The 57,671-nt window shown below is 54.0% G+C and carries 51 protein-coding genes (2 of these 51 only partly in view); 23 read left to right on the forward strand and 28 right to left on the reverse strand.

Going from position 1 to position 57,671, the window contains the following annotated elements:
• The 4 genes from selA to aldB form a co-directional block, all read left to right on the forward strand.
• Window positions 1-537, forward strand: the final stretch of a protein-coding gene (selA, locus tag HV107_RS10890; protein WP_182063196.1) for an L-seryl-tRNA(Sec) selenium transferase. It extends 849 nt beyond the left edge of the window; 537 of the gene's 1,386 nt are visible here — the last part of the coding sequence; its start codon lies off the left edge, out of view; it ends in the stop codon at window positions 535-537.
• Entirely contained in the window at window positions 534-2,405 is a 1,872-nt protein-coding gene (selB, locus tag HV107_RS10895; RefSeq protein ID WP_182063197.1) for a selenocysteine-specific translation elongation factor, read from the forward strand. The genes selA and selB overlap by 4 nt, the downstream gene beginning before the upstream one ends.
• Before the next feature lie 150 nt (window positions 2,406-2,555).
• Window positions 2,556-3,707, forward strand: coding sequence for an L-threonine dehydrogenase (gene yiaY, locus HV107_RS10900; RefSeq protein ID WP_182063198.1), 1,152 nt, complete (start codon window positions 2,556-2,558; stop codon window positions 3,705-3,707).
• An 85-nt stretch (window positions 3,708-3,792) separates the two neighbouring features.
• Window positions 3,793-5,331, forward strand: coding sequence for an aldehyde dehydrogenase AldB (aldB, locus tag HV107_RS10905; protein WP_182063199.1), 1,539 nt, complete (start codon window positions 3,793-3,795; stop codon window positions 5,329-5,331).
• On the opposite strand, the gene HV107_RS10910 is transcribed toward aldB, so the two are convergent.
• Window positions 5,328-6,293 (reverse strand): LysR family transcriptional regulator, encoded by a 966-nt coding sequence (locus HV107_RS10910; RefSeq protein ID WP_182063200.1) that lies wholly within the window; start codon window positions 6,291-6,293, stop codon window positions 5,328-5,330. The genes aldB and HV107_RS10910 overlap by 4 nt on opposite strands.
• A 117-nt stretch (window positions 6,294-6,410) precedes the next feature.
• Between HV107_RS10910 and HV107_RS10915 the strand changes: the two genes are divergently transcribed.
• On the forward strand, window positions 6,411-7,151 hold the full coding sequence (locus tag HV107_RS10915; protein ID WP_182063201.1) for a MipA/OmpV family protein: 741 nt from the start codon (window positions 6,411-6,413) through the stop codon (window positions 7,149-7,151).
• Between the two features lie 134 nt (window positions 7,152-7,285).
• Here HV107_RS10915 and HV107_RS10920 read toward each other — a convergent pair whose 3' ends face one another.
• The gene (locus HV107_RS10920) at window positions 7,286-9,235 is read right to left on the reverse strand and encodes a glycoside hydrolase family 127 protein (RefSeq protein WP_182063202.1); all 1,950 of its coding nucleotides are present in this window, start codon (window positions 9,233-9,235) and stop codon (window positions 7,286-7,288) included.
• A 10-nt stretch (window positions 9,236-9,245) separates the two neighbouring features.
• Window positions 9,246-10,646 carry an MFS transporter gene (locus tag HV107_RS10925; protein ID WP_182063203.1) on the reverse strand — a complete coding sequence of 467 codons (1,401 nt, stop codon included), beginning with the start codon at window positions 10,644-10,646 and terminating at the stop codon, window positions 9,246-9,248.
• A 224-nt stretch (window positions 10,647-10,870) separates the two neighbouring features.
• Between HV107_RS10925 and HV107_RS10930 the strand changes: the two genes are divergently transcribed.
• The gene (locus HV107_RS10930) at window positions 10,871-11,695 is read left to right on the forward strand and encodes an AraC family transcriptional regulator (RefSeq protein WP_182063204.1); all 825 of its coding nucleotides are present in this window, start codon (window positions 10,871-10,873) and stop codon (window positions 11,693-11,695) included.
• On the opposite strand, the gene araD is transcribed toward HV107_RS10930, so the two are convergent.
• Genes araD through yiaK form a run of 8 tightly spaced genes read right to left on the reverse strand, consistent with a single transcriptional unit; the run spans window position 11,696 to window position 19,258 of the window.
• On the reverse strand, window positions 11,696-12,391 hold the full coding sequence (gene araD, locus HV107_RS10935; protein ID WP_182063205.1) for an L-ribulose-5-phosphate 4-epimerase: 696 nt from the start codon (window positions 12,389-12,391) through the stop codon (window positions 11,696-11,698).
• Window positions 12,385-13,245: an L-ribulose-5-phosphate 3-epimerase gene (locus tag HV107_RS10940; RefSeq protein WP_182063206.1), complete on the reverse strand. Its 861-nt coding sequence runs from the start codon at window positions 13,243-13,245 to the stop codon at window positions 12,385-12,387. Before HV107_RS10940 ends, araD begins: the two co-directional genes overlap by 7 nt.
• A 2-nt stretch (window positions 13,246-13,247) precedes the next feature.
• Window positions 13,248-13,901 carry a 3-keto-L-gulonate-6-phosphate decarboxylase UlaD gene (gene ulaD, locus HV107_RS10945; RefSeq protein ID WP_182063207.1) on the reverse strand — a complete coding sequence of 218 codons (654 nt, stop codon included), beginning with the start codon at window positions 13,899-13,901 and terminating at the stop codon, window positions 13,248-13,250.
• Window positions 13,898-15,403, reverse strand: a complete 1,506-nt coding sequence (locus tag HV107_RS10950; RefSeq protein ID WP_182063208.1) for an FGGY-family carbohydrate kinase — start codon at window positions 15,401-15,403, stop codon at window positions 13,898-13,900. The genes ulaD and HV107_RS10950 overlap by 4 nt, the downstream gene beginning before the upstream one ends.
• A gap of 55 nt (window positions 15,404-15,458) precedes the next feature.
• A complete protein-coding gene (locus HV107_RS10955) occupies window positions 15,459-16,778 on the reverse strand; it encodes an MFS transporter (RefSeq protein WP_182063209.1) in 1,320 nt (439 codons plus the stop codon).
• A gap of 49 nt (window positions 16,779-16,827) precedes the next feature.
• On the reverse strand, window positions 16,828-17,754 hold the full coding sequence (locus HV107_RS10960) for a DUF4862 family protein (RefSeq protein ID WP_182063210.1): 927 nt from the start codon (window positions 17,752-17,754) through the stop codon (window positions 16,828-16,830).
• 26 nt (window positions 17,755-17,780) lie between these two features.
• A complete protein-coding gene (locus HV107_RS10965; protein ID WP_182063503.1) occupies window positions 17,781-18,248 on the reverse strand; it encodes a YhcH/YjgK/YiaL family protein in 468 nt (155 codons plus the stop codon).
• A gap of 11 nt (window positions 18,249-18,259) precedes the next feature.
• The gene (gene yiaK, locus HV107_RS10970) at window positions 18,260-19,258 is read right to left on the reverse strand and encodes a 3-dehydro-L-gulonate 2-dehydrogenase (protein ID WP_182063211.1); all 999 of its coding nucleotides are present in this window, start codon (window positions 19,256-19,258) and stop codon (window positions 18,260-18,262) included.
• Between the two features lie 225 nt (window positions 19,259-19,483).
• Between yiaK and yiaJ the strand changes: the two genes are divergently transcribed.
• Both yiaJ and HV107_RS10980 read left to right on the forward strand, forming a co-directional pair.
• A complete protein-coding gene (yiaJ, locus tag HV107_RS10975) occupies window positions 19,484-20,299 on the forward strand; it encodes an IclR family transcriptional regulator YiaJ (protein WP_182063212.1) in 816 nt (271 codons plus the stop codon).
• Between the two features lie 128 nt (window positions 20,300-20,427).
• A complete protein-coding gene (locus tag HV107_RS10980) occupies window positions 20,428-20,898 on the forward strand; it encodes a 4Fe-4S binding protein (RefSeq protein WP_182063213.1) in 471 nt (156 codons plus the stop codon).
• 4 nt (window positions 20,899-20,902) lie between these two features.
• On the opposite strand, the gene avtA is transcribed toward HV107_RS10980, so the two are convergent.
• A complete protein-coding gene (gene avtA, locus HV107_RS10985) occupies window positions 20,903-22,159 on the reverse strand; it encodes a valine--pyruvate transaminase (protein WP_182063214.1) in 1,257 nt (418 codons plus the stop codon).
• A gap of 177 nt (window positions 22,160-22,336) precedes the next feature.
• Window positions 22,337-24,367 carry an alpha-amylase gene (locus tag HV107_RS10990; protein ID WP_182063215.1) on the reverse strand — a complete coding sequence of 677 codons (2,031 nt, stop codon included), beginning with the start codon at window positions 24,365-24,367 and terminating at the stop codon, window positions 22,337-22,339.
• A 314-nt stretch (window positions 24,368-24,681) separates the two neighbouring features.
• Here HV107_RS10990 and HV107_RS10995 point away from each other — a divergent pair, with 314 nt between their 5' ends.
• The gene (locus HV107_RS10995; RefSeq protein ID WP_182063216.1) at window positions 24,682-25,509 is read left to right on the forward strand and encodes a protein bax; all 828 of its coding nucleotides are present in this window, start codon (window positions 24,682-24,684) and stop codon (window positions 25,507-25,509) included.
• A gap of 51 nt (window positions 25,510-25,560) precedes the next feature.
• Here HV107_RS10995 and xylR read toward each other — a convergent pair whose 3' ends face one another.
• The 4 genes from xylR to xylF all read right to left on the reverse strand — a co-directional run bounded on the left by xylR (window position 25,561) and on the right by xylF (window position 30,538).
• On the reverse strand, window positions 25,561-26,739 hold the full coding sequence (gene xylR / locus HV107_RS11000; RefSeq protein WP_182063217.1) for a D-xylose utilization transcriptional activator XylR: 1,179 nt from the start codon (window positions 26,737-26,739) through the stop codon (window positions 25,561-25,563).
• A 33-nt stretch (window positions 26,740-26,772) separates the two neighbouring features.
• A complete protein-coding gene (gene xylH / locus HV107_RS11005; protein WP_182063218.1) occupies window positions 26,773-27,954 on the reverse strand; it encodes a xylose ABC transporter permease XylH in 1,182 nt (393 codons plus the stop codon).
• Window positions 27,932-29,473, reverse strand: coding sequence for a xylose ABC transporter ATP-binding protein (locus HV107_RS11010; RefSeq protein ID WP_182063219.1), 1,542 nt, complete (start codon window positions 29,471-29,473; stop codon window positions 27,932-27,934). Before HV107_RS11010 ends, xylH begins: the two co-directional genes overlap by 23 nt.
• Window positions 29,474-29,545: 72 nt before the next feature.
• On the reverse strand, window positions 29,546-30,538 hold the full coding sequence (gene xylF / locus HV107_RS11015) for a D-xylose ABC transporter substrate-binding protein (RefSeq protein WP_014068414.1): 993 nt from the start codon (window positions 30,536-30,538) through the stop codon (window positions 29,546-29,548).
• A gap of 372 nt (window positions 30,539-30,910) precedes the next feature.
• On the opposite strand from xylF, the gene xylA reads away from it, so the two are divergent.
• The 4 genes from xylA (at window position 30,911) to HV107_RS11035 (ending at window position 35,324) form a co-directional block, all read left to right on the forward strand.
• On the forward strand, window positions 30,911-32,233 hold the full coding sequence (gene xylA, locus HV107_RS11020; protein ID WP_182063504.1) for a xylose isomerase: 1,323 nt from the start codon (window positions 30,911-30,913) through the stop codon (window positions 32,231-32,233).
• Between the two features lie 73 nt (window positions 32,234-32,306).
• Window positions 32,307-33,761: a xylulokinase gene (xylB, locus tag HV107_RS11025; protein ID WP_182063505.1), complete on the forward strand. Its 1,455-nt coding sequence runs from the start codon at window positions 32,307-32,309 to the stop codon at window positions 33,759-33,761.
• Window positions 33,762-33,864: 103 nt separating this feature from the next.
• Window positions 33,865-34,404 (forward strand): isochorismatase family protein, encoded by a 540-nt coding sequence (locus HV107_RS11030; RefSeq protein ID WP_182063220.1) that lies wholly within the window; start codon window positions 33,865-33,867, stop codon window positions 34,402-34,404.
• Entirely contained in the window at window positions 34,404-35,324 is a 921-nt protein-coding gene (locus HV107_RS11035; RefSeq protein WP_182063221.1) for a GlxA family transcriptional regulator, read from the forward strand. Before HV107_RS11030 ends, HV107_RS11035 begins: the two co-directional genes overlap by 1 nt.
• Here HV107_RS11035 and HV107_RS11040 read toward each other — a convergent pair.
• On the reverse strand, window positions 35,317-36,312 hold the full coding sequence (locus HV107_RS11040) for an acyltransferase (protein ID WP_182063222.1): 996 nt from the start codon (window positions 36,310-36,312) through the stop codon (window positions 35,317-35,319). The genes HV107_RS11035 and HV107_RS11040 overlap by 8 nt on opposite strands.
• A gap of 184 nt (window positions 36,313-36,496) precedes the next feature.
• Here HV107_RS11040 and HV107_RS11045 point away from each other — a divergent pair, with 184 nt between their 5' ends.
• The 3 genes from HV107_RS11045 to glyS all read left to right on the forward strand — a co-directional run bounded on the left by HV107_RS11045 (window position 36,497) and on the right by glyS (window position 39,953).
• Window positions 36,497-36,802: a YsaB family lipoprotein gene (locus HV107_RS11045; protein WP_182063223.1), complete on the forward strand. Its 306-nt coding sequence runs from the start codon at window positions 36,497-36,499 to the stop codon at window positions 36,800-36,802.
• A gap of 160 nt (window positions 36,803-36,962) precedes the next feature.
• Window positions 36,963-37,874 carry a glycine--tRNA ligase subunit alpha gene (gene glyQ / locus HV107_RS11050; protein WP_003860141.1) on the forward strand — a complete coding sequence of 304 codons (912 nt, stop codon included), beginning with the start codon at window positions 36,963-36,965 and terminating at the stop codon, window positions 37,872-37,874.
• A 9-nt stretch (window positions 37,875-37,883) separates the two neighbouring features.
• On the forward strand, window positions 37,884-39,953 hold the full coding sequence (glyS, locus tag HV107_RS11055) for a glycine--tRNA ligase subunit beta (protein ID WP_182063224.1): 2,070 nt from the start codon (window positions 37,884-37,886) through the stop codon (window positions 39,951-39,953).
• Between the two features lie 77 nt (window positions 39,954-40,030).
• Here glyS and HV107_RS11060 read toward each other — a convergent pair whose 3' ends face one another.
• Window positions 40,031-40,468 (reverse strand): hypothetical protein, encoded by a 438-nt coding sequence (locus tag HV107_RS11060; RefSeq protein ID WP_182063225.1) that lies wholly within the window; start codon window positions 40,466-40,468, stop codon window positions 40,031-40,033.
• Window positions 40,469-41,278: 810 nt separating this feature from the next.
• Here HV107_RS11060 and HV107_RS11065 point away from each other — a divergent pair.
• Window positions 41,279-42,898: an ABC-F family ATP-binding cassette domain-containing protein gene (locus HV107_RS11065; RefSeq protein WP_182063226.1), complete on the forward strand. Its 1,620-nt coding sequence runs from the start codon at window positions 41,279-41,281 to the stop codon at window positions 42,896-42,898.
• 42 nt (window positions 42,899-42,940) lie between these two features.
• On the opposite strand, the gene HV107_RS11070 is transcribed toward HV107_RS11065, so the two are convergent.
• Window positions 42,941-43,228: an HTH-type transcriptional regulator gene (locus HV107_RS11070; RefSeq protein WP_182063227.1), complete on the reverse strand. Its 288-nt coding sequence runs from the start codon at window positions 43,226-43,228 to the stop codon at window positions 42,941-42,943.
• Between the two features lie 330 nt (window positions 43,229-43,558).
• Here HV107_RS11070 and HV107_RS11075 point away from each other — a divergent pair, with 330 nt between their 5' ends.
• Window positions 43,559-44,269 (forward strand): DUF3053 domain-containing protein, encoded by a 711-nt coding sequence (locus HV107_RS11075; RefSeq protein ID WP_182063228.1) that lies wholly within the window; start codon window positions 43,559-43,561, stop codon window positions 44,267-44,269.
• A gap of 246 nt (window positions 44,270-44,515) precedes the next feature.
• On the forward strand, window positions 44,516-44,728 hold the full coding sequence (gene cspA, locus HV107_RS11080; protein ID WP_003860775.1) for an RNA chaperone/antiterminator CspA: 213 nt from the start codon (window positions 44,516-44,518) through the stop codon (window positions 44,726-44,728).
• Between the two features lie 58 nt (window positions 44,729-44,786).
• On the opposite strand, the gene ghrB is transcribed toward cspA, so the two are convergent.
• The 6 genes from ghrB to HV107_RS11110 form a co-directional block, all read right to left on the reverse strand.
• The gene (ghrB, locus tag HV107_RS11085; RefSeq protein ID WP_182063229.1) at window positions 44,787-45,761 is read right to left on the reverse strand and encodes a glyoxylate/hydroxypyruvate reductase GhrB; all 975 of its coding nucleotides are present in this window, start codon (window positions 45,759-45,761) and stop codon (window positions 44,787-44,789) included.
• A gap of 26 nt (window positions 45,762-45,787) precedes the next feature.
• Entirely contained in the window at window positions 45,788-47,068 is a 1,281-nt protein-coding gene (locus tag HV107_RS11090) for an MFS transporter (RefSeq protein ID WP_182063230.1), read from the reverse strand.
• Window positions 47,069-47,173: 105 nt separating this feature from the next.
• Window positions 47,174-48,112 (reverse strand): sugar kinase, encoded by a 939-nt coding sequence (locus HV107_RS11095; RefSeq protein ID WP_182063231.1) that lies wholly within the window; start codon window positions 48,110-48,112, stop codon window positions 47,174-47,176.
• 3 nt (window positions 48,113-48,115) lie between these two features.
• Complete coding sequence (locus HV107_RS11100; protein WP_182063232.1) at window positions 48,116-48,865, reverse strand: sugar phosphate isomerase/epimerase; 750 nt, start codon at window positions 48,863-48,865, stop codon at window positions 48,116-48,118.
• A gap of 106 nt (window positions 48,866-48,971) precedes the next feature.
• Window positions 48,972-49,988, reverse strand: coding sequence for a LacI family DNA-binding transcriptional regulator (locus tag HV107_RS11105; protein ID WP_182063233.1), 1,017 nt, complete (start codon window positions 49,986-49,988; stop codon window positions 48,972-48,974).
• A gap of 141 nt (window positions 49,989-50,129) precedes the next feature.
• Complete coding sequence (locus tag HV107_RS11110) at window positions 50,130-50,792, reverse strand: OmpA family lipoprotein (protein WP_182063234.1); 663 nt, start codon at window positions 50,790-50,792, stop codon at window positions 50,130-50,132.
• Window positions 50,793-51,004: 212 nt separating this feature from the next.
• Here HV107_RS11110 and HV107_RS11115 point away from each other — a divergent pair, with 212 nt between their 5' ends.
• Window positions 51,005-53,284, forward strand: coding sequence for a molybdopterin guanine dinucleotide-containing S/N-oxide reductase (locus HV107_RS11115; RefSeq protein WP_259349704.1), 2,280 nt, complete (start codon window positions 51,005-51,007; stop codon window positions 53,282-53,284).
• On the opposite strand, the gene HV107_RS11120 is transcribed toward HV107_RS11115, so the two are convergent.
• Together HV107_RS11120 and tag are read right to left on the reverse strand one after the other, a co-directional pair.
• Window positions 53,247-53,693 (reverse strand): N-acetyltransferase, encoded by a 447-nt coding sequence (locus tag HV107_RS11120; RefSeq protein WP_182063236.1) that lies wholly within the window; start codon window positions 53,691-53,693, stop codon window positions 53,247-53,249. The genes HV107_RS11115 and HV107_RS11120 overlap by 38 nt on opposite strands.
• On the reverse strand, window positions 53,671-54,252 hold the full coding sequence (gene tag, locus HV107_RS11125; protein WP_182063237.1) for a DNA-3-methyladenine glycosylase I: 582 nt from the start codon (window positions 54,250-54,252) through the stop codon (window positions 53,671-53,673). The genes HV107_RS11120 and tag overlap by 23 nt, the downstream gene beginning before the upstream one ends.
• A 160-nt stretch (window positions 54,253-54,412) precedes the next feature.
• On the opposite strand from tag, the gene HV107_RS11130 reads away from it, so the two are divergent.
• The 3 genes from HV107_RS11130 to eptB all read left to right on the forward strand — a co-directional run.
• Window positions 54,413-55,117, forward strand: a complete 705-nt coding sequence (locus HV107_RS11130) for an autotransporter domain-containing protein (RefSeq protein WP_182063238.1) — start codon at window positions 54,413-54,415, stop codon at window positions 55,115-55,117.
• 238 nt (window positions 55,118-55,355) lie between these two features.
• Complete coding sequence (locus tag HV107_RS11135; RefSeq protein ID WP_182063239.1) at window positions 55,356-56,558, forward strand: MFS transporter; 1,203 nt, start codon at window positions 55,356-55,358, stop codon at window positions 56,556-56,558.
• A 261-nt stretch (window positions 56,559-56,819) separates the two neighbouring features.
• Window positions 56,820-57,671 carry the 5' portion of a kdo(2)-lipid A phosphoethanolamine 7''-transferase gene (gene eptB / locus HV107_RS11140; protein WP_182063240.1) on the forward strand. Its footprint extends 840 nt past the window's final position, so 852 of the gene's 1,692 nt are visible here — the first part of the coding sequence; it begins with the start codon at window positions 56,820-56,822; the stop codon falls past the right edge of the window.

Here is a 57,671-nt window from a genome sequence, read left to right on the forward strand (position 1 = left end):
GGCGTCAGCCTGGTGAGTTTTTCCGGCGACAAATTGCTGGGCGGGCCGCAGGCGGGGATTATTGTTGGTCAGCGCGAACTGATTGCCCTTTTACAGCAACATCCGCTGAAACGGGCGCTGCGTGCGGATAAAATGACGCTCTCGGCGCTGGAAGCAACGCTGCGGCTCTACCTCCACCCGGAGAAGCTGGCCGAACGCCTGCCGACCCTGCGGATGCTGACGCGAGATGCTGCTTCGATTCGTGCTCAGGGAGAGCTGCTGCTGGCACACGTTGCGCAGCATTACACCGATTTTGACGTGCGTGTAGAATCCTGTCAGTCCCAGATTGGCAGTGGTTCGCTACCGGTAGACAGGTTGCCCAGCGCAGCGCTCACGTTCACCCCACGCGACGGGAGAGGCAGCCAGCTTGAGGCGCTTTCTGCACGGTTACGCGCCTTACCTGTGCCGATAATTGGACGTATTTATGATGGCCGAATGTGGCTGGATCTACGCTGTCTTGAAGATGAAGAGCGGTTTCTGGAGATGATGTCGAAATGATTATTGCCACCGCCGGTCACGTTGACCACGGCAAAACCACCTTATTGCAGGCCATTACGGGCGTAAATGCCGATCGTCTGCCTGAAGAGAAAAAACGTGGGATGACCATCGATTTGGGTTATGCCTACTGGCCGCAGCCCGATGGCCGAGTGCTGGGCTTTATTGATGTGCCTGGCCATGAAAAGTTTCTTTCCAACATGCTGGCGGGCGTGGGTGGTATTGACCATGCGCTGCTGGTGGTGGCGTGCGATGACGGCGTGATGGCACAAACGCGCGAACACCTGGCGATCCTGCAATTGACCGGAAACCCGCAACTGACGGTTGCGCTGACGAAAGCCGACCGCGTTGATGATGCACGCGTCGATGCTGTGCGCGAAGAAGTGCAGGCCACCCTGCGTGAATACGGTTTTGCCGATGCCTCGCTATTTGTGACGATCGCCACCCAGGGGCGCGGGATTGATGCTCTGCGTGACCACCTGCAACACCTCGCATCCCGCGAGCAGGCCAGCCATCACCGTTTTCGTCTGGCGCTCGACCGCGCATTCACCGTGAAAGGTGCGGGTCTGGTGGTGACGGGGACTGCGCTGAGCGGTGAAGTCAGCGTGGGCGATACCTTATGGCTGACAGGCGTTAACAAGCCAATGCGTGTGCGTGCTCTTCACGCGCAAAATCAACCGGTTGAACATGCTCATGCCGGGCAACGCATCGCACTGAATATCGCGGGTGATGCCGAAAAAGAACAGCTGAAACGTGGTGACTGGCTGCTCTCTGATGCGCCGCCAGCACCGTCGGAACGTGTCATTGTCGCGCTTCAGACGCACTCACCGCTGACTCAGTGGCAACCGCTGCATATCCACCATGCGGCCAGCCACGTGACCGGGCGCGTATCACTACTGGAAAACGACCTGGCTGAACTGGTGTTTGATACTCCGTTGTGGCTGGCGGATAACGACAGACTGGTGCTGCGGGACATTTCTGCTAAAACCACGCTTGCCGGGGCGCGCGTGGTAACACTGAATCCGCCACGCCGTGGGAAACGTAAGCCAGAATATCTGCAATGGATTGCGACACTGGCGCAAGCAAAAGGGGATGCTGACGCGCTGGCCGTGCATCTTGACCGTGGCGCCGTAAATCTGGCAGATTTTGCCTGGGCTCGCCAGCTTAGCGGCGAGGGGCTGCGTCAGCTGACGCAAGAGCCGGGCTTTATTCAGGCCGGAAACAGCTTGTTAAATGCGCCGATTGCGGCGCGCTGGCAACGTAAGGTGCTGAGCACGCTCGCCACGTATCATGAACAGCATCAGGACGAACCCGGCCCGGGCCGCGAGCGTTTACGGCGCATGGCGTTGCCAATGGAAGACGACGCGCTGGTGCTGTTACTGATTGAAAAAATGCGTGAAAGCGGAGTGATCAACAGTCATCACGGCTGGCTGCATCTGCCGGATCATAAAGCGGGCTTTACGGCCGAACAGCAGGCGGCGTGGCAGAAAGTTGCCCCACTGTTTGCAGATGAACCCTGGTGGGTGCGCGATTTAGCCCATCACACTAATACCGATGAAACACTGATGCGCCAGGTATTGCGCCATGCGGCTCAGCAGGGGCTGATTGTGGCGATCGTGAAAGATCGTTATTACCGTAACGATCGCATTGTGGCGTTCGCGAATCTGATCCGCGAACTGGATCAGGAGCGAGGTTCAACCTGTGCGGCTGATTTCCGCGATCGGCTGAACGTGGGGCGCAAGCTGGCCATTCAGATCCTGGAATATTTCAACCGCATTGGTTTTACCCGTCGTCGTGGTAACGATCATTTATTACGTGATTCATTATTATTTCCTGAAACAAAACCAGGAATTAATACAGAAATAGAATAGATCGAAATAGATATATATATTAATTAACGCATTCGCAGGTTTGAATTTATTAAACCTGCGAATGTGCACGCAAAACAGGTTATTGATCATGTTTTTCAAATAATCTTTTCCGTATGCTGCCGATACTTTTTATCTCTTCGAGGAAATATCATGGCTGCATCCGTATTTTATATTCCTTCTGTGAATATTATTGGTTCTGAATCATTGGGTAGCGCAATGGATACCATGCGCGACTACGGCTGGCGTCGTGCGTTGATTGTGACTGATGCCATGCTCAGCAAACTGGGTATGGCGGCGGATATTCAGAACGCGCTGAAAGAACGAAATATTGCCAGCGTAATTTATGACGGGACACACCCTAATCCCACCACGGGAAATGTGGCCGCTGGTCTTAAAATATTAAAGGAAAATAACTGCGACTGCGTTATTTCTCTCGGTGGTGGCTCGCCGCACGACTGCGCAAAAGGTATTGCGCTGGTGGCCGCTAATGGCGGCGATATTCGCGATTATGAAGGCGTGGATCGTTCTGCAAAACCGCAATTGCCGATGGTGGCCATTAATACCACGGCGGGTACGGCCTCTGAAATGACGCGTTTTTGTATTATTACCGATGAGGCACGCCATATTAAAATGGCGATTGTCGATAAACACGTTACCCCGGTGCTTTCTGTTAACGACTCATCGCTGATGGCGGGAATGCCGGCCTCACTGACGGCGGCGACAGGTATGGATGCCCTGACCCACGCGATTGAAGCTTATGTTTCCGTTGCCGCAACCCCCATCACAGATGCCTGCGCGTTGAAAGCGATCACCATGATCGCCGAAAACCTTGTTCATGCCGTTGAAGATGGCGGCAATACGGCGGCGCGTGAGGCGATGGCCTACGCGCAGTTCCTTGCTGGAATGGCCTTTAACAATGCCTCGCTGGGTTATGTACATGCGATGGCGCATCAGCTTGGCGGCTTCTACGATCTGCCGCACGGCGTCTGCAATGCGGTGTTACTGCCACACGTTCAGGTCTTTAACTCGCAGGTTGCGGCTGCCCGCCTGCGGGACTGCGCCAACGCAATGGGCGTGGATGTCAGCAAAATGACCGACAACCAGGGCGCGCAGGCCTGCATTGTTGAAATTCGCGCCCTGGCGCGTCAGGTGAAGATCCCGGCGGGTCTGCGTGAGCTAAACGTCAAAGAGGAGGATATTCCGGTGCTGGCAACTAATGCCCTGAAAGATGCCTGTGGGGTAACGAACCCTGTTCAGGCAACCCACGAAGAGATCATGGCGATTTACCGCGCCGCGATGTGACCCCTGTCGTAAACCCAACACGGGCTGGCGAGAAAATCGCCAGCCAGAACTACCCTTGTTGTACACCAACAGCAAGGAGACGGTCATGACAAACAATCCTCCCTCATCGCGTATTCAGCCTGGCGAGTATGGTTTCCCCCTCAAGTTAAAGCCCCGTTATGACAACTTTATTGGCGGCGACTGGGTTGCGCCCGCCGACGGTGAGTACTATACGAATCTGACCCCAGTTACTGGCCAGCCGTTGTGTGAAATTGCCAGTTCCGGGAAAAGAGATATCGATCTGGCGCTGGATGCGGCACACAAGGTGAAAGACAAATGGGGGCATACCTCTGTGCAGGACAGAGCCGCCATTTTGTTCAAAATAGCCGATCGAATGGAACAAAACCTGGAGCTGCTGGCAACGGCGGAAACCTGGGACAACGGTAAACCTATTCGTGAAACCATGGCGGCGGACGTCCCGCTGGCCATTGACCATTTCCGCTATTTTGCGTCCTGTATCCGTGCGCAGGAGGGGGGAATAAGCGAGGTGGATAGCGAAACGGTCGCTTACCATTTCCACGAGCCGCTGGGGGTGGTCGGGCAAATTATTCCGTGGAACTTCCCGCTGCTGATGGCGAGCTGGAAGATGGCTCCGGCACTGGCGGCAGGCAACTGCGTTGTGCTCAAACCTGCGCGCTTAACCCCACTGTCGGTGCTGCTGCTGATGGAAGTGATTGGTGATCTGTTGCCACCGGGGGTGATCAACGTGGTGAATGGCGCCGGGGGTGAAATTGGTGAATATCTGGCGACGTCAAAACGTATCGCCAAAGTAGCCTTTACCGGGTCGACGGAAGTGGGTCAACAAATCATGCAATACGCGACCCAGAACATTATCCCGGTAACGCTGGAGCTGGGCGGTAAGTCCCCGAATATTTTCTTTGCCGATGTGATGGATGAAGAAGATGCCTTCTTCGACAAAGCGCTGGAAGGCTTTGCGCTGTTTGCCTTCAACCAGGGGGAAGTGTGCACCTGCCCGAGCCGGGCGCTGGTTCAGGAATCCATTTACGAACGCTTTATGGAGCGAGCGATCCGCCGTGTGGAGTCTATTCGCAGCGGTAACCCGCTGGATAGTGCCACCCAGATGGGCGCGCAGGTGTCGCATGGGCAGCTGGAAACCATCCTCAACTACATTGATATCGGTAAGAAAGAGGGAGCGGATGTCCTCACCGGTGGACGACGTAAGGTGCTGGGTGGTGACCTCAATGAAGGCTATTACCTTGAGCCCACCATTCTGTTCGGCAAGAACAACATGCGTGTCTTCCAGGAAGAGATTTTTGGCCCTGTGCTGGCGGTGACGACCTTCAAAACAATGGAGGAGGCGCTGGAAATCGCCAACGACACGCAATATGGCTTAGGGGCGGGCGTCTGGAGCCGTAACGGCAATCTGGCCTATAAGATGGGGCGTGGCATTCAGGCTGGCCGCGTATGGACAAACTGTTATCACGCCTATCCGGCACATGCGGCGTTTGGCGGGTACAAACAATCGGGGATTGGCCGCGAAACGCACAAGATGATGCTGGAACATTACCAGCAAACGAAATGCTTGCTGGTCAGCTACTCTGATAAACCGCTCGGGCTGTTTTAATCACCCAGCTCAGGTCGCCCAGTGGCGGCCTGAGCAATTTGTTGGCGAAGGCAGTTCAGTACGGCGTCCAGGACGTATTGCACGCGCCAGGGCTGGTACTCGCGTTTGCGAAATATGGCGGTGAGATCGAGCCACCACTCCTCCTGATGTGAAAAGCAGGGGACTAACATGCCATGAGTGAGCTCTTTTCTCAGGCTCTCTTTCGGGGCAAAAACAATGCCGAGATTATTTCTCGCAAGCTCCAGCGCAGTCTGGGTATTATCACAAATATAATTCCCGGTGACTTTATAGTCGCGCGCACCTTCACTGCCGTGAGCCCTGAAACGCCAGATGTTAGCATCGTCAACCAGCATCGAGTCTATTAATATACATGAGTGATTGATTAAATCATCGGGGCCGTTGATAGGGTGGAGTTTTAAATATTCTTTAGAAGCAAATGCCGTAACGGAATATTTTGTTAATATGCTTGCGACTAAACTTTCATCTTTCGGTTGCGCATAGGTGATTAAAATATCGCAATCGTCAGGGAACGAGACTCCCTCGGAAAATTCGTTGCTATCAAGGTTATAGGTTTTTAGCGAAATACGAATGTCGCCGGGATCTTCAATCTTGTGAATAACATAGCGAGCCAGATAGGTGACGATGCCCGTTGGGGCGTAAATCGTTACCTTCCCCCGTTTTTCATGCTTATAATCAGCAATAAAATTAATGAGTTGGCTATTTTTATCCAGCGAAGCATTAACGTAGGGTAACAACGCCTCTCCGAACTGTGTGAGTGACAGCTGGCGGGTGGTGCGCTCAAAAACTTTGAGTCCAACGCGGGTTTCAAAATCAGATAAATATTTACTCACATTGGCCTGCGCCATACCCAATAAGGCGGCAGCATCACCAATGCTGTGCGTTGCGGCGATGACAGAAATAATTTTCAACTCACGCGGCTTCAATTGCAGGTTACTCATCATGCGCACCCATCTATATGATTCTATATATAATATTATATAAACGGCAGCGTTGCATTGGCAAATTTGTAACCATTATTATTCGCCTCGCTTGTTTGGCGTTTAAATGGATTGCATGGAATGACTATTAATAAAAATTTACTCATCGCTGCCACGTTATTTGCATCATCATCCGCGATGGCCGGTGATTTTTCACTAGGGGCGGGGGCTGTATTTAATGAATCGCCTTACAAAGGGTATAACGAAAATACCACCGCAGTACCGTTAATTAGCTACGAAGGCGACCGGTTCTATGTGCGTCAGACCACGGGAGGATGGATCCTGTGGAAAGATGGTAAAAATGAACTGAGCCTGACGGCAACCTGGATGCCGCTGCATTTCGACCCGGATGATAACGACGACCATCAGATGAAACACCTTGATGAGCGTAAAGCATCGGCATTTCTGGGCGGCGCATACTATCGCCACGAAAGCTGGGGTAGCCTGAAGTTCGCCGTTTCTGGTGATGCGATGGATGAAAGCGGTGGTGTGATGGGCGAAGTGTCCTATTTCCGCCCGATTCGTATGGAGCGCCTGACGCTGACGCCGTCAGTGGGCGTTTTCTATAGCGATGAAAGTTACAACGATTACTACTACGGCGTGTCCGGCAACGAATCTCGTCGCACCGGGCTGGATGAATACAAGGCTGGTGACAGCTGGACACCGTACGTTGGCCTTGCCGCAAAATACCAACTGACCCAAAGCCTGTTCCTGAATGCCAGCGCGGTGTACACCGTATTACCTGACGATGTGAAGAACAGCCCGATGATCGACCGTGATGACAGTTTCGCGCTGATGACGGGTGTGACCTGGCGTTTCTGATGGCTTAACACTGTCCCCACGGAAGGGGGCAGCCTCTCTGATTGCCGGGTGGCGGTTCCGCCTTACCCGGCCTACGATATTATCTCCCTCTCCTGTGGGAGAGGGTTGGGGTGAGGGCAACGGGTCGCAAGGAATTAGGCCTCATCCACCCAAATCCGCATTTCCCCTTCACCGCGGTTCGCCCAGCTAAACCATGGAATAAAGGTTAATGTCTGAGGCTGACGCTGCACCGGTGAACGGTCGTATTGCCACAACGCATCTGAATCTGCTGCATGGCAACCGATGCCCTCAGCCTGAATCAGCATCTTATGAGCGAATATCCCTTTCCCTTCATAGACCCGGAATGTGCTCTCCTCTGGCAGGGAGAGGTTATGCAGATTCGTACCGTTGTCGGCCTCTTCCAGGCAATAAACCAACGGCCCGCGTTGCAGGGCGACTTTACCCGCCTGCTGGCGTACCTGTGGATTACCGTACAGACGGCGAACCGGCATGGGTAGCGTCAGCGTGAGGTTATCTCCCTCCTGCCAGCTGCGGGTGAGGTAAAGATAACCCCGTGCCACTTCCCCTTTAATGACTTCGCCATTCAGGGCAACGTCCGGGGTCGCGCACCAGTCCGGCAGGCGCAGAGCCAGCGTGTGAGTCACTGGCACCGGAGAGGTAATGTCGATTTTTACCTGCTCATGCCACGGATAGTTACCGCTGATACGCAGCTGTAGCGTGCGATCGCCAACCGGGATAGCAACGTCGTTCCCCACATACAGGTTGATAAACAGCGTATCCTCACGAACGGTATAGATGTAATGACCGAGCGAAGTCAGCACACGAGCGATGTTTGGTGGGCAACACGCGCAGCCAAACCAGCGCTGGCGAACCGGCTTCACGTGATCGTAGATATGGTTGAACGACAACGTCCTGGGATGCACCTCAAGTGGATTCACATAGAAGAAATGCTTCCCGTCCAGCGCCATACCGCCTAATACCGTGTTGTGTAACGCCCGCTCCATTACGTCGGCGTACTGGCTGTCTGCTTCCATCTCCAGCATCCGGCGGGCAAACATCATCAGGCCAATCGAGGCGCAGCTTTCGGCATACACTGTGTCATTGGGCAGATCGTAATCACTGCTGAAGGCTTCGCCACTGCTCTGCGAGCCGATCCCACCGGTAATGTAGAGCTGACGCTGGGCCATATTTTTCCACAACCGCAAACAATCCTGGCGCTTGCCTTCGTCATGACTCAGGCGCGCCAGATGTGCCATACCTGCCATCAGATAGACAAAACGCACCGCATGACCAATTGCCGTTTGTTGCTCCGCAAGTGGCTGATGCGCCTGACTATAGGCTTTGTCTTTCACCATCCATGCCGGGCCATAGGTGTTCCAGTGTGACGTTTTGCCGCGCTTCTCGTATTCGATATCGTAAAAATGCGGCTGCGCCCCGCGTTCTTCAATGAAGTATTTCACCAGCGCCAGGTAGCGCGGCTCCTGCGTTACGTCGTACAACCGCATCAGCGCCAGTTCAATTTCCGGGTGACCAGGATAACCGTGCAGCTGGTTAACGCCTGGACCAAATACACTATCGATGTGATCGGCAAGCTTGCAGACCACCTCCAGCAAACGGCGTTTCCCCGTCCCCTGAAAATACGCCACGCCAGCTTCAATCATATGTCCGGCGCAGTAAAGCTCGTGGCACTCAGCCAGATTCGACCAGCGCGCTTCGGGGGCTTTCACTGTGAAATAGGTGTTGAGATAACCATCTTCGCATTGTGCCGCCGCAACCAGCTCAATCACCTCATCGGCGGTTTTTTCCAGCTCTGCATCGGGCTTCTGGCACAGTGACCACGCCACGGCTTCAAGCCATTTCGCCACGTCGCTGTCCTGAAATACCATGCCGTAGAATTCGCCTTTCTCCAGACCCGCCGCAATGCGGAAGTTGGTGATGGCGTGGCTTGGCTCGGCTTCTGCCACGCGATCGTTGAGCGCATCCCACTGGTAGGGAATGACCACATCGCGCACCAGCTGCTGATACTGGCCAAGAAAGGGATCGTTAATTTTAAGCGTGTGCAGGTCGGCTTCCATTATGGACATCTCGTTCTCCTCAGGACTGTACGTGACGCTGGCGCAAATCGGTGGAAATGCGCGACATCATTGGATTGTTGAGTCTGCACCAGCGGATAGAGACAGCCAGCAGCAGATGGAAAAGGGCAGGGAGCAACGTCTCCATGGCGGTGATGCCCTGCAGGGACGCCGGTGTCTGATTACCGGCACCAGGCTGGTAGGCCACGGCGATAAACACAAGGCTGATGATCCCGGCGCTGGAGGCCCACGCCAGCTTGATGAAAAACAGGTTGAAGGCGAAGTTCATGCCAGATGAGCGCACGCCGGTTTTCCATTCGCCGTAGTCATCGGCGAAGGCCATCAGCGAAAAGTGCAGCGGCAGCGTAAAGCCCAGGATGACGCCGTTGCTCAGGATCACAATCAGCCACAGCGTCTGGTCATTCGGCCCGCCGGGCAGGAACCACATTCCCGCCGCGAGTACGGCCAGCACCAGGTTGGTGTAATAGTAGAGTTTGACCGTATCAATACGGCGGGACAGCGGGTTAACGATCACCGCCCCGAGAATGGCTGCAAAGGTCACCATGGTGAAAAACAGTGAGGTGTAGGCGGTGCTGCCCTGGAGCACGTAGGTGATGAAATACATATATCCGCCGCCGCGAATATTGAACACGTTAATCAGCAGGAAGGACATCACCAGCATCAGCAGCAACTGGTCGTTATTACGCAGGCCAGCCAGATGCTCGCGGAGGGTGAATTTGCCCATCAGTGCCAGCGGTACTCGCTCACGCACCCAGAAGAAGCAGCACAGGAACATCACCACGGCGATGGCACACAGCACGCCCACTCCAAGCTGATAACCCTTTGCGGCATTGCCCTGGCCTAATGCAGATACCAGCCACGGCAGGCCGACGGACACTAAAAACCCGGCAACGCCGCACAATACAAAGCGCCAGGACTGGCAGGAGATCACCTCGTTGTGGCGCGTTGTCATGGTGTTAATCAGCGCGCAGTAAGGCACGTTGATGGCGGTATAACCCACAGACAGGAGCAAGTATGTTCCGAATGCCCAGGCGATTTTCACCCCCATGCTGGCTTCCGGGACGGTGAAGGTCAGTACGCCGATGATCCCAATCGGTAATGCCACCCACAGCTGCCAGGGGCGAAAGCGTCCCCACCGGCTTTGCGTACGGTCGGCAATCACGCCCATCACTGGGTCGGAGATGGCGTCAAACACGCGAAGTGCAATAAACAGCGTGCCGACGAGAGCAGGCGTCAGACCAAAGATATCGGTATAGAAAAAGGTGAGAAAGTTCATGATAAGACAGGTAATTACCGTGCCGCCCGCGTCACCCAGGCCATAGCCTATTTTTTCGCGAACTGACAGGCGGTCATCCATTACCTGTTGTGCAACGTCAGATTGTGTAATCGGTGTGGAAGTCATGAGGTAACTCCTCGGTAATCGATTTTTATCGTATTTGTGCAAGGTACCCCATTCATTCTGCACTGAACGGAAAGACCAACAAGGGAAGGGAAAAGTATAAAAAGATGACGATTCCGACCTGATGCCAAAAATGTGAGTTGGATCGGGCGGCGAAGTTAATATTTATTAATAATCAATAAATAAACTCAATTTTCACGACGATAAAAGCGGGATAGTGAATACCGATGCTTGAATTATCCATAGCGCTTCCGATTAAAGTACAAAATGGCGGGTTATTCATTTCCCGGGGTGTGGGTCGCCATCCTGCGAGAAAATTGACGTCGTGGGAGATTATTTTTGTCGAAAAAGGGACGTTAACGATCCTCGAGGAAAATACCCTTTTTGAGGTGAAGGCCGGAGAGAGCTTATTGCTTTGGCCGAATCGGCGACACGTTGGCGTGGAGGATTTCCCGGCAGACCTCAAATTCTACTGGCTGCACTTTGAAGTGGAAAACGTTGAAGTGGAAAACGCCGCGCAGAACGCTCCGCCGCTGGCAATAGAACAACATTGCAGCGTCAGGGATGCGCAATATGTCATTTCACTGTTCCGCCAGTTTCTGAGCGAGCAGGAAAAATTACAGCGCAGCATTGCGCTGGAACTCTTGTTGCTCCTGATTTTACAGCAGGTTTCGCTCTCTTCCGGATATGAAGACAAAATGGATGAGGCCGGCGCTTCGATGGCCTGGAAGGCGAAACAGCTCATTCGCACACAATTTCATTTACCCCTCTCCACTTCGCAACTTGCCAGGGAATTGCACTGTAATGCCGACTATCTGGGGCGGGTGTTTCGTCGCACCTTCCATTTAACCCTGACAGAGGCGATTCATCGCCAGCGTGTCAGGGCGGCAGAAAAACTGTTACTGAACGACTCCGCATCACTCACCGAAGTGGCAACCCGCTGCGGGTTTAATGACGTGGGCTATTTCCGGCAGATATTCACTAAGCACACGGGCTTAACACCCGCCGTCTGGAAACGGCGGTATTGTAAGGAACATATTAATTCCGGGTAATTACTGCCCGTAATACGCATTCGCCCCGTGCTTGCGCAGGTAGTGTTTGTCCAGCAGATCTTGCTGCATCACCGGTAGCTGGGGGGCCAGCTGGCGCGAGAACAGACCCATATAGGCGCACTCTTCCAGGACCACGGCGTTATGTACGGCATCGGCCGCATCTTTGCCCCAGGCAAACGGGCCGTGGGAATGCACCAGCACCGCCGGGATCTGCATCGGGCTAAGGTCACGCTCCTCGAAGGTTTTGATAATCACTTCACCGGTCTGATACTCATATTCCCCGGCAATTTCTGCTGTGGTCATCAGACGCGTGCAGGGGATTGCCCCGTAGAAGTAGTCTGCGTGAGTGGTTCCCCAGGCTGGTAGATCTTGCCCCGCCTGTGACCAGATGGTTGCGTGGCGGGAATGGGTATGCACGATGCCGCCAATCTCAGGATAACGGCGGTACAACGCAAGATGCGTTGGCGTGTCTGACGAGGGTTTTTTGCTCCCTTCGACAACCGCGCCGGTGGCGATATCTACCACCACCATATCCTTTGCGGTCATCACGTCATACTCCACGCCGGAAGGTTTGATCACCATCAGGCCGCTTTCACGATCGACTGCGCTAACGTTGCCCCAGGTAAATGTCACCAGCTGGTGGGCGGGAAGCGCCAGGTTTGCCGCCAGCACTTCGGCTTTGAGTTGTTCTAACATGCCATGCCTCCTTCCTGCATACGGGCTTCAATCCAGCGACGTGCCTGGATAATTTCAAGTACGGGTTCTTTTGCTTTTTCGGTCCACATTTCAATGAGAAATGCCCCGCGATAGTTCAGCTGATTCAGCGTGTTAAACACGCCAACAAAGTCAACGCACCCTTCGCCAAACGGCACATCGCGGAACTGACCCGGGCTTTGTTCGGTGACGGGTTGGGTATCTTTCAGGTGGATTGCGGCAATACGGTCAATGCCCAGCGTCAGCTCGGCGGTCACATCGTTACCCCATGCGCTCAGGTTGCCGACATCCGGGTAAACGCTAAACCACGGCGAGGCGAGCATGTCGTCCCACTTTTTCCACTTGCTGATGGAGTTCATAAAGGCGGTGTCCATGATCTCCACTGCCAGCATCACCTGAGCGGCAGCGGCTTGTTCAACTGCCCAGGCCAGCCCTTCGGCGAAGCGCTGTTGCGTGCCCTCGTCATGCTCTTCGTAATAAACGTCATAACCTGCAAGCTGAATGGTGCGGATACCCAGGTCACGCGCCAGCCTGATGGCTTTGGTCATGATCTCGCGAGCGCGTTCACGCGCGGTTTCATCGCGGCTGCCAAACGGGAAGCGGCGGTGGGCGGACAAACACATCGACGGGATCGATACACCTGTTTCCAGCATGGCTTCTACCAGAGATGCGCGCTGCGCGGTGCTCCACTCCAGGCGGGATAAACGTTCATCGGTTTCATCGACCGACATTTCAACAAAATCGAACCCGCAGCTTTTTGCCAGAACCAGGCGCTCTGGCCAGGAGAGTGTTTTTGGCAGCGCTTTTTCATAAATGCCTAACGGATGCTGACGCATGGTTACTCTCCCCAGATGTCGCGGATTTGCGAATGGAATGCCTGCGCCACCTGCGGTGGATTTTCTGCACCTGCCAGCGCTCGCCCAGCGATAAAGGCTTTAACGTTGATCTGCTTAAACAGCGGCAGGTCGGCAGGGGTGATCCCACCGGTGATTGAAAGCTGTAAACCGATATCGGACAGCGCTTTCATTTTGGCGAGATCCGCTTCGCCCCACTGCTGACCGCTGGCCTGGGCATCACGTCCACGGTGGTAGATGGCTTGCTGTACGCCAGTGCGATACCACGCACGGGCATCGTCCAGTGTCCAGTTACCAAACAGCTCCATCTGGATTTCACCGCCGCAATGTTGTGCAACCTCATGGCCTTTTTCAACAGTTGCCAGCGGCGCGGCGCAGATGATGGTCATCCAGTTAGCTCCTGCACCAAATGCCTGTTGTGCCAGTGTTTCCCCGGCATCGGCCACCTTCCAGTCGGCCACGATGATTTTATCCGGGCACTGTTCGCGAAGCGCGCGCACGGCGTGTAAACCCTCGGTCAGGCACAGAATGGTGCCCGCTTCGACGATGTCGACATGATCCGCAAGCAAAGCGACATCGCGCTGCGCGGCCTGAAGTGAGGTATGGTCGAGCGCCAGTTGCAGTAATGGACGGCTCATAGGTCAAACTCCTTAACGCGGGCGTGATAGCCCTGTAGTGCGGTAATCAGTAACTGGTATCGGTGGTATTTGCGCTGGTAGGCCGCATGGGCGCGCATGTCAGGTTCAATAATCCGGATGTCATGTCTCAGGGCACGCTGCGCAGCGTGAAAATCGGCATAGATACCCGTACCGACGAGTGCCGCAAGCGCGGCACCGGAACACCCCGTCTCTTCAACCTGCGGCAGCTCTATTGCCAGGCCGCTGACATCTGCCAGCATTTGCATCCACACATCCGAATGGGTTGGGCCACCCGTGACACGCAGTGACGTCACCTGCGTAAAGCGTTCGAGCATCCGGTTCAGGTGGGTCATGTGGCTAAAGACAACGCCTTCATAAACCGCCTGCAACAGATGGGCCCGGGTGTGGAGCGCCTGCATTCCGTAAAAACCACTGGTCATATCCAGGCCAGCGTTGCTGCCATAGAGAAAAGGCAGGAAAAACACATCGCTTTCCGCTTTCGGTAAGCTTGCGACGGCGTGGTTAATCTCACTGAACGACACGTCACCCCACTGCGCGGTCAGCCATTCCAGGTTGCCGGATGAGGTAGGGCTGGCTTCATGCACGATGTACTGCTGCGGGTGAATATAGCGGCCATACACATAAGGAAAGGGTTCGTTATCGCGAATGCCGTTGGCGATCCCGCTGGTCACGGCCCAGGTTCCCATCACCGCGTTAAGCGTATATTCGTCATGTAATCCGGCGCAGATCGCGGTGGAAACCACATCAAACAGCCCGCCAACGACGGGAGTACCCGCCGCCAGACCGGTAAGCGAGGCTGCCTGAGCGGTGATTTCCCCGCAAATTTCTGCTGACCCGACAATGGGCGGAAGCGCGCCATCAATTTCGCTAATCCCGAGCCAGCGAGTCAGCTGCGGGTCGTACTGGCCGGTGTTCATGTTGTAGAGGTTGGATTCTGAGATGTTGCTCTCTTCGCAGCCTTTTACCCCCGTCAGGCACCAGCGCAGGTAGTCGTGCGCCATCATCACGCAGCCAATCTGCTGATAACGCTGTGGTTCGTTCTCTTTGACCCAGCGCAGGAGCGATGCCGGATGCCCTGTCCACAGCGTCTGGCGCGTGTGCGGGTAGAGTTTTTCGGGAATGCCGTCCTGCTGCCAGTGCTGCACAATCTCCAGTGCCCGACGGTCAGAGGAGAGCATGGCGTTGCCCAGCGGTTGATCCTGTTTATCAAGAAGAAACAGCCCTTTGCCCTGAGCAGAAATACCGATACCTTTGATCTGCTCGCCGTCGACATGGGCGTTTTTCAGCAGCAGTGCGACGGTTGTGTGGCAGTGTTGCCAGAGCTGGTGCATATCCCGTTCGGCATAGCCAGGGCGCGGGCTGAGGGTGGAAACCGAGCGGCGCTCAATACACACTTCTTTACCCTGGCTGTTGTATAAACCGGCTTTCAGATAAGTACCGCCACAATCGATACCCAGCCAGAAGGGCTCTTTTTCACTCATCTTTGATTCTCTCGTCTTGCTCCCTCTCCCGGTGGGAGAGGGCTGGGTGAGGGCATCAGGCCGCACGTTTATGCGGATTCACCGTGGGATTCGTTTCCGATCCGGCATCGCATTTCGCCGGTAACAGCAGGGCCAGCAACGATGCCAGCGCCAGAGATACCGCCAGGCAGTAAACCCCTGCGTCTTTGCTGTACAGCGTGATAAGCACGCCTACCGCATAAGGGCCGCAGAAACCACCGAGGTTGCCCAGGGCGTTAATGACGCCGCGCGCACCGCCTGCCATTTCGGCACTGAACAGACGCGCCGGAATGGTCCAGAACACGCCAGCAGCGGATTGCAGGAAGAAGCCGCAGCCGACCAGAGCGGAGTAGGCCAGCCAGGTGTTCTCTTTTAGCGCCACAGAAAGGAACATGCAGAGCGCGAAGCCAATCAGCGGCAGGGAGACAAACAGTTTGCGTTTGCCGGTACGGTCAGAGAGTGAAGAGAACAGGAACATGCCCGCAATAGCACCGATGTAAGGCAGAACGGCGAGCATCCCCACCTGGCCGATGCTGGTGTGTGTCAGCTCTTTCAGGATGGTGGGCAGCCAGAGGGTGTAACCGTAAATCCCGGTCTGGTAGAAGAAGTTCAGGGCGATTAACTGCCACATGGTTTTGTCGGAAAGCACGGCGCTCAGTGAGGCGTTTTTCACCTCTTTACCGGCGATCGCTTGTTGCTCTGCCGCCAGGGTTTGTACCAGGTAGTTTTTTTCAGCCTCGGAAATCCAGCGTGCTTCCTGCGGACGGTCGTAGACGGTGAGCGCCCACAGCACCAGAACCACAATCGACAGCAGGCCTTCAATGATGAACAGCCAGCGCCAGTCGAGTGCGGTGATTATCCAGCCCGACAGCGGCGCGGTGATAATCCCGGCGATGGGTACAAACATGATAACAATGGCGTTTGCCCGACCACGTTCGGCATCCGGGAACCAGTTACTGATCATCGTGAGCACGACAGGCAGCATCCCGCCCTCAGCCACGCCGAGTAAGAAGCGTAGCGCCAGCAACTGATACTGGTTCGTGACGAGACCCGTCAGTACCGAGAGCACCGCCCAGGCGACCAGCGACCAGCCGATGAATTTCTTACCGCTGCCGTGAACGGCAATTTTGCCGCCAGGCACCTGGAGGAATAGATAGCCAAGGAAGAAGATGCCACCCGCCAGGCCTGCCATGGTGGCAGAAATACCCAGCTCCTCGTCCATGCCGCCTGGCATCGCAAATGCAATATTCACACGGTCCATATATGAAATAATGCAGGCGATAAGAATGGGAGGGATAATTCTTAGCCAGCGCTGGTGTGGAATATCCGCATGTAGAGCATTAGAAGAAGTGTTCATATTTAATGTCTCAGTTAATGTAACCGATATAGGGATGTTATTTTTATTGTTATTGCGTTGCTTTATTCATAGCGCTAATGCCGTCACGCAAAATGGCGATGCGATGGCTGACGTTAGCATTAGCATTTATTTCCAGTAATTTAATACCGGAGAATTTCAATGTTGCGGTGCTCGCCGCAGTAAACAGTGTTTTTGCGTGTTCAGTCGTCATTAAACTTTCGGCGCAGAACGAAGAAAACGGCGCATGGAGATCCTGCCAGTCACCGTATTCACCGGTTGCTGTTGTGCCGGAGAACATCAGTGCCCCGAGCTTACCGGCCTTGAGTGCCGCCTGAACATGCTCAACAGGTCGCGTGGTATTTCGTCCTTCAATGGCCGAACGCGCCCAGTTAATGCACACGCTGATATCGGTGTCTTTCACGACGTCCAGCACCTGCTCCAGGGGCAAAAATCCCTTACGTGGCGCGCTGCCGTTCATGGCATCGCAGTGTTCCAGAACCAGATCGCATGACCAGTCCCATCCGGCGATTTCGCGGATGGAACGGGCGAAGGCGTCAGTGGCCTGCTCAACCGAGGCGTTGCCTGCCTGTGGGGCGGCCTGCATTTCCAGCGCGATCACTTTGCCCGGGAAACGCGTATTGACGGCATCAATCTTTTGGCGCAAATGACGGTAAAAATTGATGCTGGCTTTTCGCTGATCTTCGTCTGCGGAGGCCAGGCCAAAGGCACCGTTTGTGCCACGCCGGCGCATGGTTTCCATCACTGCTGTGACCACGATTTGCCAGTCGCCAGGCGTATGACGGAACAACCATTCATCGCCATAAGGATGAAGGTCTTCAAGGCAGGGTTGTTCCAGCCCGCGAATGTACGGCGTGTCGGAAAGTTCTCGCCAGAAGGTGTGTTCTTCTTGTTCCCCTTTCTGGTGAAACGAGGGTGCGCAGGGGTACGCACCAATAATAAAACCGGTGTTGGTCATTTCGCGTTCCTGTATTTATCAGAAAATTACGGTAATTCGCTGATTGCCACTTTCACTACAATTTTACGAATTGCAGTTTCCTTGTTTTTAATACAGGCAGGACGATGAACATCCTGCGGAAAAAATATGGCGTAATTGCCCGGAGTCATTTCAATAAACGATTCGTTTTCACTGCCGTGATAAAAAATAATATCCCGTTGTTCCAGCAACGATTCACTTATTTCGTTATTACCCGTATCAATAGCGATACCTATTTTTTCTTCACCCCAGGCGAGAAACTGGATATCCAGGTAACGGCGATGCACTTCAGGACGGTTTTGGTGTTGTTCCTTCGTTTTCAGGTCGAGCACCTGGGCGAAGATGTTCCGTCCGTCAATTTCCACGACGCCAGGCTCCAGGGCGGTGAAGTCTGTGTTACGCAGAAAATCGAGTGCTTTTTCAATTGCCTGCGGCAGGCGGCACGGATTTGGCTGCGAAATATGTCCGAATATCATGGCGTCACTCCTTACAGCGACTGGATCTTCGCCCAAACGCTGTCATCAACGGTGATACCGTTACGACGGTTCTCTTCCAGCAGGCGCGTGAATTCATGCCCTGGCAGGCGAACAGCAACGTTTTCGTCTGAGCGCTCGGCCTGGGTGATGAAATCCATAATGCGCTGAAGTTTGGCATCGCGGGTTGGGCCGTCGATCAGTTTATCGACCTCAATGGCGATAAAGATCTGTGACACGCCGTACTCGTCGCTGTTGTCCTGAGTGACTTCCGCCACAGAGGAGCCGTTAGAGAGCAGGGTCGCAATCATATCCAGCACGATAGACAGGCCAGAACCTTTCCAGTAGCCCATTGGCAGAATGCGGCGGTTTTTCTCAATCACGCCCGGCTCTTTGGTCAGGTTGCCTTCGTCGTCAAACCCACCGTCAACCGGCAGCGTGCGCCCGGCAAGGCGGTTCACTTCCAGCATCCCGTAAGAGAACATCGACATCGACATATCCACCATGGTGATGGGGCTGGACGGGATTGCGACGATCAATGGGTTTGTCCCGATGCAGCACTCTTTCGATCCCCACGCAGGCATCACGGCGATGGAGTTCGTCCAGCAAATGCCAATATAGCCTTTCTCCGCAGCCTGCCAGCCGTAGCTGCCGCCGCGCATCCAGTGGTTAGCGTTACGCAATGCCACCAGGCCAATCCCGTGGTCGGAGGCCAGCTCTGTGGCGCGATCCATCATCTTTTTCGCCGTCAGGTTGCCAATAGAACGCTGGGCGTCCCACTGTTCGATAGCACCCAGCGTGGTCACGCGTTTTGGCAGCGCATCAGGAATGATGTCGCCTGCATCAAGCTGCTGGATAAAACGTGGGAAGCGATTCACGCCATGTGAATAGACGCCTGATTCTGTGGTGCGGGCAAACATCTCCGCACATGCCTCTGCGGTATCGGCTTTAATGCCGCGATTGAGCAGAACGCGATTAAATGCCGCTTTCAACTCTTCGAATGTCACTTTCATCCCTGTTCTCCTGTTCTTTTTAGGGGGCGCTGTGAGTGCTTTTTTATCTCTAAATTTCACTATGCGAAATCTGATTTCAAATATAGCGATCAATTTTTGCCAGATCAACGACATTCATGATTTTCAAAATCGATTAAAATCAATTGGTTGTGTTTTTTCTGTTGAGATCGTGAACTGAGCCACACTTTGCGCTACCATCAGGGCGCGATAAAAAGGAGCCATTTGATGAGCATGAAAGAGAGCGAAATGACGCAAGAAAAAGAGAGGCCAGCAGGTAGCCAGAGCTTGTTTCGCGGCCTGATGCTAATTGAGATCCTCAGTAACTACCCGAACGGGTGTCCGCTGGCGCATTTATCAGAACTTGCGGGGCTGAATAAGAGCACCGTGCATCGGCTGTTACAGGGTTTACAGTCGTGCGGCTATGTCACACCAGCCCCGGCCGCGGGCAGCTATCGCCTGACTACCAAATTTATTGCCGTCGGACAAAAGGCGCTGTCGTCGCTGAACATCATCCACGTGGCGGCGCCACATCTTGAGACGCTGAACATTGCCACGGGTGAGACGGTGAACTTCTCCAGCCGGGAAGATGACCATGCCATTCTGATTTACAAGCTGGAACCGACGACAGGGATGTTGCGTACGCGCGCCTATATTGGCCAGCATATGCCGCTCTACTGTTCTGCAATGGGTAAGATCTACATGGCGTTTGGCCACCAGGATTATGTGGCGAGCTACTGGGACAGCCATCAGGAGCAGATCCAGCCCCTGACGCGAAACACCATTACTGAACTCAGCGCCATGTACGATGAGCTGGCAAACATTCGCGAACACAGCCTGGCGATGGATAAAGAAGAGAATGAACTGGGCGTGTCGTGTATTGCCGTGCCGGTCTTTGATATTCATGGCCGCGTGCCGTATGCCATCTCCATATCGCTTTCTACCTCGCGTATGAAGCAAGTGGGCGAGAAGAACCTGTTAAAACCCCTGCGTGAAACCGCAGAGGCGATTTCCCGCGAGCTGGGTTTTACCGTGCGCAGCTAAACGTCTGGCAAAAAGCCAGATCGGGTGGCAAATGCCACAAATCTGGCTCCTTTCCCCTGTTTGATCAAAGCGCTGTCGCGCACCTCTCTGGCAATCTGCGGTTTTAAGCGCGCAGGCGGAGTGAAGAGATGAACCGGTTTATTGTTGCTGATTCGGCAAAGTGCATTGGCTGTCGTACCTGCGAAGTGGCCTGCGTGGTTTCGCATCAGGACACGCAGGATTGCGCAGCTGTTACTGCCGTGGCGTTTTCTTCGCGTATCCGGGTGATAAAAGGCGGGGCATTTACTACTGCGGTAGCGTGTCATCAGTGCGAAGACGCGCCCTGTGCGAATGTGTGCCCAACTCAGGCAATTCGTTCTGAGGCGGGAGTCTGGCGGGTGGAGCAGTCTCGCTGCATTGGCTGCAAGAGCTGTATGGTGGCCTGCCCGTTTGGGGCGATGCAGGTTACTGTGGTCGCGGAGCACGCCCAGGCGCTGAAATGCGATTTGTGCGCGCATCGCGCGGACGGGCCAGCCTGCGTTGCTGCTTGCCCGACTCACGCGCTGAGCTGTGTTGATCCCGCCAGATTACGCGCCGAACGTCTGCGTTATCTGGCATAGGGCGTTACTGGCCGCCTTCGCGCCAGGCGATTTCAATCTCTTCTGCGAGAATTTTCACGCCAGCTTCAATTTTGTCCGGATCGGGAACGTAGTTCATACGCATACACTGGTGCGTGTGCGGCCACGGCTTATCCAGACCCGGGAAGAAGTAGTCCCCTGGCACCATCAGGACGCCGCGTTTTTTCAGGCGCTGATAAAGCAGCTCCGTCGAAATTGGCAGATCCTTAAACCACAGCCAGAGGAATATTGCCCCTTCCGGTTTATGGATCAGGCAGCGTTCTTCCGGTAAATAGCGGCGAAGGATGGCAATCGTGTCCTGAACGCGCTGGTAATAGAACGGTTTAATCACGTCGTTTGACAGGCGCAGCAGGTCGTTGCGTTTGATCATTTCGCACATCATCGCCGGGCCGATACCACCAGGTGAAAGGCTAATAATGCCGTTCATATTGGTGATGGCGGTGATGATTTTTTCGTTGGCAACGATGATACCGCAGCGGCTACCCGGCAGGCCGAGCTTGGAAAGGCTCATGCACAGCACAATGTTCGGGTTCCACAGCGGGCGCGCTTCGCTGAAAATGATGCCAGGGAAAGGCACGCCGTAGGCATTATCAATCACCAGCGGGATGCCGTGTTGATTCGCCAGCGCATCGAGCTTCATCAGTTCGTCATCGGTAATCACGTTGCCCGTTGGGTTGGTAGGGCGCGACACGCAGATCATGCCCGTCTCTTCACCAATGTGCAGGTGTTCAAAATCGACGTGATACTTGAACTGGCCTTCCGGCAGCAGCTCGATATTCGGACGTGCAGAAACAAACAGGTCTTCTTCGAGGCCGGAATCGGCGTAACCGATGTATTCCGGGGCCAGCGGGAACAGCACTTTTTTGGTGGTGCCGTCGGCGCGACGTCCTGCAAAGAGGTTAAACAAGTAGAAAAATGCACTCTGACTGCCGTTTGTTAGTGCAATATTCTGTGGCTCGATATCCCAACCCAGCTCTTCACGCAGCATATCGGCAAGGAGAGTGAGCAGCTCTGTTTTACCCTGAGGGCCATCGTAATTGCAAAGCGCATCAGTCGCTTTACCGTTTTCCAGCATGTTGGCAAGCAGCGTCTGGAAATACTCATTCATCTCCGGGATTTGAGCCGGGTTTCCGCCGCCGAGCATGATTGCGCCCGGTGTGCGCAGCCCGTCGTTGAGATCCTCCATCAGGCGTGTAATGCCTGAATGGCGGGTAAATTTGTCGCCGAAAAGTGAAAACGTCATAGCAGGTGTTCTGTCGGGCTTATTATGAAAGTGGGTAACCATAACGCTAGCATCGGGCGGGTGCAAATCGAGTGAAACGACAGGGTTTATAGTTTTATCCGGTATGGGCGTATTTATGTGGTGGATTATTCTGCTGGTTTAACCCCCACCCTTTCGGGAGAGGGTTAAGGTGAGGAGTTACTGATTTCCTGCCCACACGACCATGGCTTTATCGCCATTATGATCACGTACAAAACCGTACCCTTCTTTTAGCGAAAGCGTGGTTTGCTTGCCTTCGCCAATGGCCGGGTGGCGGGCGCGGAACTGCCCCAGGATCTGCCAGTGAGCAACGGTTAACGCCTCTTTGCCCGTGACATCCTGCCAGTTCATATCCGAACGTGTTCCCTGAAGTGGATCAGATCCTGTCGGGCCAAATGGGCGTTCGGATTCATCCCCGTAGTAGATTTGTACGCTTCCTGGTGCCAGCAGGAGCAGCTCTGCGGCACGCTGCCCTCCTTCACGGAACAGACGGGTATCGTGTGAAGAGAGGTAGCTCAGAACGTTGAATCCCTGGAGCTTTTCGGCCATTTGCTGCCAGGTTAAGTCGATATCGGCCAGGCAATCCACCGCTTTCGCCGCCTGTTCCTGGTAGTCGAAGTTGATCATTGCATCGAAACCGTGGCGGTAATAGTCGCTCTGCATAACCCCGTGCCCCCAGGATTCACCGGTCATCCAGAACGGGGCATCATCGAGCTTTTTGGTGGGGTTTTCTGCTTTCCACGCCTTTAACGCTGCGCTTGTCTGGTCTTTCAGCTGCTGCCATGCGGCAAGTTCGACATGTTTAGCCGTGTCGACACGAAAACCGTCGATGCCGTAATCACGTACCCACTGGCTGAGCCAGTGAGTCAGGTAATCCCGTGGCGTATAGCCGGCAATCTCTTTGGCGTGCGTATCTGGCTTGTGTTGATAAAAGTTTGGCAGGCCGGAAGGGACGGTTGATTCTGTTTTCAGGTCAGGTAAAAACGCCAGCGACATGGTTAAGTCGTCATAACCCGGACTGTCGTAATCACCGATATCGGTGCGTATCCATTTTTTACCCCACCATTTTTCCCACGCGGCTTTGTCACTGAAATTAATGTAGTCGTTAAAACTGTGCCAGCTCTGGCCAGCGCCCGGTTTCCAGTCGGTCCAGTGTTCGCCCAGGGTCTTTTTCAGCTCGTCGCCTTGCAGATACAACGCGCCAAACTGGAATTCCTGCATATCGGCGAGCGTGGCATAACCCGTGTGGTTCATCACGATATCGAACAGGATGCGGATACCGCGTTTGTGGGCTTCATCAATCAGATGACGTAAGTCGTCTTCCGAGCCCATATTGGCATCAAGCTTTGTCCAGTCCTGCGTGTAGTAGCCGTGGTATGCGTAGTGAGGGAAATCGCCTTTCGTACCGCCGCCCACCCAGCCGTGGATCTGTTCCAGCGGGGAGCTTATCCAGAGCGCGTTAACACCCAGTTGCTGTAAGTAATCGAGTTTACTGGCGAGGCCTTTAAGGTCACCGCCGTGGAACGTGCCAATCTCCTGCATTCCGTCTTTATGGCGACCGTAGCTGTTGTCATTCGTCGGATCGCCATTAACGTAGCGATCGGTCAGTACGAAGTAGACGGCAGCATTTTGCCAGCTAAAAGGGGCAGGTTTGTCGGTTTCGGCACGCTCCAGCAGCAACAAACCGTTGCTGTTCGCTGCGGGCTGAAGTGTGATTTTTCCCTGCTGCACGGTCGCGGTTTGCTTGCTGTAGAAATCGCGCACCACTGAGCCTTCAGGGAAGGTGCTGCTCACATCGAGGGTTAGCGGTTTTCCGTCCCATTTTGGACACTGACGGATTACGTTTGCCACCGGCTGTTCCGTCACGCTTTGAATCGCCAGCATCAGGGTTGGCGTGCCAGAACGGGTATCGACACGCATCTGGTAATCGCCATCACGGAACAGACGCCACTGCGGCGGGGTACCTTCGCAGGGTTTAAGCGACAACATCTCGTTGAGTTTTATGGCATCTGCTGGCTGCCAGCACGCGTTGTCAAAACTCAACGTCAAAGGACGAGTACCCTTCGCAAGCTTTGCATGGCTGGTGAATATTCCGGTGCCTTCGGCGCTGAACGCGCCAAAACCCGGTGATGTCCAGTCCGCGTGTGCCAGTGCGGGTAACATCAGAAAAGCTAATGCAGTGCGTTTCATTCCATTTTCCTGTCGCGGCATTTTTGACCAGTGTGCCACCAGGTAAAGTCGAGAAACTCATCCCTTTGCGCTTTCTGAGAGGGTGATGCGAAAGGATGAGTGATCCCGCGCAAAATTAAGCAGTTATCTGCGATAACGCACACAATTTTTCAGGAATGATGTTTTAGTGAGCAACTTTTAGGTGACATAGTTTCGGAATTGGACTATTTCTTTAGGTGCTCTGGAAGTCTATTTTTGTTATGATTTGAGATTCCGCTCTCAAATTTGTGAAAAAAATAAGGTGTTGGAATGTCTAAATCCGACCAGGAGACCTAATGATATCGACTCCCATTCGACGATTTGGGGCTACGATACTCATGTTACTCACCGTGTCATTTTCAGGTGAGGTGCTTGCGAAAACGCACACGGATACATCGAGTCATAAAGCCCACGTCATAAAGACGACGAGTAAAAGTAAGGTTAGCAGTAAACAAGAGTATTCTCGCAATAGTGCAAAGAGTAGTTCACTTCCTGATTTGCGAAAATACCCTTCCGGAACACCAAGGAAAAAAGCGTTTCTCCGGACGGTAATGCCTTATATTACAAGTCAAAATTCCGCGATTACTGCGGATCGTAACTGGCTGACATCAAAGCAGTACGATAGCCGCTGGTCGCCATCTGAACGCACGCGTCTGAAAGATATCGCGCAACGCTACAAGATAAGCTGGAACGGCAACACGCGTCGTGTGCCGTGGAATGCGTTGTTAGAGCGTGTGGATATCATCCCAGGCAGCATGGTAGCGACAATGGCCGCAGCCGAAAGTGGCTGGGGTACGTCGAAACTGGCGCGTAGCAACAATAATCTCTTCGGTATGAAGTGTGTCAAAGGCCGTTGTAACAATGCGCCAGGCACGGTGAAAGGGTATTCGCAGTTTGAGTCTGTCAAAGACTCTGTGAACGCCTATGTGGTGAACCTGAACACGCACCCGGCATACTCCTCATTCCGTAAGTCACGCGCTCAGCTGCGTAAAGCGGATCAGGAAGTGACGGCAAGCACGATGATCCACAAGCTGAAAGGTTATTCCACCCAGGGACAGAGCTATAACAACTATCTGTTCGCGATGTACCAGGATAACCAGCGCTTAATTGCCGCACATATGTAATCCTCAAAAAAACGCCTTCCACTGGAAGGCGTTTTTCTTTTCTGCATCAGACTATATCAGCACTTCACTGTGACGCTCCCGATACTCCTTCGGCGTGGTGTCGTACTCTTTCTTGAATACCGAGTAGAAGTATTGCAGCGACGGGTAACCACACATCTGCGATATCTCGTTGATAGATAGCGAGGTAGAGACCAGCAGGCTACGTGCTTTCTCCAGTTTCTCGGCGTGGATGACGGCATGAATGGTTTCGCCAACCTCTTCCTTGAAGCGTTTCTCCAGGTTGGAGCGCGAGATGCCAACTGAATCCAGCACCTGATCGACCTTAATACCTTTGCAGGCATGGTTGCGAATGTAGTGCATGGCCTGGATCACGGCCGGGTCGTTCAGGGAACGGTAATCGGTTGAACGGCGTTCCACTACACGAACGGGAGGAACCAGCAAACGCTGGAGTGGCAAGGCTTCGTTATCCAGCAACCGGTGGAGTAATTTCGCTGCCTGATATCCCATCTGGCGCGTTCCTTGCGCAACTGACGACAGCGCCACGCGTGACAGATAACGGGTAAGCTCTTCGTTATCGATACCGATGACGCACAGTTTTTCGGGAACAGGAATGTGTAAATGCTCGCAGACCTGTAGCACATGGCGGGCACGCGCATCGGTTACCGCGATAATGCCGGTTTGCGGAGGCAATGTTTGCAGCCAGTCTGCAAGGCGGTTTTGCGCGTGTTGCCAGTTTTCTGGCGCGGTTTCCAGCCCCTGATACACCACTCCGCGATACTTCTCCTGTGCAACCAGTTGGCAGAAGGCGTATTCACGTTCCATTGCCCAGCGTTTACCGCTTGAGGCGGGCAGGCCATAAAATGCAAAGCGGTGAACGCCTTTCTCTTTTAAATGCAAAAAGGCACTTTCGACCAGCGCATGATTATCGGTCGCGATGTAGTTAACCGGCGGGTAATGTTCGGGTGAATGGTAAGAGCCGCCGACGCCCACAATCGGGACGTCGACGTCGGTAAGCAACTGTTCGATGACGGGATCGTCATAATCTGCGATCACGCCATCGCCAAGCCAGTCTTTGATATTTTCGATACGAGCCCGGAAATCCTCTTCGATGAAGATATCCCACTCCGATTGCGACGCCTGCAAATATTCACCTACACCTTCAACCACCTGACGGTCGTAGGCTTTGTTGGCATTGAATAACAACGTAATGCGGTGACGCTTCTCAAACATGGCTTACTTCCCAAATAAGTAACAATGATGTTATCAGGCCCGTCGCTTGGTTGCAGAGTCCATCCAGACTGCCAACAACAGAATGGCCCCCTTGACGATATACTGCCAAAAGGTCGGGACGTCCATCATGCTCATTCCGTTATCCAGCGAAGCCATAATAAATGCGCCCATCACCGCACCCGCCACGCTGCCGACACCCCCGGCGAGACTGGTGCCACCAATGACGCAGGCCGCGATGGCATCCAGTTCGGCGATGTTCCCTGCAGATGGCGAACCGGCACCCAGACGTGAACTGAGAATCAGCCCGGCGATCGCGACCATCAGCCCGTTGATAGCAAAGACGGCGAGCTTAGTGCGTTCTACATTAATGCCAGACAGTCGTGCCGCCTCCAGGTTGCCGCCAATCGCATAAATACGGCGACCAAATGCGGTGCGTGTGGCCATAAACATGCCCGCCAGCAGCAGAAGGGCTAACAGCAACACCGGGGTCGGTACGCCGCGATAGTCGTTCAGAAGCCAAATTGCGCCCAGCACGATCACCGCCGTCAGCGCCTGACGCCCGACAACCGATGTCGATGGGGCAGAGGCCAGCCCCAGCGCCTGACGACGCATACGCCCGCGCCACTGCCAGGCAACGAACGCCATTAACCCTACCACACCGAGCGTGAAGCCTAAGCCACCAGAGAGATAGCTCTGCCCAATTTGTGACATAGATGCGCTGGTAGGCGACACCGTTGTGCCGTTGGTAATACCAATCAAGATGCCCCGGAAGGCCAACATGCCGGCAAGCGTGACAATAAACGAGGGCACTTTGCGATAGGCAACCCACCATCCATTCCATGCGCCGAGCACCAGGCCCATGATCAGCGTGACGGCAACAGTGAGCGGCAGCGGCCAGCCGAACCAGACGTCGAAAATGGCGGCCACACCACCAAGCAGGCCCATCATTGAGCCAACGGAGAGGTCTATCTCGGCGGAGATAATCACAAATACCATGCCCACGGCCAGGATGCCTGTGATGGCCGTCTGGCGCAGCAGGTTGGAGACGTTACGTGCGCTCAGGTATGAGCCATCGGTCATCCAGGTAAAAAACAGCATGATGACGATAATCGCGGCAATCATGACAAAGACTTGCAGGTTAAGTACCTTAAGTCCCGCGAACGCGCCAGGCGTCGGTGCAGCGACTTTAAGATCAGACGGATTGCTTTTCGACATGGCGTTCGCTCCTTAATGCGGCTTCCATCACCTGTTCTTGCGTCAGGCCTTGGTTAATCAGGTTGGCTTTTAATTTCCCTTCATGCATGACCAGCACGCGGTCGCTCAGACCAAGCACTTCAGGGAGCTCAGAGGAGATGACAATGACGGCAATCCCTTGCTGCACAAGCTGATTAATCAGTTTGTAGATTTCGTATTTTGCACCGATGTCGATCCCGCGCGTCGGCTCATCCAGAATTAATATGCGGGGATTGAGCAGCAGGCAGCGCGCCAGTATCGCTTTTTGTTGATTACCCCCACTCAGACGACCAATGGCCAGTTCCGGGGAGGAGGTTTTTACTTTAAGCCGGGCGAGCGACTGGAGAATGCACTGCTGCTCGGCGGCATCGTCCAGGCTGCTGAGTGCGCCAGAAAACTGGTTGAGGGCGGCAAGTGTGATGTTTTTACCCACGGCCATTACCGGAACGATGCCGTCTTTTTTACGGTCTTCCGGCACCATGGCGATGCCCTGAGCAATGGCCTGCTGGCAGTTTTCGATATGGATTGGCTGGCCATCGATATAAATGCTGCCTTCCCAGCGCCCTGGCCAGACGCCGAACAGACATTGTACGGCTTCGGTGCGTCCGGCGCCGACCAGCCCGGCGATGCCGAGGATCTCACCACGATGAAGTGAGAAGGAGACATTGTTAACCCGCTTAATGTGACGATTAACGGGGTGCCATGCGGTCAGGTTTTCAACGCGTAAAACTTCATCCCCAATCGTGTGGGGTTCGTTCGGATACAGCGCAGTAAGCTCGCGTCCGACCATCATGGTAATGATGTCGTCTTCGCTCATGCCTGCCGCTTCGCGCGTGCCGATGTGCTGACCATCGCGGATCACGCAGATGGTGTCAGAAATGGCTTTCACTTCATTGAGTTTGTGCGAAATGTAGATACAGGCAATGCCGTGGTGTTGCAGGTCGCGGATGATGTTGAGCAGAACAGCCGTTTCCTGTTCGGTGAGCGATGCTGTGGGTTCATCGAGAATTAACAGCCGTACCTGCTTGTTCAGCGCTTTGGCAATTTCAACCAGCTGCTGTTGACCCAGCCCTAAATCCCCCACGCGCGTATTGGGTGAAATCGCGAGGCTCACCTGCGCCAGCAGCTTTTCACAACGCAGCGTCATGGTGTCGTAATCCAGCACGCCGTGACGTGAAATCTCAGCGCCCAGGAAGATATTTTCCAGCACGGTGAGATGCTTAACCAGTGCCAGCTCCTGATGAATGATAGCGATGCCTTTGCGTTCGGTATCGCGGATGTGTGTGGCCTGAATCACCTCTCCGGCAAAGACAATTTCGCCGTCATAGCTGCCGTGAGGATAGATCCCGCACAACACTTTCATCAGTGTTGATTTACCCGAACCATTTTCACCGCACAGTGAAACGACCTCACCGGCGTTGAGCCGCAGGCTGACGTTATCGACAGCTTTCACCGTACCGAAAGCTTTAGTGATACTTTTCATTTCTAGTAAATAAGGCATAACTGCTCCACATGACCCGAAGTCAGAACAGCACAAGTCGATGCGCCCCCGCAGGGCAGGGGCAGCGCTGGATTACAGTTCACTCTTTTTGTGGAAACCGTCTTTAATCACGGTGGCGTCAATGTTCTCTTTATTGACTTCAATTGGGGTGAGCAGGCGGGACGGAACATCTTTCAGGCCGTTGTTCAGGCTAGTGTCTGCTTTGGGTTGTTGGTTATTACCTAGCTCAACGGCAATTTCAGCCGCCGTGTTGGCGAGTTCGGTGATGGGTTTGTAGACGGTCATGGTTTGCGTGCCGGCGATAATACGTTTAACGCCCGCGAGATCGGCATCCTGACCTGAAATCGCGACTTTACCGGCAAGGCCCTGTGCACTGAGCGCCTGAATGGCACCGCCAGCTGTTGCATCATTGGACGCAACAACAGCGTCAATTTTGTTGTTATTGGCGGTTAAGGCGTTTTCCATAATTTTCAGCGCATTTTCTGGAAGCCAGCCATCTGCCCATTGATCGCCAACCACTTTAATCTTGCCATCATCAATATATGGCTTAAGCACTTTCATTTGTCCTTCACGGAACAGTTTGGCGTTGTTATCGACCGGCGAGCCGCCCATCAGGAAATAATTCCCCTGAGGCACTTTATCAACCAGACTTTTTGCCTGTAGTTCACCGACTTTTTCATTATCGAATGAAATATAAAAATCAATATCCGCATTATTAATCATGCGATCATAGGCTAAAACTTTTATACCTTCTTGTTTTGCTTCTTTAACCACGTTACTTAACACCTGGCCGTTATAGGGGATAATGACCAGAACATCTACACCACGGTTGATCATATTTTCGATCTGCGACATTTGTGTTTCTTCATTGCCGTTGGCCGACTGAACAAACACCTGGGCGCCAAGCGATTCCGCTTTTTTCACAAAAATATCGCGATCTTTTTGCCAGCGTTCAAGGCGCAAATCGTCAATAGCCATGCCGATTTTTACCTCTTTTGCATGACCAGCAAAGCTTGCAAGCAGGAGAGTAGTGCAGAGAGTAAGGGACAGGTTCTTTATCTTCATGATTATATGGCCTTTTTGTAGGTGATGTGCTGCTGAGATAAAAGAAACATTCACTGCTGTAGACGCAGCAAATTTTTAACGTGGAATGGCTGGCTGGCAATTACAGATTTTTATCTTCTCGTTATGATATTTGGTTTATTTCTAAATTTATGACCGCGATCTGATTTTAAAAGGCGTAACTTATTAATTACACGCAAATATGGAATAAGCGCCGAAAAAATAGTTTGCTTGCGCATTATTTTGCGAGCCAGCGCACAGTTGTGTATTCTCTCAATAGCAGTGTGAAATAACGTAATTGAGCAAGTGCGAATGTCTATTCACTATTACTCCAGTATCGACTACTCGCCGCATCCCTTGATTATGGAGCTCAATATGCAAGCTTATTTCGACCAACTCGATCGCGTTCGTTACGAAGGCCCGAAAACGTCCAATCCTTTAGCATTTCGTCACTACAACCCGGATGAGCTGGTGCTGGGTAAGCGCATGGAAGACCATTTGCGCTTTGCCGCCTGTTACTGGCACACCTTCTGCTGGAATGGCGCCGATATGTTCGGCGTGGGTTCCTTCGACCGCCCGTGGCAGCAACCCGGCGAGGCCATTGAGCTGGCGAAGCGTAAAGCGGATGTCGCGTTTGAATTCTTCCACAAGCTGAATGTGCCGTATTACTGCTTCCACGATGTGGATGTGTCACCGGAAGGTGCATCGCTGAAAGAGTATCTGAACAACTTTGCGCAAATGGTTGACGTGCTGGCGGCAAAACAGCAGCAAAGTGGCGTGAAACTGCTGTGGGGCACTGCAAACTGTTTCACTAACCCGCGTTATGGTGCCGGTGCGGCAACAAACCCAGATCCAGAAGTGTTCAGCTGGGCCGCCACCCAGGTGGTGACAGCAATGAACGCTACCCATCAGCTTGGTGGCGAAAACTATGTTCTCTGGGGTGGCCGCGAGGGATATGAAACCCTGCTGAACACCGATTTGCGCCAGGAACGTGAGCAGATTGGTCGCTTTATGCAGATGGTTGTCGAGCATAAACACAAAATCGGTTTCCATGGCACGCTGCTGATTGAGCCGAAACCGCAAGAGCCAACCAAACATCAGTACGATTATGACGTTGCCACCGTATACGGCTTCCTGAAGCAGTTTGGTCTGGAAAAAGAGATCAAAGTGAATATCGAAGCAAACCACGCCACGCTGGCGGGCCACTCTTTCCATCACGAAATCGCCTCTGCCATTGCGCTCGGCATCTTTGGTTCTGTTGATGCGAACCGTGGCGATGCACAGCTGGGCTGGGATACCGACCAGTTCCCGAACAGCGTGGAAGAAAATGCGCTGGTGATGTACGAAATCATCAAAGCGGGCGGCTTCACTACGGGTGGCCTGAACTTCGATGCCAAAGTGCGCCGTCAGAGTACTGACAAATATGACCTGTTCTACGGCCACATTGGCGCGATGGACACCATGGCGCTGGCGCTGAAAATCGCGGCACGTATGATTGAAGACGGTGAGCTGGATAAACGCGTGGCGAAGCGTTATAGCGGCTGGAACAGTGAGCTGGGCCAGCAAATTTTGAAAGGCCAGTTATCGCTTGCCGACATCGCGAAGTACGCTGAACAGCATCATCTGGCGCCGCAGCATCAAAGCGGACATCAGGAATTGCTGGAAAACCTGGTGAATCACTACCTGTTCGATAAGTAACAGCGAGCTGAAGACGTTCATGGGCCCGGTAAGCGTAACGCCACCGGGCATTTCTGTTAAAGGAGTCACCGCAATGTATATCGGGATCGATCTTGGCACATCGGGTGTGAAAGCCATCCTGCTCAGCGAGCAGGGCGAGGTGTTAGCAACACAGACTGAAAAGCTTCAGGTTTCACGCCCGCATCCGCTGTGGTCGGAACAGGACCCGGAGCAATGGTGGCAGGCGACGGATCGTGCAATGAAGGCACTGGGTGAGCAACACAGCTTACGTGATGTAAAAGCAGTCGGTATTGCCGGGCAAATGCATGGCGCAACTCTGCTTGATAGTGAGCACCGCGTGTTACGCCCGGCAATCCTCTGGAACGATGGCCGCTGCGGTGAAGAGTGCGCCATTCTTGAAGGCCGAGTACCCACATCCCGAGAGATAACGGGCAACCTGATGATGCCAGGCTTTACCGCACCAAAACTGCTCTGGGTGCAACGCCATGAGCCAGAGGTTTTCCGTCAGGTCGCCAAAGTGCTGCTGCCGAAAGATTACCTGCGTTTTCGCATGACGGGTGATTTCGCCAGTGATATGTCCGACGCGGCGGGCACCATGTGGCTTGATGTGGCTAAACGCGACTGGAGCGAGGCAATGCTCGATGCCTGTCATCTGACCCGCGATCATATGCCGGCGCTTTTCGAAGGCAGTGAGATCACGGGGATATTACAGCCCGGCGTAGCCAAAAGCTGGAACATGCCGGCCGTGCCGGTAGTTGCCGGTGGTGGCGATAATGCAGCTGGCGCTGTGGGTGTCGGGATGGTTGACGCGGGGCAGGCTATGCTCTCGCTGGGGACATCCGGCGTCTATTTTGCAGTTAGCGATGGTTATCGCAGCAACCCTGAAAATGCCGTGCACAGTTTCTGTCATGCCCTTCCGGGTAAGTGGCATCTGATGTCGGTGATGTTGAGTGCGGCATCCTGCCTTGACTGGGCGGCAAAACTGACCGGAATGGCAGATGTTCCGACGTTGATTGCGGCTGCGCAACAGGCGGATGAAAATGCGGGTACCGTCTGGTTTTTACCTTATCTTTCCGGCGAGCGTACGCCGCATAACAACCCTGAAGCCAAAGGCGTCTTTTTTGGGCTGACACATCAGCACGGCCCGGCAGAGTTGGCGCGTGCGGTGCTCGAAGGGGTAGGTTATGCACTGGCCGACGGGATGGATGTCGTACACGACTGCGGACTAAAACCCGGCAGTATCACCCTGATTGGCGGAGGCGCCCGGAGCAGCTACTGGCGACAGATGCTGTCTGATATCAGCGGGTTGCAGCTGGACTACCGGACAGGTGGCGATGTGGGCCCTGCGTTGGGGGCGGCGCGTCTGGCGCAGATTGCCCTGAACCCGAATACTCCGCTTGCACAGCTGTTACCGCAGCTTGCACTTGAACAGGCGCATGTGCCTGATGCTAAACGCCATTTACAGTACGCTGAAAGGCGCGATGTCTTCCGCAAAATCTACCAGCAACTGCTGCCGTTAATGTCATAAGAACGGTTGTCTGAAACAGGCATGAGGATGTCCTTTTTTGGTCTGTTCGTGCTCCCATTTCCTCGCCAGAATAAGGATACACCCACTGGCGAGGAGAACTATCATGTCACGTATTGCTTTACTCAATATCGATACCCAACAGTCTTTCCATCATCGGGATTACTGGCAGGAGAAGGATATTCCCGCTTTTCAGCAGGCGATGCTTGGGCTGATTGAAGGCTGCGAATCGCGCAATATTCCCGTTGTTGATATCTTTCATGTAGACGAGGAAGGCCCCTTCTCACTGCAAAGTGGCTCTGTCAAACCGATGGCTTTTTTACGTCATCATCCTGCTGTTGTATTCCAAAAACACGTCCACAATGCATTTACCGATACCGGCCTTGACCATTGGTTGCGAGAGCGCGATATCAACCAGTTGATCATCTGCGGCATTCGTACCGAGCAGTGCTGCGAAACAACCGCCCGGGTGGCCTCCGATCTGGGCTATGCTGTGACCTTTGTTAGCGAGGCAACGCTCACGTTTCCGATGACGCATAAGGGGATCACTCTCAGCGCAGACGAACTACGTCATCGCACCGAGACGGTGCTGGCCGGGCGATTTGCCGATATTAAAACTGTTGCGCAGGCGCTGGAGTCACTTTAATGAGCATCGACGTCTGGTTCGTCATGCTGCCAGGGGTGTTGTCATTAGACATGACCGGCCCGGCAGAAACCTTCGTGCTGGCAGGCGATGTATTTCGCCTGCATTACATCGGCCCGGAGCCAGAAGTACCAACGTCGATTGGCCTGACGATGGGGGGCATCCAGCCATTACCGGATACCCTGCCTGCGGGGAGTTTGCTGGTGCTGCCCGGCGTCAGTGACTCCCGCTATCAGTTTTCAACGCCGCAAGCGAAGCGTATTCAGAACTGGTTGATGCGCCTGCAACCGCAAATTCACCATCAGGACATCACTGTCATGTGCGTCTGTTCAGGGGCTCTGCTGGCGGCGAAATCCGGTTTGCTGAATGGCAGGCAGTGCACAACGCACCACGATGTTATCGAGCGTTTGCGCAGTGCCGCACCTACGGCGACGATCAAAGAGAATCGCATATTCGTTCAGGATGAGAGTATCTGGACCAGTGCCGGGATCACGTCGGGTATCGATCTGGCACTGCATATGATCAATCGTCTTTGCGGGCCGGAAAAGGCACTGGCGGTGGCGCGTGAGATGGTGGTCTGGTTCCGTCGCTCTGGCGACGACCCGCAGTTATCCCCCTGGTTACGCTATCGCAACCATCTTCACCCGGCCATCCATCGTGCGCAGGATGCGCTCACCGCAGAACCGCAAAAAGCGTGGAGCCTGCCGGATATCGCCGCGCTGGCGCACGTCAGCCCGCGTCATTTGACCCGACTTTTTCAGGTGCATTTAGGCATAAGTGTTCGGGATTACCTGGAACAATTGCGTCTTGCTGTGGCTGAGCAGTGGTTGTTGCAGGGGCGTGGCGTGGAGCACGCGTCCCTGGCGGCAGGGTTTTCCTCCCCGCGCCAGTATCATCGCGCCAGACAGCGTATCGTTAACTGACGAAGCGGCGAGTATCTATCTTCTGTAGCAGCATCGACAGCAACAAACTCACGCCCAGTGTGGCGGCAAAAATCCAGACAATATCCAGCAGCGGCCAGCTTTTCAGCTCAACGCCTCGGGTTCGCAGGGCGTGGATCACCAGCGCGTGAAACCCGTAAATCCCCAGAGAATGCCGCGAGATAAAGCCAAGCCAGGGAAGAGGACGAGCGTTCAGCGTATTCTTGACCAGCGTCAGCAGGGATACGGCACAGATAAAGACCATCGGCCCGCAGTACAGGTACCACGTATCAGCGAAGTTACCGCGCCATTGCAGTTCGTACAGCGTCCCGCGGGAAATAATTACCACGCCGATGATAAAAACGGCGGCGCATAACCCATTAAGCCCGCGCTTTTGCGTGTCCATCATGCCAATGGCGCGCCCCAACATGCCGTAGAGAATGTAGTAGAACGTATCGCCGCTGATATAGAGGTTAACTGGCAACCATTCAAATCCCCCTATTTTTTGCGACACCGTATTGGGGTTGGCCACTACGCCAATCACCACCATCAGCGCCAGTAGCATTTTTCCGCTCACATTTTTTACCTGAATCAGCGGAGAAACCAGATAGATAACGATAATCGCGAAGAAGAACCACAGATGGTAGAACACCGGTTTTTGCAGCAGATACTTGAATGAAAGCCCGGCGTTAATAGGGGTAAAGAGCGTGATATAGAGCAGCGCAATGGCGCTGTAAAACAGCAGGCATGATGCGATGCGCATGAAATGCTTTGGCTGCGCGCTTCGTTCGCCAAAAAAGAGAAAGCCGGAAATCATAAAGAACAGCGGCACGCTGACGCGGGACGCGGAGTTCAGAATATTGGCGATATCCCAGTTAACGTGGCTGATACTGTGGGCGTTAGTGACATACCAGGTGGTGGTATGGATCATCACCACCATCAGGCAGGCTATTCCTCGCAGGTTATCAATCCAGTTAATTTTTGACTGCATCAGTTCCTCTGTTTTCCTGTTAAAAAGAGTGTGACTGCCAATATGTGAAAGCCTCTCGTTGGAAAATTCTGAGTTTTATTATGCGGGCTTGTGTGCAAGCCGCGAGATTCGCAGAATGCCAAACCTTAATCTATAAAAGCTTTGATACTAAAAATAACAGCCACAGAGCGGGCCGGTAATAAAAATGATGATGAAGCGCGTTGTGTCACTCTTTCTGCTGCTTATGCTGGCAGGATGCAGTTCTTCGCAAGATGCCCCTGTGCAAAAAGCGCAGCAGGGTAAAATGAGCCCTGAACGCTCTCTGAATATGGAGCACCTGTGCAAGGATCAGGCTGCCCGCCGCTATAACACGGGCATGGATAAAATCGATGTCACTCGCTTTGAACGGTTTCAGGGCAGTTTCGAGATGCGGGGACATACCTCTCGTAAAGAGGGCTTTGTCTGCTCTTTTGACGCAGACGGCCAGTTTTTACACCTCTCCATGCGCTAACCTGTGCGCATAATCAGCCGCCAGACCGGGCAAGTCTTCTGGCTGAAAGGCTTATTTCCCAATTTTCCCTAAACAAACCCGTTTCGTACTGTATATCTTGCAGTCAGCGGGTATACTGATCCCTTCCATTAAAAACCACACGTATCCAGCACGACATACTATGCAAAAGTTTGATACCAAGACCTTCCAGGGCCTGATCCTGACCTTACAGGATTACTGGGCTCGTCAGGGCTGTACCATTGTTCAACCTTTGGACATGGAAGTAGGCGCAGGCACTTCACACCCGATGACCAGCTTACGCGCGTTGGGGCCAGAACCAATGGCGACGGCATATGTGCAGCCATCCCGCCGCCCTACCGATGGCCGTTACGGCGAAAACCCGAACCGTTTACAGCACTACTATCAGTTCCAGGTTGTGATTAAGCCATCACCGGATAACATTCAGGAGCTGTACCTCGGGTCACTGAAAGAGCTGGGTATGGATCCAACCATCCACGACATTCGTTTCGTGGAAGATAACTGGGAAAACCCAACGCTGGGTGCCTGGGGTCTGGGCTGGGAAGTGTGGCTGAACGGTATGGAAGTGACACAGTTCACTTACTTCCAGCAGGTTGGTGGTCTGGAATGTAAACCGATTACCGGTGAAATCACCTACGGTCTGGAACGTCTGGCTATGTACATTCAGGGCGTAGACAGCGTTTACGACCTGGTCTGGAGCGACGGCCCACTGGGTAAAACGACCTACGGTGACGTGTTCCATCAGAACGAAGTGGAGCAATCCACCTACAACTTCGAATACGCAGATGTGGACTTCCTGTTCACCTGCTTCGAGCAGTACGAGAAAGAAGCCCAGCAACTGCTGGCGCTGGAGACTCCGCTGCCGCTGCCTGCTTACGAGCGTATTCTGAAGGCCGCCCACAGCTTCAACCTGCTGGACGCCCGCAAGGCTATCTCCGTGACTGAACGTCAGCGCTACATTCTGCGAATTCGTACCCTGACCAAAGCCGTTGCAGAAGCTTACTATGCGTCCCGTGAAGCCCTTGGCTTCCCGATGTGCAACCGAAACAAATAAGAGGCGGCCATGTCTGAGAAAACTTTCCTGGTGGAAATCGGCACCGAAGAGCTGCCACCAAAAGCCCTGCGCAGCCTGGCTGAATCTTTTGCTGCGAACGTGACCGCCGAGCTGGATAACGCTGGCCTGGCGCACGGTAAAATTGAATGGTTTGCTGCACCGCGCCGCCTGGCGCTGAAAGTGGCAAATCTGGCGGCGTCTCAGCCCGATCGTGAAGTGGAAAAACGTGGCCCGGCGATTGCTCAGGCGTTCGACGCTGAAGGTAAACCAAGCAAGGCGGCAGAAGGCTGGGCGCGTGGTTGCGGTATCACCGTTGACCAGGCTGAACGCCTCACCACTGACAAAGGCGAGTGGCTGCTGTATCGCGCCCATGTAAAAGGCGAAAGTGCAGAAGCACTGCTGCCAGACATGATTGCGACTTCCCTGGCTAAACTGCCGATTCCAAAACTGATGCGCTGGGGCGCGTCTGACGTGCACTTCGTGCGTCCGGTTCACACCGTAACTCTGCTGCTGGGCGATACCGTTGTTCCTGCTACCATTCTGGGTGTGGCATCCGATCGCGTGATCCGCGGCCACCGCTTTATGGGCGAGCCGGAGTTCACCATCGATAACGCCGATCAGTATCCTCAGATCCTGCTGGAGCGCGGTAAAGTCATTGCTGACTACGAACTGCGTAAAGCGAAGATCAAAGCTGATGCAGAAGAAGCAGCGCGCAAGATTGGCGGTAACGCTGATCTGAGTGAAAGCCTGCTGGAAGAAGTCACCTCTCTGGTCGAGTGGCCAGTTGTGCTGACGGCGAAATTCGAAGAGAAGTTCCTGGCTGTTCCGGCGGAAGCGCTGGTGTACACCATGAAAGGTGACCAGAAGTACTTCCCGGTCTACGCCAACGACGGCAAACTGCTGCCAAACTTCATCTTCGTTGCGAACATCGAATCTAAAGATCCGATCCAGATTATTTCCGGTAACGAGAAAGTGGTGCGTCCACGTCTGGCGGATGCGGAGTTCTTCTTTAATACCGACCGCAAAAAACGCCTGGAAGACCACCTGCCGCGCCTGCAGACCGTACTGTTCCAGCAACAGCTGGGCACACTGCGTGACAAAACCGACCGTATTGCAGAGCTGTCCGGCTGGATCGCTCGTGAAATCGGTGCTGACGTGAACCACGCGACCCGCGCGGGCCTGCTGTCTAAATGCGACCTGATGACCAACATGGTGTTCGAATTTACCGACACCCAGGGCGTGATGGGGATGCACTATGCGCGTCACGATGGTGAAGCAGAAGATGTGGCCGTTGCCCTGAACGAGCAGTATCAGCCGCGCTTTGCGGGTGATGACCTGCCGTCTAACCCGGTGGCCTGCGCGGTAGCGATTGCCGACAAAATGGATACCCTGGCGGGTATCTTCGGCATCGGTCAGCATCCGAAAGGTGATAAAGACCCGTTTGCGCTGCGCCGTGCCGCACTGGGTGTGCTGCGTATCATCGTTGAGAAGAACCTGAACCTTGATCTGCAAACCCTGACCGAAGAAGCGGTTCGTCTGTACGGCGACAAGCTGACCAACGCGAAAGTGGTGGATGACGTTATCGACTTTATGCTCGGCCGTTTCCGCGCCTGGTATCAGGACGAAGGCTATACCGTCGACACCATTCAGGCGGTGCTGGCACGTCGTCCGACCCGTCCGGCGGACTTCGATGCGCGTATGAAGGCGGTATCTCACTTCCGTACTCTGGAAGCGGCATCTGCGCTGGCTGCGGCTAACAAACGTGTATCCAACATCCTGGCGAAATCCGACGAAACGCTGAACGAGCGTGTGAACGCTGCGACGCTGAAAGAGCCGGAAGAGATCGCCCTGGCGATGCAGGTTGTAGTGCTGCGTGACAAGCTGGAGCCGTTCTTCGCAGAAGGTCGTTATCAGGAAGCGCTGGTCGAACTGGCTGAACTGCGTGAAGTGATTGACGCCTTCTTCGAGAAAGTGATGGTGAACGTAGAAGATAAAGATCTGCGTATTAACCGTCTCTCTATGCTCGAAAAACTGCGTGAGCTGTTCCTGCGCGTGGCGGATATTTCGCTGCTCCAGTAACGTGCTGTTGCCCGGTAGTCGGGCCTGGAAATGCTAAAAACCCGCTTCGGCGGGTTTTTTTATGGCGCAAAGTTGTGTTAGCCGATTGCGATCATGCCTTCACTGGTTTTCAGCCAGCGTGGCGCTTTCAGCGTATCGGCAAAATAGCCGATCAGTTCGCACAGCAAATCCTCCAGCACGATTATTGTCTGTCGCGGCAGGGAACCGTTCATCAGCAATTGCGTGATCTCCTGGCAGTAACGTCCCAGTTGGTCACACTCAGGTTCGAAAGCCGGAAGGCGTGACGGAAGTTCTTCCACGGTCAGGCTTGCTTTTAAGTATTCCGGGACGGGTTCCAGAAGCGTGGGTTGCAGCAGATTCAGGCAGGCGGACAGTCGGCCGTACAGCGCCATTTTTTGTGCGGGTTCCTCGCAATCAATCAGGACATCGGTGAAGCGTTCGCAGTTATCTGCCAGTTCGGTGAAGGCGGTGGAGTGGTTGAAGGGAAGAGTGATTAAAGAGTCAGTCATAGCCATAATAATAACCTCAGTGAGTGGTATATCTTCCGCCACCGGAGGTTCCAGGCTCGCTGGTGGCGGAACCGGACAAGGTTGGAACGACTGGCCTCACTGACACCAGCGCGCTTTGCAGCGCCCCTGTCCGGCCCGCCATTGGGATGAAGCAGGCCGTACGACACAGAGCCTGTGTCGCCAGTGAAGTGAGTCAGGGTTCCAATCCCGGCACCTGATTTTGCAGGTGCGAAGAGAACTTACTGCTCATCAAAACAAGCGGCAACAGATTTGAGCTATGTCGCTGAGGATATTACCATTTCTGGAAAGAGGCTCGCAAAATTACCGCCTGTTCCACCCTTACCCTCTCCCAAAGGTCTGAGGGTTCCCAGGTAGTTTTTGTCGTTATTCAGCGATGACATTACGCTATTGAAATAAAAGGCTTACAGCGGCGCCATGGTCCCGAAAGCCGAAAGGAATAAGCTGAGGGTACCGCGAAGCGGCGATTTTCTTGCCGGGAGCCCGGGTCGCCAGGGTGGTGGCGGTGAGCCACCCTGGCACGTTCACCGGTAATGTGGTGACAGAGTAGCAAGGAACATAAAGTGAACGGAATGACCACCTGAGCTGTATGTTCCCCCTCATCCCAAAGGGGGATGGAATCTATCTTGCCCAAAAATTAACCTTGAAACGGTCAACAAATTACCGTTATCCTTATGCCGTTAACTTCCTCCCTCTGGAGCGCATCCCGAAAATGAACAAACACGACTGATGAATTTCGATCCTTGCTAAACGCGACCGCGTCGGCAGGGGATGTTTTGATTTCATTCAGGAGTGCTTATGGCTCATTTTGCGCAGCCCCCTTCTTTTATTTTGCATCAGGTCACCTGTCAGTTTGCGACGGGCGATACGCTTTTTGGTCCGCTGGATCTCTCTCTTGAGCCGTCACTGTGCGCACTGGTTGGCCGTAACGGCAGTGGTAAAACGCGCCTGCTGCGTCTGCTGGCCGGGTTTGATGAACCCGCGAGCGGGCATATCGAGCGTTTCGGCACGCACGCCTATATGGCGCAACAACATGATATTTCCCCACAGACTCTGCTTGCTGAATTGCTCGGGTATGACGACATTTTTGCAGCCCGCAAGCGTATCGAAAGCGGTGATTACCAGCCAGACTGTCTGGAAACACTCGACGGATACTGGGATTTAACGGAACGGCTGAGCGGGGCGTTTAGCCATGCGAAACTCCCGCCATTTGATCCTGATAAACCTGCCACAGAGCTTAGCGGTGGCGAACGTATTCGCGCTCTGTTGTGCGCAGCATTTACTGCCGGTGCAGATTATCTTCTGCTGGATGAACCCACCAACCATCTCGACAAGCAAGGCCGTGAGTGGTTTTACGAACAGCTTTCCCGCTATCAGGGGGGCGTGCTGGTGGCCTCTCATGACCGTGAACTCCTGGCGCAGGTTCCGCGTATTCTGGAACTGAGCGCGTCGGGTTTGCGTAGTTACGGCGGGAATTATGCTGATTACCAGCGTCAACGTGATGCCGAGCAGCAATCAGCCCGCGCAGCGTTTGAACATGCCACAACAGAACGTAAGCGTACACGTACGCGGATGAAAAAAGAGCATGACGACAGCCAGCGGCGTTCGGCAAAGACGCTGCGCACTGTCGACAGTCTTAATATCGCCTCGTTCGAGCGGATCAAATATAAAATGGCGGCGAAAGAGCGTATTGGATCGTGGCGAAAACAGCATAACGATCAAAATGATGCGCTGAATATTGCTGTCCACAAAGCGCGTGAACGGGTGGAAGACGATAACCCGGTGATGTTCACCCTGCCGGGAAGCCAGATTGCCGAAGGGAAACAGGTGCTGGTACTCGAGGATCTGGTGCTGGCGTATGTGGATATCCCGCCGACAAACTGGCGGATGGATGGCCCGATGCGCGTGGCGCTGCGTGGGCCAAACGGCTGTGGGAAATCGACACTCCTAAAGACCATACTTGGGGAAACATCACCGCACGCGGGCAGTTGCCGAGTGTCAGTAACCTGCGCTTATCTCGACCAACACCTGTCGCAGCTGGATCTTACGCTGTCGGTGATGGCGCATCTCAACCTGAGCAATACACCTCTGGAAGAAGGAGGGCTACGTACCCGTTTAGCCCAGCTTCAGCTCGGCGCAGATAAGGTCATGCTTCCGCTGGCGGAACTGAGCGGCGGCGAACGTCTGAAAGCCGCGCTGGCCTGTGTGCTCTGGCGAGAAGAGGCCACACAGCTTCTGCTACTTGATGAGCCGACCAACCATCTGGATTTGGCCTCCGTTCAGGCGATTGAAGCGGCTCTGGCGGCTTTCCCCGGCGCGTTGCTGGTGGTATCGCACGATGAAGCATTCCTGAACGGACTGAACCTGACGCATGAAATGGTGTGGCAGAAAGAGGGATGGCGCTGTGAGAGGCTTTAAAACACAAGCCCCCGCAAGGGCGGGGGCTGTCACAATCTGGTATTACGCTATCTGTTTGCTGAGTGCAGTGTTTGCCTGAATCAGGCGCATCAGCTTTATTTCGGTGGCTGTGGGTCTTTCACGTTTTGATTCCCACTCCAGCACCATTGCTACGCTGACACCCATTGCTCTGGCGAATTCATCAGTTTTCAGCCCTGTCCCTTTGCGCAATTGCTCATATTCTGTAAAGGGATTGGATTTTTGTTGCAGGGTAATCGTCTGCGGTACATCTTTAAAAACAATCTGTTCCAGGCTGCTCAGCAGCTCAAACTCAGGATCTTTATATTCCATTGAGAACTCCTCTTAAATCACACAGCGGGATCGTGAACATCAGAGAGCCAATTAAGAATAGTCCCTAAAACAGACGCATGATCACCAGGGTTGTGATTAATCGTGCGGTAGTCGGGGCTTTACGCGTTTCAGCAGAAGGCTTACCCGCGCTAATTGACTGATTATTCATAAACAGCGCGACAGCGTATTTTTTTGTAAATCGTCAGCAAGAAAACGGCAATAGTCGTTTTGTATGAAAAGAGTATCTTGCAAGGCTGACCTGGACTATCCTTGTCAGCGTCGGGCACGCGTGTGCCGGTGTGCGCTTTTTTGGGTGAAAGGAGTAATGAAATGGCGACAGGAAAGTCCTGCTCTCGCTGGTTTGCGCCTGTTGCGGCGTTATTGATGGTAGTTAGCCTGAGTGGGTGTTTCGATAAAGAAGGCGATCAGCGCAAAGCGTTTATCGATTTTCTACAGAATACGGTGATGCGCAGTGGCGAACGTTTACCAACGCTGACTGCGGATCAGAAAAAACAGTTTGGTCCCTTCGTGTCCGATTATGCCATTCTTTATGGTTATTCACAGCAGGTGAGCCAGGCAATGGACTCAGGTCTTCGTCCTGTGCTGGATAGCGTTAACGCGATCCGTGTACCACAGGATTATATGACCCAGCGTGAACCACTGCGCCAGTCTAATGGTGCTCTGGGTGTGCTGAGCCAGCAATTGCAGAATGCAAAAATGCAGGCCGATGCTTCCCATTCTTCGCTGAAGCAAGGCGACGATCTTAAACCTGTCTTTGACAAGGTTTACGAGAAAGTGGTGACCAAACCCGCTGACGCTATGCAACCGCTGATCCCGGCTGCGCAGATTTTCACTCAGCAACTGGTACAGGTTGGGGATTACATCTCCCAGCAGGGAACCCAGGTGAGCTTTGTCTCTAACGGTATCCAGTTCCCGACCTCTCAGCAGGCCAGCCAGTATAACTCGCTGATTGGGCCGCTGGCGTCCCAGCACCAGGCCTTTAGTCAGGCGTGGAGCACGGCAGTCACAGCCACTGAATAAGATAAAAAAACCCCGCGAGAAACGGGGTTTTTTTATCGGTGATGAAAATATTGCTTGTCATTCATGTACCACATAGGTATAACAGTGACGTCGGTTTGTTACACAGACCTAAAGCAGTTTAGTAAAGCAGTCCAGATTGTTATCCATAGATACCCTTCGTAGTGACCCTTCCTTCATCGCTTAAAAATCTGTAACGCAACCTATCGCGCCGGAAGGCACAATATATTTGTTAATAAGGTAATTTCTATGTCTGCTAAAATGACTGGTCTGGTAAAATGGTTCAACGCTGATAAAGGTTTCGGTTTCATCACTCCTGATGATGGCTCTAAAGACGTGTTCGTACACTTCTCTGCTATCCAGAACGATGGCTACAAATCTCTGGACGAAGGTCAGAAAGTTTCCTTCACCATCGAAAGCGGCGCTAAAGGCCCAGCAGCTGGTAACGTTGTAAGCCTGTAAGCTTCCAACCCAGTAGCAAAGAATTTAAAAACCCGCCTTCTGGCGGGTTTTTTCGTTTCTACTGCTGTACCTGCGGGTTAACGCAGTTTTTCTCAACCCTTCCGCCCAGTGCGGCGATAAGGTTGTCCACTGCGGTGGCCGCCATGTTGTAGCGGGTTTCGTGAGTTGCCGATCCAATGTGGGGCAGGGCGACGACGTTTGGCAATGTCAGTAGTGGTGAACTGACCGGCAGTGGCTCTTGCTCAAACACATCAAGACCCGCAGCATGGATCTCACCGTTTTGCAGTGCTTCAATCAGCGCCTTTTCGTCCACCACCGGGCCGCGACCCGCGTTGATGAAGATGGCTGATTTCTTCATTTTCGCGAACTCGGCTTTGCCTATCAGATGATGTGTTTCTTCCGACAGCGGCAGGATCAGGCAGACGTAATCGGCTTCCTGAAGCAAGGTATCCAGTTCGCAGTAGCGCGCGTTAAAGCGCTCTTCAGCTTCCGTGTGATGACGACGCGCGTTGTACAGCACCGGCATGTTAAAGCCGAAATGCGCACGTTGCGCCAGCGCCAGGCCAATGCGCCCCATGCCGACAATCCCCAGCGTTTTGCCGTGAACATCCACACCGAACCAGTCCATGCCAATGCTCTTTGTCCATTCGCCCGCTTTCACGCGTTCGGCCACTTCCACCACCCGGCGGGCGGTGCTGAGCACCAGCGCCATCAGCGTGTCGGCCACGGTTTCTGTCAGGGCATACGGGGTATGCATCAGCACAATTTTGCGGGTGTTCAGGGCCTCGACGTCGAAGTTGTCATACCCCACGGAAATCGTAGAGGTAGCACGCAGCTTCGGCATTTTCTCCAGCAATGCGACATCCACTTTTTCGCTTGAACCCAGCAGCCCTTCTGCGCGGGCAAACGCATCAGCGTGCTGCGCGACGGTGTCCGGGCTAAGGTTCTTCACCTGAGTCACGGTGAAGTGTTCTTCCAGGCGCTTTTGCAGATCTTCAGGCAGTGCTTTATACAAAATGACGGACGGCTTCATGCTAATCTCCGTTGATTTTAAAAGGGTCAGGCGTGACGCGCGCCGACGGGAAGCTGTTGATTATTAGCAGGCTTAACAATTAAAGTAAGCCACACTGAGGCAAAAAGTGCTACCCCCATAAATATGTACGAGGTTGACGGGCTGCCGGTTGCGCCGTTCAGATAGCCCACAAACCAGGAGCCGCAGAACGAGCCCAGAGCACCCATGCTGTTGATGAGCGCCATCGCGCCGCCTGCCACATTACGCGGCAGCATCTCCGGGATGATGGCGAAGAACGGGCCATACGGGGCATACATCGCTGCACCGGCAATCACCAGCAGGGTGTAAGATGCCCAGAAGTGGTTGGTACCCACGGCCCAGGAGCCGATAAAGGCAAAGGCAGCAATCAGCAGCAGCGGCCAGACAAACAGTTTACGGTTTTGCAGTTTGTCCGAGGCCCAGGAGGCGATAACCATGGCAATGGTTGCCGCCAGATAAGGCACGGATGACAGCCAGCCCACTTCCACCATGCCGAGGTTTTCGCCGCCGCTGCGGATAATCGATGGCAGCCACAGCACAAAGCCGTACACGCCAATGCTCCAGGTAAAATACTGCGCGCACAGCAAAATGACGTTGCGGGAACGGAAGGCTTCGCCGTAGTTACGTACCGCTTTCAGGCCTTGTTGCTCTTTATCCAGCTGCGCCTGCAAAGCCGCTTTTTCATCCTCAGAGAGCCATTTCGCCTGCGAGGGTTTATCTTTTACCAGCATCCACCAGCAAAATGCCCAGATGACCGCTGGAACCCCTTCGATGATAAACATCTCGCGCCAGCCGAATGACTGGATCAGGTAGCCAGATACCACCGACATCCAGAGTACCGTGACCGGGTTACCGAGGATCAAAAAGGTGTTGGCGCGGGAACGCTCAGATTTAGTGAACCAGTTGCTGATATAGATAAGCATTGCTGGCATCACTGCTGCCTCGACCACGCCAAGAATAAAGCGAATGGCGGCCAGGGCAGGAATGTTGTTCACCACGCCGGTCAGTGAAGCGCAGCCGCCCCAGAGGATCAGGCAGATAAAGATAAGCTTACGAACACTGCGACGTTCGGCGTAGATAGCGCCAGGGATCTGGAAGAAGAAATAGCCGAGGAAGAAAAGGGCACCTAACAGGGAAGAGATACCTTTGGTGATCCCCAGGTCCTCAGTGATGCCCGCGGCGGATGCGAAACTGAAGTTGGCACGATCAAGATACGCCAGGCTGTACGTGATAAACACGATTGGCATGATGTACCACCAGCGTTTTACTGCATTGGTCGAACTGTTCATAGGCTTGCCTCTGTTGTTGAGGTTTGTACCGCCGTTGTATGTAGGGTACACGGTGGTTTGTTTGTTGAGTGCGTTTTCCCCCTCACCCTAAGTGAGGGGGAATGTTTATTCGTTAAGCTGCGCGCGTGTCGGTAGCCCTTCGCTGTCGCCCTGCACCTGAATTGCCAGTGCTCCAATTTTATTGCCGCGCGACACCGCCTGATGCAGCGTTTTTCCTTCCAGCAGGGCGCTAATCACCCCCACGGCAAACCCGTCGCCAGCCCCAACGGTGTCGACAACGTTGTCGACTTTTACCGCGGCAACCGCGCCTTGTTCACCTTCGGCAGTTTTAAACCAGGCTCCGTCGGCACCGGTTTTCAGCACCACGGCTTTTACCCCTTTGTTCAGATAAAAATCGGCGATCCCTTCCGGCGTTTTTTGTCCGGTGAGGATGATCCCCTCTTTCACACCCGGCAGCACCCAGTCAGCCTGGAAAGCCAGGTGGTTAAGCTTTTCAACCATTTCGGCTTCGCTTTTCCACAGCACCGGGCGCAGGTTAGGATCAAAGGAGATCGTTTTCCCTTGCGCTTTCATGGCCGCAGCCGCGTGATCCAGAAGCTCATAAGAGCTGGCGGAGAGCGCTGCCGCCACGCCGCTCAGGTGCAGATGGCGTGCGGAGGCGAAATAGTGCGCGTGATAGTCGTTTACCGACAGATGACTTGCCGCCGAGCCTTTGCGGAAATACTCCACAATGGGATCGGTTCCATTTTCGACTTTAGATTTCAGCTGAAAGCCGGTAGCGAAGCGTGCATCGAGGGTGACACCCGCGGCATCAATCCCCTCTTTTTTCAGCGTATCCAGAACGAAATGGCCAAAACTGTCATCACCCACGCGGCTTACCCAGCCGACGTTCAATCCCAGGCGCGCCAGGCCGGTCGCGACGTTCAGCTCTGCCCCTGCCACGCGTTTGAAAAAGTGCTCTACTGCGCTGAGCTCGCCCGTTTGCGTGGCAACGAACATTGCCATGGCCTCGCCGATGGTGATTACATCCAGCGTCTTGTGCATGATTTACTCCTCGCGCAGCAGATTAACGTAATGACGGGTGACGGCAGCCAGGTCAGGCCCTTCCAGCGGGAACTCGATCCCGCGCGGCGCGTCAGATGGCAGCTGATTAAGCAATTCCAGCCAGCGAGCATCGGCGTGATCCGGCGCAATGGCACGGAACTGCTGATGATGTGGAACGGCGGCTTTGACATGGATATAGCTCACGGCAGGTGCCAGATGGCGGGCGGCTTCTTCCGGCGAATCGCCCACCCACAGCCAGTTGCCCATATCAAATGTCAGCGTCACGGGTAACGACAGCACCCGGCAGGCCGCCTTAAAGCGCTGCATTGGCGCGAGCTGGCCGCAGTCGGTCTGATCGTTTTCGACCACCAGCGCCATGCCACTTTCGTTCAGCAATGTACGCAGCTCCTCAAGCGGCTGCTTATCGCGGAAATGACCCAGTGAAACTTTCAGCCACAAGGCATTGAGCGTGGTGGCTTCGGCGAGATACCGCGAAAGGTCGGGGTTGAGGATCCCGTCAGGCGTGAACAGGGGCGCTGGCGCGGAGTAACAGGCCAGTAAACCCAGCAGCTCAATGGACTCGCCCAGTGCGGGCAGCGCCAGTAACTCTTCGCTGCTGAAAAGCTCACGGCGGATCTCAACGCCGTCGGCACCTGCAGCGGCAATCACCGGAAGCATCGCCCGTTGGCCACCCGCCTGTCGTACCTGATCCGCGCCATATGCGGCGGTGACCACCATTATTTTCCTGCCCATTGCCTGACTCCGTTACAACTCACATCGATAGTATTACGCTAGATGGAACCGGTTCCAAAGAAAAGGACAGGATGTTGAATTTATGATCGGCATCACGAAGGGGAAATTAACGGGCGGTAGAGCCCCTAATAATCAGCTCGCCAGAGAAGACCTGCTCGTGAATGGCATCGCTAATGCCTTCAATACGGCGGACAACCTGCTCAACCGCGGCATAACCGATTTGCCACGTGGGCTGTTTGAGTGTGGTAATGCCCACGCCAGCCAGCTCAGCCCACTCCAGCTCATCGAACCCCAGCAGGCCAATATCGCTGCCCCAGTGCAGGCCGATACGTTTGAGCGAGCGGGCAACCTGTAGCGTTAGCGCGCCGTTGGCGGAAATCACGGCTTTTCGCATCCCGCGATGGCGGGTGTGGAACTGGCGCAGGATGTTGTCGATCTGTTCGGCTTCGTGCAACGGTGTTTCGGCATTCTCGGCAATCACGCCGGGATAGCGTGCCAGGGTCGCGCGGAATGCCGCCAGCCGATCGCGGCGGGTGTTGACTGTGCCCAGCGGTTCGCTCAGAAACAGAATGGCCTCGAAGCCCTGTTCGACCAGATGCTCGGTAGCTGTGGTGGCTGCCTGAGTGTTATCCAGGCCGACGACATCACAGGCGAATTCCGGGATTTTTCTGTCGATAAGTACCATTGGCAGGGAGGATTGTTGCAGGCGATTGAGGCCTTCTTCACGCATTCCCACGGCATTCACCACAATTCCCTCCACCTGGTAACTGCGCAGCAGATCGAGGTAATGCAGCTCCTGGTCGACTTCGTTATTGGTGTTACACACCAGCGGGGTAAACCCTTTTTCACGGCAGGCCGCTTCAATACCGCTTAACACATTCACGGAGTAGGGGTTGGTGATGTCGGCGATGATAAGCCCGATAAGACGAGTACGGCCATGCTTCAGGCCGCGAGCCATCAGGCTTGGGCGATAATCCAGATCGGCAATGGCTTGCTCAATACGGGCCAGCAGGGCATCAGACAGCAGATGTTTCTCGCCGTTGAGATAGCGTGAAATACTGGTTTTACCGGTTTTGGCGGCTTTTGCTACGTCGCTGATGGTGGCCCGTGCTGATTTGCTCATCGCTGTTTTCCCTGAATTGAGTGAGAACACCTTAGCGGGAAAATCTGACGAATCAAGTGATTTGCCCGGTGGCGCTGCGCTTACCGGGCCTACATGTCGAACGTAGGCTGGGTAAGGCGAAGCCGCCACCCGGCGCAATGATTACTGCACAGGACTCAGGGTGATCTCTACGCGACGGTTCTGCGCTTTGCCTTCAGTGGTGCTGTTGCTGGCGATAGGATTGGCAGGGCCCATACCTTTGCTGCTGATACGGTTAGCTTCAACGCCCTGGGTAATCAGCGAGCTGGAAACGGCATCGGCACGCTGCTGTGACAAGCGGGTGTTGAGATCCAGGCTACCCGTGTTGTCGGTGAAGCCGAACACGTTAACCGCTGTCTTGTTGTACTCTTTCAGTACCATCGCTACGCCGGTCAGGGTGTTTGCACCTGCTGGTTTTAACGTGGAGCTGTTGGAGTCAAAGGTCACGTTGTTTGGCATGTTCAGGATGATGTTATCGCCATTACGCGTCACGCTCACGCCGGTTCCCTTCATTTTTTCGCGCAGTTTTGATTCCTGCACATCCATGTAATAACCCGCGCCGCCACCCAGCGCTGCACCGGCCGCTGCGCCAATCAGCGCACCTTTGCCGCGATCTTTCTTGGATGAGGAGAGTGCGCCAATGCCCGCACCTACCAGCGAACCGAGACCTGCGCCGATGCCCGCTTTTCCTGCTTCGCTTTCACCGGTATAAGGGTTTGTTGTGCAGCCTGAAACAGCCATTGCGCCGCTCACCAGAGCAGCAATTACGAGTACGCGTTTTTTCATCTTATTTCCTTAATCCTTTTTATTCTTTGCCACGACGAGCGTGGCGGTTGATTATGACGTCCAGATACGGAGAAAATTCCGGGTATTACTCTGAAATTTGTGTCAAACCATAAACAGCCTCAATAAGAAGGCCGTAAAACCTGCACGCAACCAGGAGCGCACGCTTGAGCACCTCAACAAAAACGATTCTGACCGCCGCCCACTGGGGCCCGATGCTGGTCGAAACCGATGGCGAAAACGTCTTGTCATCCCGCGGGGCACTGCCTTCGCAACATCCGAACTCGCTTCAGACGGTCGTTCGCGATCAGGTACACAGTAAAACCCGCGTGCGCTGGCCGATGGTCCGCAAAGGGTTTTTGATGTCACCGGATAAACCGCAAGGTATCCGTGGGCAGGATGAGTTTGTGCGTGTGAGCTGGGATGACGCGCTTGCACTGATTCATGCGCAGCATAAACGTATCCTTGAGAGCTATGGTCCATCGTCCATTTTTGCAGGCTCTTATGGCTGGCGTTCGAACGGGGTACTGCACAAAGCCGCTACACTTCTCCAGCGTTATATGAGCCTGGCCGGGGGCTATACCGGGCATCTGGGCGATTATTCGACCGGTGCGGCGCAGGCCATCATGCCGTACGTGGTGGGCGGGAATGAAGTTTACCAGCAGCAGACCAGCTGGCCGCTGGTGCTGGAGCACACCGATGTGGTGGTGCTGTGGAGCGCTAACCCGCTCAATACACTAAAGATTGCGTGGAATGCCACTGACGAGCAGGGCATTCCCTACTTTGATGCGCTGCGTAAAAGCGGTAAGCGCATTATTTGCATCGATCCGATGCGCTCTGAAACCATGGATTTCCTGGGCGACAGTGCCGAATGGATTGCCCCGCACATGGGAACCGATGTGGCGATGATGCTGGGTATTGCGCACACGCTGGTGGAAAACGGCTGGCAGGATGAGGCGTTTCTGGCGCGTTGTACCACCGGTTACGACAAATTCGCAGACTACCTGACGGGCAAAACCGACGGGATCGCCAAAACGGCTGAATGGGCGGCAGATATCTGCGGTGTAAATTCAGAAAAAATCCGCGAGCTTGCGGTGTTGTTCCACGAAAATACTACCATGCTGATGTCCGGCTGGGGGATGCAGCGCCAGCAATACGGTGAGCAAAAACACTGGATGCTGGTGACACTCGCCGCAATGCTTGGCCAGATTGGTACGCCGGGTGGCGGTTTTGGGCTCTCTTATCACTTTGCGAACGGCGGAAATCCCACGCGTAAAGCTGCTGTGCTGGCGTCCATGCAGGGTACCGTTCACAACGGCACAGATGCCGTGGATAAAATCCCGGTGGCGCGCATTGTCGAGGCGCTGGAAAACCCTGGCGGGTTTTATCAGCACAACGGCATGGACCGGCACTTCCCGGATATTCGCTTTGTCTGGTGGGCGGGTGGTGCGAACTTTACCCATCATCAGGATACCAACCGTCTTATCCGCGCCTGGCAGAAACCGGAACTGGTGGTGATTTCAGAATGCTTCTGGACTGCTGCCGCCAGGCACGCAGATATCGTTCTGCCTGCCACGACCTCGTTTGAACGTAACGACCTCACCATGACCGGCGATTACAGCAATCAGCATATGGTGCCGATGATGCGTGTTGTGGCGCCGCGTGATGAAGCGCGCGACGACCTGGATGTCTTTGCCGACCTGAGTGAACTCTGGGAAGAGGGGGGGCGCGAGCGATTCACTGAGGGTAAAACCGATCTGGAATGGCTGGAAACGTTCTACCAGATAGCCAGTCAACGTGGTGCTGCGCAGGGTGTCACATTGCCACCGTTTGCCCGTTTCTGGGAAGCAAATGACATTTTCGAAATGCCGGAGAGCGAGCAGAACGCGCAATTTGTCCGTTTTGCCGATTTCCGTCGTGATCCGCAAAATCATCCGCTTAAGACCGAAAGCGGGAAAATTGAAATCTACAGCCAGCGGATCGCCAGCTTTAATTACGCCGACTGCCCGCCGCATCCTGCATGGCTTGAGCCAGACGAATGGCACGGAAATGCGCAGCCGCAGCAGCTTCAGATACTGTCTGCTCACCCGGCACACCGCTTACACAGCCAGCTTAACTATACCTCGCTGCGTGAACAGTATGCTGTAGCAGGACGCGAGCCGATCACCTTGCATAAAGATGATGCGCAGGCCCGCGGGATTGCGGATGGCGATGTGGTGCGTGTCTGGAATCAGCGCGGGCAAGTGCTGGCGGGTGCCGTGGTAAGTGACGGGATCAGACCTGGTGTTATCTGTATTCACCAGGGAGCCTGGCCAGACCTTGATCTGACCGAAGGCGGTATCTGTAAAAACGGGGCCGTCAACGTGCTGACCAAAGATCTCCCCAGCTCAAAGCTGGGGAATGGGTGCGCCGGAAACACGGCGCTGGCATGGGTCGAGAAATATCAGGGGCCCGAACTTACACTAACGGCGTTTGATCCGCCTGCCAGCTCATGATCCACGTCGGGTGTTGAGTGTCATCCTGCCAGGCGCTGTCTTCAATGCGAAAGCCCTGGGAATGGTAGAAATTCACCGCCCGGACGTTTTTTTGATACACCTCCAGGCTTAGATGCGGGTAGCGCTGCTGAACATAGTTCAGCAGCGCGCGCCCGATGCCTTTCCCGATGAACGCCGGGGCGACAAACAGCGCGCCGACAAACTGCGTCTGCATCACGCTAATGAATCCGCACGGGTGCCCGTTTTCTTCCCAGACCCAGGTTTCTGCCGACGGGAGATAGACGTCACGCACCAGAATTTCATTCTCTTTCCAGTAACCCGGATCGATAAACGGATGTGCCTCGGTGGTGCTTTCAAGCCATAAGCTCAGTAACGGATCTGCATTCTCACTTTGCCATTTGCGGATCATCAACGCCCCCAGGGTGACAGATGCAGCCTGTAATATGGTCGTTCACCAGCCCACAGGCCTGCATAAAGGAATAACAGATAGTGGTGCCCACAAATTTAAACCCTCTTTTCTTCAGTGCCTTAGACAGTGCATCTGAAGCGGCGGTTGAAGTGGGGATCTCCGCAAGCGTTGCGGCCAGCGTCACTTTTGGGGTGTTATCCACAAATGACCAGACAAAATCTGAGAACGGCTCGCCGTTTTGCGCCATGGCCAGGTAGGCCCGCGCGTTACCGATGATGGCCTGTATTTTGCCGCGATGACGGATAATTCCGGCGTCCAGAACCAGCCTTTCTACATCCTCGTCGGTCATGGCGGCGACCTTTACGGGATCAAACTGATGGAAGGCTGCGCGGTAGTTCTCACGTTTCTTCAGAACGGTTATCCAGGATAGACCGGCTTGCTGGCCTTCCAGACAGATCATCTCAAAGAGTTTTTTGCCGTCTTTTTCCGGCACACCCCATTCCTGATCGTGATAGTCGATATAGAGCTGATCCTGGCTTACCCAGCCGCAACGTTGCATAGGTTATCTCCCTTATTGATACTGAAATCGCAAAAATTTCAATCTTTCAGGCTTGACGTGTCTGCTAAAGAGACAATAGTTAATACAGGGCTTCGCCCTAATACCTCTTCTTAAACAATGATAAATATCGCCGAATTCGGCTCTTTCTGGAGTCGCTTTGATGATGATAAAAAAAATCAGTGGCTGCCGTGCTTTTTTTGGCCTGGCAGGTGTCTCAGCCTGTTTATTTTCCTGTAACACCGCGTTTGCCTGGCAACAGGAATATATCGTTTCAGATACACAAAGCAATACGGCGGAACGCTATACATGGGACGCCGATCACCAACCACGTTACGACGATATTCTCGCTGAGCGTATTAAGACGTCGCAGAATGTGCCTGGGCTCGCCCTGACTCTGCCATCTGACTCGACGTCCGAACCCCCTGGTTCTATGAGCCTGGGATGGAATTTCCCTGTCACCAACCATATCACCACCGGGCCTGTTGTGGCATGGCGTTACGATGGTTCGGCACCCAACATGTACAACGAGTTTGGTGATAGCGCCACAACGCAATCACTGACCGACCCACTCTGGCACGCAAGCGTCAGCTCGCTGGGCTGGCGAGTGGATACGCAATATGGCGATCTGCGCCCCTGGGCACAGATTAGCTATAACCAGCAGTTTGGTGAGAATCAGTGGAAATCGCAGTTTGGCATGTCTCAGTCACCTGCCCCCTTGCAGTACGGGAGTTGGGTAGATCTTACCGTTGGCACCGACGTGCTGCTTAACCCACATATGGCGGCGTATGCCTCTTTATCCCAGGCGGATAACACCCCAACCGGTGAAGACTTTTTGTATACCCTGGGTGTGAGTGCAAAATTTTAGGGTTGTTATTTTTTTCAACGATGCGATAACATCTTTGGCACAATAACGGTCGGGGTTGCAGCGATAGTATGCACTAACACGCTTTCGCTCCAGACCCCGGCAAGGTCATTCATTCCTGATTCCAGGCATTTCATTCCGTCTCTCCTGCATTTCATGCCGTTTTCCCCCAAGTGTTTTAAGGTTTTGTTTATCGTTGTCCTAAGCGTTTTCCCTTAATTTCTCTTGCAGGACAACTGCCATGAACACATCAACATACAACCGCACTCGCTGGCTGACCTTATTTGGCACCATCGTGACTCAGTTTGCGCTGGGTTCGGTCTATACCTGGAGCCTGTTTAACAGTGCACTTTCCGATAAGCTCGGCGCGCCGGTGAGCCAGGTGGCGTTTTCCTTTGGCTTATTGAGCCTCGGCCTGGCGCTTTCCTCCTCGGTGGCGGGCAAGTTGCAGGAACGTTTTGGTGTTAAGCGTGTCACCATGACCTCCGGCATTCTGTTAGGCGTAGGCTTTTTCCTGACGGCACACTCCAGCAACCTGATGATGCTGTGGCTGAGCGCCGGGGTGTTGGTGGGGCTGGCAGACGGTGCGGGTTATCTGCTGACGCTGTCAAACTGTGTGAAATGGTTCCCGGAACGCAAGGGGTTAATTTCTGCCTTTGCTATCGGCTCTTATGGCCTGGGCAGCCTCGGCTTCAAGTTTATCGATTCGCATCTGCTGGCCTCTGTGGGTCTTGAGAAAACCTTCATGATTTGGGGCGTCATCGTGCTGGTGATGATTCTGTTCGGGGCTACGCTGATGAAAGATGCGCCTCAGCAGGAAGTGAAATCCGTCAATGGGGTGATGGAAAATGACTTCACCCTGGTGCAATCCATGCGTAAACCACAGTACTGGATGCTGGCCGTCATGTTCCTGACGGCCTGTATGAGCGGTCTGTATGTGATTGGCGTGGCGAAAGATATTGCTCAGGGGATGGTGAAACTCGATGCGCTCACCGCCGCTAACGCGGTAACTGTTATCTCTATCGCTAACCTGTCCGGCCGTCTGGTGCTGGGTATTCTGTCCGATAAAATTGCCCGTATCCGCGTGATCACCATTGGTCAGGTGGTATCGCTGGTGGGAATGGCGGCGCTGCTCTTTGCGCCACTGAATGAAGCCACGTTCTTTGCAGCGATTGCCTGTGTTGCGTTCAACTTTGGCGGCACCATCACCGTATTCCCGTCACTGGTGAGTGAATTCTTTGGCCTGAATAACCTGGCGAAAAACTACGGTGTGATTTACTTAGGGTTTGGTATCGGCAGCATTTGTGGCTCGCTGATTGCCTCACTGTTTGGCGGGTTCTATGTGACCTTCTGTGTCATTTTCGCATTACTGATTATTTCGCTGGCGCTGTCGACAACGATTCGTCAGCCGCAACGCGAAGTATTTACCGAAGCACATGCGTAATGCATAAGAAAAAAGGCCGGTGTTCCGGCCTTTTTATTGCCTGTAAAACCGCGACTTAGACGAAAATGTCTACATTCGTATTTGATTTTTTGTAAATAACTGTTCCGATCACATTCTCTGCTGCCACTTTTTCCTTTCCCTGTGGTCTACTGACCACGCTTGTAGGCGTTTCTGATAACGATTCCCTGAGCGAATATTTAATCTGTTCACATTTAGTTCAAAGGCGGACGGCTTTACTGTCCCTTTTCCCGGGTAGGTTGCATGAAATACATTAAATCGATGGCGCAACAAAAGCTGAGCTTTTTGCTGGCGTTGTACATCGGCCTGTTTATGAATGGCGCAGTGTTTTTCCGTCGGTTTGACGGTTACGCGCAGGATTTTACCGCCTGGAAAGGAATTGCAGCGGTTGTTGAACTGGTCGCTGCTGTACTGGCTACGTTTTGTTTGCTGCGCGTGCTCTCACTGTTTGGGCGGCGTGTGTGGCGGGTTCTGGCATCGTTTGTTGTGCTGTGTTCGGCGGGTGCCAGCTATTACATGACCTTTATGAACGTGGTGATTGGCTACGGCATTATTGCCTCTGTCATGACCACGGACATCGACCTGTCGAAAGAAGTGGTTGGCCTGCACTTTGTGCTCTGGCTGCTGGCGGTTAGTGCATTGCCGTTGCTGCTTATCTGGAGCAACCGCTGCCGCTACACCTTAATACACCAAATTCGCACACCGGGGCAGCGTATCCGTAGCGTCGCGCTGGTGCTGCTGGCGGGGCTGATGGTCTGGGGACCGATTCGCCTGCTGGAAGTGAAACAGAAGTATGACGAGCGTACCTCTGGCGTGGATATGCCAAGCTACGGCGGCGTTGTCGCGAACTCTTATCTGCCTTCTAACTGGATCTCTGCGCTGGGGCTGTATGCCTGGGCTCAGGTGGATGAATCCTCCGATAACAAATCGTTGATGAACCCGGCGAAGAAGTTCTCCTATGTAGCGCCGAAAGATATCGATGACACCTATGTCGTCTTTATTATCGGTGAAACGACCCGCTGGGATCATATGGGTCTCCTCGGCTATGACCGCGATACCACGCCGAAACTGGCTCAGGAGAAAAACCTGGTTGCG

It is taken from the genome of Enterobacter sp. RHBSTW-00175 (genome assembly GCF_013927005.1).
Classification (GTDB): Bacteria; Pseudomonadota; Gammaproteobacteria; order Enterobacterales; family Enterobacteriaceae; genus Enterobacter.

Bases quoted from the DNA above. Each gene is read 5' to 3' on its own strand.
- selB (WP_182063197.1), top strand. From the start codon at position 534: ATGATTATTGCCACCGCCGGTCACGTTGACCACGGCAAAACCACCTTA.
- yiaY (WP_182063198.1), top strand. From the start codon at position 2,556: ATGGCTGCATCCGTATTTTATATTCCTTCTGTGAATATTATTGGTTCT.
- aldB (WP_182063199.1), top strand. From the start codon at position 3,793: ATGACAAACAATCCTCCCTCATCGCGTATTCAGCCTGGCGAGTATGGT.
- HV107_RS10910 (WP_182063200.1), bottom strand. From the start codon at position 6,293: ATGATGAGTAACCTGCAATTGAAGCCGCGTGAGTTGAAAATTATTTCT.
- HV107_RS10915 (WP_182063201.1), top strand. From the start codon at position 6,411: ATGACTATTAATAAAAATTTACTCATCGCTGCCACGTTATTTGCATCA.
- HV107_RS10920 (WP_182063202.1), bottom strand. From the start codon at position 9,235: ATGTCCATAATGGAAGCCGACCTGCACACGCTTAAAATTAACGATCCC.
- HV107_RS10925 (WP_182063203.1), bottom strand. From the start codon at position 10,646: ATGACTTCCACACCGATTACACAATCTGACGTTGCACAACAGGTAATG.
- HV107_RS10930 (WP_182063204.1), top strand. From the start codon at position 10,871: ATGCTTGAATTATCCATAGCGCTTCCGATTAAAGTACAAAATGGCGGG.
- araD (WP_182063205.1), bottom strand. From the start codon at position 12,391: ATGTTAGAACAACTCAAAGCCGAAGTGCTGGCGGCAAACCTGGCGCTT.
- HV107_RS10940 (WP_182063206.1), bottom strand. From the start codon at position 13,245: ATGCGTCAGCATCCGTTAGGCATTTATGAAAAAGCGCTGCCAAAAACA.
- ulaD (WP_182063207.1), bottom strand. From the start codon at position 13,901: ATGAGCCGTCCATTACTGCAACTGGCGCTCGACCATACCTCACTTCAG.
- HV107_RS10950 (WP_182063208.1), bottom strand. From the start codon at position 15,403: ATGAGTGAAAAAGAGCCCTTCTGGCTGGGTATCGATTGTGGCGGTACT.
- HV107_RS10955 (WP_182063209.1), bottom strand. From the start codon at position 16,778: ATGAACACTTCTTCTAATGCTCTACATGCGGATATTCCACACCAGCGC.
- HV107_RS10960 (WP_182063210.1), bottom strand. From the start codon at position 17,754: ATGACCAACACCGGTTTTATTATTGGTGCGTACCCCTGCGCACCCTCG.
- HV107_RS10965 (WP_182063503.1), bottom strand. From the start codon at position 18,248: ATGATATTCGGACATATTTCGCAGCCAAATCCGTGCCGCCTGCCGCAG.
- yiaK (WP_182063211.1), bottom strand. From the start codon at position 19,258: ATGAAAGTGACATTCGAAGAGTTGAAAGCGGCATTTAATCGCGTTCTG.
- yiaJ (WP_182063212.1), top strand. From the start codon at position 19,484: ATGAGCATGAAAGAGAGCGAAATGACGCAAGAAAAAGAGAGGCCAGCA.
- HV107_RS10980 (WP_182063213.1), top strand. From the start codon at position 20,428: ATGAACCGGTTTATTGTTGCTGATTCGGCAAAGTGCATTGGCTGTCGT.
- avtA (WP_182063214.1), bottom strand. From the start codon at position 22,159: ATGACGTTTTCACTTTTCGGCGACAAATTTACCCGCCATTCAGGCATT.
- HV107_RS10990 (WP_182063215.1), bottom strand. From the start codon at position 24,367: ATGAAACGCACTGCATTAGCTTTTCTGATGTTACCCGCACTGGCACAC.
- HV107_RS10995 (WP_182063216.1), top strand. From the start codon at position 24,682: ATGATATCGACTCCCATTCGACGATTTGGGGCTACGATACTCATGTTA.
- xylR (WP_182063217.1), bottom strand. From the start codon at position 26,739: ATGTTTGAGAAGCGTCACCGCATTACGTTGTTATTCAATGCCAACAAA.
- xylH (WP_182063218.1), bottom strand. From the start codon at position 27,954: ATGTCGAAAAGCAATCCGTCTGATCTTAAAGTCGCTGCACCGACGCCT.
- HV107_RS11010 (WP_182063219.1), bottom strand. From the start codon at position 29,473: ATGCCTTATTTACTAGAAATGAAAAGTATCACTAAAGCTTTCGGTACG.
- xylF (WP_014068414.1), bottom strand. From the start codon at position 30,538: ATGAAGATAAAGAACCTGTCCCTTACTCTCTGCACTACTCTCCTGCTT.
- xylA (WP_182063504.1), top strand. From the start codon at position 30,911: ATGCAAGCTTATTTCGACCAACTCGATCGCGTTCGTTACGAAGGCCCG.
- xylB (WP_182063505.1), top strand. From the start codon at position 32,307: ATGTATATCGGGATCGATCTTGGCACATCGGGTGTGAAAGCCATCCTG.
- HV107_RS11030 (WP_182063220.1), top strand. From the start codon at position 33,865: ATGTCACGTATTGCTTTACTCAATATCGATACCCAACAGTCTTTCCAT.
- HV107_RS11035 (WP_182063221.1), top strand. From the start codon at position 34,404: ATGAGCATCGACGTCTGGTTCGTCATGCTGCCAGGGGTGTTGTCATTA.
- HV107_RS11040 (WP_182063222.1), bottom strand. From the start codon at position 36,312: ATGCAGTCAAAAATTAACTGGATTGATAACCTGCGAGGAATAGCCTGC.
- HV107_RS11045 (WP_182063223.1), top strand. From the start codon at position 36,497: ATGATGATGAAGCGCGTTGTGTCACTCTTTCTGCTGCTTATGCTGGCA.
- glyQ (WP_003860141.1), top strand. From the start codon at position 36,963: ATGCAAAAGTTTGATACCAAGACCTTCCAGGGCCTGATCCTGACCTTA.
- glyS (WP_182063224.1), top strand. From the start codon at position 37,884: ATGTCTGAGAAAACTTTCCTGGTGGAAATCGGCACCGAAGAGCTGCCA.
- HV107_RS11060 (WP_182063225.1), bottom strand. From the start codon at position 40,468: ATGGCTATGACTGACTCTTTAATCACTCTTCCCTTCAACCACTCCACC.
- HV107_RS11065 (WP_182063226.1), top strand. From the start codon at position 41,279: ATGGCTCATTTTGCGCAGCCCCCTTCTTTTATTTTGCATCAGGTCACC.
- HV107_RS11070 (WP_182063227.1), bottom strand. From the start codon at position 43,228: ATGGAATATAAAGATCCTGAGTTTGAGCTGCTGAGCAGCCTGGAACAG.
- HV107_RS11075 (WP_182063228.1), top strand. From the start codon at position 43,559: ATGGCGACAGGAAAGTCCTGCTCTCGCTGGTTTGCGCCTGTTGCGGCG.
- cspA (WP_003860775.1), top strand. From the start codon at position 44,516: ATGTCTGCTAAAATGACTGGTCTGGTAAAATGGTTCAACGCTGATAAA.
- ghrB (WP_182063229.1), bottom strand. From the start codon at position 45,761: ATGAAGCCGTCCGTCATTTTGTATAAAGCACTGCCTGAAGATCTGCAA.
- HV107_RS11090 (WP_182063230.1), bottom strand. From the start codon at position 47,068: ATGAACAGTTCGACCAATGCAGTAAAACGCTGGTGGTACATCATGCCA.
- HV107_RS11095 (WP_182063231.1), bottom strand. From the start codon at position 48,112: ATGCACAAGACGCTGGATGTAATCACCATCGGCGAGGCCATGGCAATG.
- HV107_RS11100 (WP_182063232.1), bottom strand. From the start codon at position 48,865: ATGGGCAGGAAAATAATGGTGGTCACCGCCGCATATGGCGCGGATCAG.
- HV107_RS11105 (WP_182063233.1), bottom strand. From the start codon at position 49,988: ATGAGCAAATCAGCACGGGCCACCATCAGCGACGTAGCAAAAGCCGCC.
- HV107_RS11110 (WP_182063234.1), bottom strand. From the start codon at position 50,792: ATGAAAAAACGCGTACTCGTAATTGCTGCTCTGGTGAGCGGCGCAATG.
- HV107_RS11115 (WP_259349704.1), top strand. From the start codon at position 51,005: ATGCTGGTCGAAACCGATGGCGAAAACGTCTTGTCATCCCGCGGGGCA.
- HV107_RS11120 (WP_182063236.1), bottom strand. From the start codon at position 53,693: ATGATCCGCAAATGGCAAAGTGAGAATGCAGATCCGTTACTGAGCTTA.
- tag (WP_182063237.1), bottom strand. From the start codon at position 54,252: ATGCAACGTTGCGGCTGGGTAAGCCAGGATCAGCTCTATATCGACTAT.
- HV107_RS11130 (WP_182063238.1), top strand. From the start codon at position 54,413: ATGATGATAAAAAAAATCAGTGGCTGCCGTGCTTTTTTTGGCCTGGCA.
- HV107_RS11135 (WP_182063239.1), top strand. From the start codon at position 55,356: ATGAACACATCAACATACAACCGCACTCGCTGGCTGACCTTATTTGGC.